Raw genomic sequence first — 57,671 nt, 5'->3', positions numbered from 1 at the left:
GGCAATCTCCATGCCCTGGCGTCTTTTAGCTACCAGTACTCCGGTAAGGCCATCATAGGCATCGACTTCCACCTCTACCCACCGACCATAATCGGTGCGCCCGATGCCGGCATCGATGACGCCGGACAAGACAAATTGACTCCCTGTTTTAAATGCCACGTCGCGCGCGGCATCCGTGCTTGAGAGTGAACCGGATTGTGCGTTTAGGGGCGGATATCCTGTTCCGAGAGAGACATTGCGCGGGAGAAACTCATCGCTTTCCCCTAGCCTCCGCAATAAGTCTTCGGGAAAGCCAGACCGAATGTTCGGGGTCAGAGCGACGGGGCGATAGTTGATTTTAAAGCTTGTGGCGGAAATCTTTCTTTTGAGGCGAGCCATTTCTCTTGTCGCGTCAGTGCGCCCATCGGCAGAGGCGCAAGCGCCAGGGGGTCTTGCCTGAGGCAGGCTTTCCTCAAGTTTGACTACTGGGGGAGGTGCTATGGGAGGAGGACTGACCATTGCCGGGAGCATCTCTTTGGCTTCAACGAGTTTCTTGGGGGCCGTGCCCAAAGAGGGGCGTTTTTTTGGTGAAACTTTCACGTCGCGTTTCAAGGGCGCTCGTTTCGGTGGCTGGATCTCTGCCCGTTTCAAGGGCCTTTGTTTTGCCTTTTGGTGTGCCAGGGCTTGTTCCTGCTGGAACTTGACGAGTGCGTCCTGGTATTCATTCTCACGTTTGTTCAGAAAAATCATTGATTTTTTGAGCTGACTCGCCATGGAGATCAACTCGGCTTCCTTTACGCCGAGCGCTTTCACTTTTTCAGCCTGCTCGGCTTCCCGGCTAGCGCTCTTTGCGGCAAGCTCGGTTTTTTTCTTTTCCAGATCGGCCTGGAGAGCGGTTAATGAGCCCCTCTCTTTATGAAGCTTGTAATATTGGTATCCCAGCGGGATTCCCAAAATGATTAGCGCCAATAGCGTTGGCAAAATAAAGCGTTTTGCAATTGCGGCAGCCGGTTTCAAATCGATCATGATCAGAATGTCTCTAAGTGAATTTCAAGGTGTGTTTGCACCAATGGTGCCGTCTTTGCTTTCTGCGACGAATGCTGAAGAAGTCGAGACAGGCAAGCTCAGTGACTCAGTACCGATGGAAAGGGTTGATTCCCTGTTTCAAGTTTTTCATGATCGTAAGAATACCGCGTTTCTGCATGACGAGGGCGGTTACAATGGCGTTTTTCCATTCCAGGAGGCCCTGTCATGACAGAACCCGTTCGCCTCGCAAAACGCCTTGCCGAATTAGTCCCCTGCTCTCGCCGGGAGGCCGAGCTTTATATCGTGGGCGGCTGGGTAATGGTGGATGGGCAAGTGGTGGAAGAACCCCAGTTCAAGGTGTCGCAGCAGAAGGTTGAGCTTCACCCCGACGCCAGTCTTGCACCGATTGAGCCGGTAACCATCTTGCTGCACTTGCCGCCCGGCCATGATGCAGGCATGGGTGACGGTTTCGTACAGTCTCTGCTTACCGCCGACTCTCGGGCGGCTGACGACCTCTCCGGCATCCCCATGCTCAAGCAACACTTTGCACAGCTGACCCCGACCACGCCGTTAGAGGCGAACGCCAGCGGCTTGCTGGTATTTACCCAGGACTGGCGAGTAGCGCGCAAGCTGCTCGACGATGCCGCCACCGTAGAGCAGGAGGTCATCGTTGAGGTTGCTGGCGAAATGGGGCCCGATGGGCTCAAGCGTCTCAATCACAAGCTCAGTATTAATGGCCGGTCGCTGCCCCCGGCCAAAGTCAGCTGGCAAAATGAAACCCGCCTGCGCTTCGCTCTCAAGGGTGCTCAACCCGGCCAGATTGCTCATATGTGCAACAGTGTTGGGCTAAAGGTGCTGACCATGAAGCGGATCAGGATCGGGCGGGTGTCGATGGCCAAATTGCCGCCTGGGCAATGGCGTTATTTGGCACCGCATGAGAGGTTTTAATGTGAACGTCGCGAAGCGACACTTCGTCCCTCAGATCAGAAACAAGTGCACTTCACGTTTGCTTCCTCTCCCGTTTGCGGGAGAGGATTGAGGTGAGGGCGTCCCTCGTGGGAGAGAGTTAGGAGAGAGGGGGCGCACATGGCGATGTCGTGATACGAGGTGGCGCGGGTGCCATGTGCGTGAGGTGCGGCAGAAGGTAAAATAATTCTAGAGGCTCTTACCAGCGGTGGCGTTTTCTGAGGCGTTCTCTTTCACCCATCATGTCTGCAATGCTGAGCAGCAACTCTGCGTAAGCCCTGTCATGAGTGGTTAAATGATCCATGTGCTGCATCGCTTCCGCGGTCAGCCTTCTGGCCTCCGTGGCGGCGGCATGGTCGCTGCCCTTCGCGCGAACGGCAGTATCGGCCAGGATGGTCACCAGTGTCGGCTGCACCTCAAGCAGGCCGCCCGAGACATAAATCAGTTCCAGCGTGTTGTCTGGAGTAAGGATGCGTACTTCGCCTTCTTTCAGCGGAGTCAGCATCGGCGCATGGCGCGGGTGTATGCCCACCTCGCCGAGCAGTGCGGGTGCAGCAATGCGCAGCGCCACGCCGGAGTAAATTTCGCTTTCCAGGCTGACGATGCTGACCTGCATGGTGGGAGCTACGATATGGGCGCTCATCGCCGGACTGGTTCTCCGGGTCTCAGGAAATGCTGCGGTGCTGGTATTGCATGGCGAAAATGATGATTTCCGCCACTTCCTCGTATTTGGTCAGGCGGTCGGTATTGATCGTGAGGTCGAAGGCGGTCGGCTCATTCAGCCGCTTTTTGAAAACATCCCAGACGAATTTGCTTCTGTTCTGGTTGACCAGTTCTACCAGCTTGCGCGCTTCTTCCTGCACAACAGATTTTTTTTTGGCGACCCGATCGGCGCAAGTTTCCGGCGAGGCGGTAAGGCGTACCCGGAACACGTTCTGCTGCGCCAGGATGAGATGGGCGCCGCGTCCTAAGATCACGCCGCCGTTGCCGGTGTAGAGGATGCCCAGCACCACCTTGACCAGGTGACGACGGTAGTTATCATCCATTACGTTTTCGCCGGACAGCATCGAGACGATCCAGCTGTCCCAGAAGCCGCGGGTTTTCTCATCGAACTGGGCCATCAGATGCGGGTCTGCGCCGGAACGTTCCACCACCGCGTCCAGCAATTCCTTGTCGTAGACCGGCACGGCCAGATGTTTGGCCAGATGCTGCGCAATCTCGCGACCGCCGCTGCCATAGTCACGTGAAAGTGTGACGACTGGCCGCTCCGCACCTTGTCCGCTGTGCATTTCAGCCGCATGCGCCTTGAGGATGGCTTCCACCAGCTTTGTTGCGTCCATGGTCATGGGGCAGGGACTCCTGAATTATCTGTTTGAAGCGTATAGAAAATGGCCTGAATTTACAAGGTTCAGGCATGTGGTATGGCCCGTTTCGGAAAATTCCGCCTAAATAAGAATTTCGGATGTTCATATCCCGAAATAGGTGGTATTGTTATTGTCAAATATAAGTATGTAAATATATTTTAATAATTAAATTGGCTGATACCATGTTGGACTCAAAATTTCTCTTGGGGGTTAATTAGATGAAAACAAAGCAAATGTTATTTTCCAGTATCCTGGCGGCGTGCGCGTTTCCGCAACTGGCTTTCGCTACCAACGGCATGAACATGGAAGGATACGGCGCCACAGCCTTGGGCATGGGCGGCGCTTCGATGGCCTACGACAATGGCACCGCGGCGATGATGAACAATCCGGCGACGCTGGCGATGATGGATGAGGGGAGCAACCTCGACCTGGCGCTCGGCTTTCTCGCCCCACAAGTGAAATCATCTGCAGGAGGCATGACATCGAGTTCCAGCGCTGATTTTTTCGGCGGCCCGGCAATCGGCTGGGTCCGGAAACAGAACGGGCTGCTGTTCGGTATCGGCATGTACGGTCAGGGCGGCATGGGCACCGAATATGGAAGCGACTCAATTTTCGCCAATCCTGGTGCTCAAGCAGTTTCACCGGGATTGATCAATCGCTCCGAAGTCAGCGTTGGCCGGGTGATATTTCCGGTCGCTTATAATGTCAGTCCGGATCTGAATATTGGCGGTTCCGTAGATTACGTATGGGCCGGCATGGATATGCAGATGGCCATCAACGGGGCTTCTTTTATGCAAATGGCAGGTGGTATTTCGCCGATGGCATCGGCTTCGGGCTCTATGGTCAGTGCATTTGGCTCGATGATGGGTGCCGGGGCTGGCCAGATCGGCGCAGTCAACTGGGGATATTTCGATTTCTCAAACAAGAATGATTTTACCGGGCAGGCGGTCGGCACCGGCTATGCCGGCAAAATAGGTTTCACCTACAAATTGGACAGCAAGACCACCATCGGCGCCACCTACCATTCCAAGACCCGCTTGAGCGATCTGGAAGCCAAGGACGCGACTGTTTCATTTAATGTAGACGTAAATAGTGGACCAACCAACCTGACTATCCCTGTCAGTGGAAAAATGACGATAAAAGACTTCCAGTGGCCGGAAACTTACGGCATTGGTATTGCCTACGAGGCGAGTGAGAAATGGATGCTGGCGGCCGATTACAAGCGTATCAACTGGGCTGCTGTCATGAAGGACTTCAAGATGGAGTTTACTCCGGCCGGCAATACCGGCATGGCCGCCGGATTTAATGGGCTGCCCATGAACGTGGTGTTCTATCAGGACTGGAAAGACCAGCATGTCCTGATGCTCGGCGCGGCATACCGCATGACCGACGCGCTGACACTTCGTGGCGGCCTCAACATGGCGAACAATACGGTGCCGGATACCTATCTGAATGCGTTGTTCCCCGCGATTATCAAGAATCACATCACTGCCGGCTTCGGCTATGCGATCAACCAGAAGTCGCATCTCGACCTGGCCTTCAGCTATGCCCCCAAGGTGACGGCGACTTCGGGCGTGACCGGTATTACCACCAGCCACGAGCAGTACAACGGGCAACTGGTCTACAGTTATCATTTCTAAACGCTGGGGCAGCAACAGATCCGCTGGCCGCCTCAATGTCGAATGTTTTTCTCCAGGAAGCGATCCCGAAGTCTGGCAAAGGTCTTCGGGGCGCTCTGGCTGAACGATTGGGGGTCACCCTTCAGGGTGTGGCTTCCCGGCAAATCAGCCCACTATCACCACATACCACAGCAACAAATTGACGATCAGGGGTAAGGTCGCCACCGCCTGCCAGAACCGTGCTGGTCGCAGACGGCTGAGCCAATTTGCTTAGCCGCGTTGAATGGAAAGCAGGCGGTCCCCGGCGGCTTTTAGCGATCCCAGAGATCGCGCGCAGGCTTTCTGAATTCCCTCTTGCGGATGCACCATCTTTTTTGGTGCGGCGCTCCATTTTGGTGCGTCTATCAGGGTGATGCACCCAAAAAAATTGAATATAAGTATGTCTATCAATTGGTTGTAATGATGGCACACGACTTGCTTTAGCTCCACCCATATTCGTTTATGGCCACTTTGCTGGAGCACACTATGTCCGATCGTTTCAATCTTCTCGATTTCTCCAAGGCGAACATTCGCACTCTGCACCTGACTTGGCTGGCATTCTTCGTCAGCTTCATGGTCTGGTTTGCGCATGCACCACTGATGCCTTTTATCCGCGATGCATTGCAGCTGACAGACCTTCAGACCAACATGCTGCTGATTCTCAACGTTGCCATGACCATTCCGGCCCGTATTTTGGTCGGGATGCTGGTCGATCGTTATGGTCCGCGCATCCTGTTTTCAGCCATCCTGATTTTGGGCGGCACCATCAGCATGGGATTCGCCCTGGCTGAGAGCTTTCAGCAACTGGCAATGATGCGTTTTTTATCGGGTTTTGTCGGTGCTGGTTTCGTCGTTGGCATCCGGATGATTTCGGAATGGTTTCCGGCACGTCAGACCGGCGTTGCTCAGGGTATTTATGGTGGCTGGGGAAACTTTGGCTCTGCCGGTGCAGCCGGGCTGCTTCCCACCGTTGCTGTTGCCGTGGGCGGTCCTGATGGCTGGCGTTATGCGGTTGCCCTCACCGGCCTGATCTCTATTGCCTACGGCATTTTGTTTTACTGGCGGGCACGCAACACCCCCAAAGGCTCGACTTATTTCAAGCCCAAGAAAACCGGTGCGCTGGAAGTTACCAGCGGTTTTGATCTGGTGCTGTACATGGTAATGAACATACCCATGTACCTGGCTCTGGGTGTGCTGACCTGGAAGCTTTCGCCCAGTGGAATGAAATTGTTGGGTGATGGTGCGGCATACGCCATTTATGCCGTTTTAGCGCTGACCTATCTGGTACAGATCTGGAAAATCTGGCACGTGAACGCTCATATCCTTAAAGAGAAGGTGCCGGAACTGCAACGCTATGCCTTCACTCAGGTTGCCATTCTGGATCTGGCTTATATGGTGACGTTCGGCACCGAACTGGCGGTGGTTTCCATGCTGGCACTGTTTTATGTGGATATGTTTGCCATGGACAAAGTCAGTGCGGGCCTTCTGGCCGGCTCTTATGCGATGATCAACCTGGTTGCCCGCCCTGCCGGCGGCATGCTGAGCGATAAATTCGGCCGCAAGGTCACGCTTATCATCGCTTTTATTGGCATCGCGTTGAGCTTCATGATGCTGAGCAATGTGAGCCAGGAATGGTCCCTGCCCATGGTCGTGATGGCCGCAACTTTTGGTGGCATATTCTCCAAGGCCGGATCGGGCGCCGTTTATGCCATGGTCCCCCTGATCCAGCGCCGGTTAACCGGCCAGATTGCAGGCATGACCGGCGCTTATGGAAATGTGGGAGGGGTATCCTTTCTTACTGTGCTGGCCCTGGTCTCCACGCAGACATTCTTTCTGGTGATAGGCACGACAGCCGCTGTTGTTCTGATCTTCATCGCATTCTTCCTACGGGAGCCCAAAGGGCACATGACCGAAGTGTTGCCTGATGGCACAGTACAACTGATCGAAGTAAACTGATAGCAATGCTAACAATAGTCAGCCCCGCTTTGGCGGGGTTCGCCTTGTGGTGAAAGGCAAAAAATGAGCAACACCCTGAGCATCAGTCTGGGTCAGCATTCGATTGCCGGCATCAAGCCACAGAACGAGGATTTTTTCGGTGCCTCGATTCCCTCTGACTCAACGCTGGAAAGCAAAGGCATTTGTGTGGCTATTGCTGACGGGGTCAGCGCCAGCGAAGGTGGGAAAGAGGCCAGCCAGATCGCGGTACGCCAGTTTCTGGACGACTACTTCAGCACGCCCGACTCATGGTCGACCAAACTTGCCGCAACCAAGATTCTGGGTGCGCTGAACCTGTGGCTCTACAACCAGGGGCAGAAGCTTTATGCCGGAAATTGTGGCTTGGCGACCACGTTCAGCGCCATCATCCTGAAGTCTCAGACGGCTCACCTGTTTCATGTCGGGGACAGCCGCATTTACCTATTGCGAGAAGGCCAGTTGGAGTGCCTGACGCGGGATCATCGCGTCCATTTTGGCGACAAGAGCGACTATCTGGCCCGGGCGATGGGCATAGATACGCGACTGGATATTGACTATTCCACCCGCGAGTTGCAGCCTGGAGACTGCTTTATTCTGACCACGGATGGCGTGCACGATGTCCTGCGTTCAGAAGAACTGGAACAACTGCTGAACGGTCTTTCCAGTGAGCCGCAGAAATGTGCCGAGACAGTGGTGGCGCGTGCACTCAGCCAGGGCAGCCAGGACAACATCACCTGCCAGGTGGTGCGAATTGAAACGCTGCCGCAAGCCGACAAAAGCGAATTCTTCGAGCACCTGAACAGCCTGCCTTTTCCTCCCGATCTCAAAGCCGGACAAATCCTGGATGGCTACCGTATCCTGCGCGAACTGAATGCCACCTCGCGCAGCCAGGTCTATCTGGCTGAAGACACGCAGGAGACGCCTGCGAAAAAAGTGGTCATCAAAACCCCATCGCAGAATTACAACGACGACCCGCTATATATCGAACAATTCCTGCTCGAGGAGTGGGTGGCGAAGCGGCTGGATTCTCCCCATCTGATCAAGGTCTGCGACCGCACCACACGCCCGCGCACTTTTCTTTACAGCGTGGTCGAGTACATCGAAGGCCAGACCCTGCGCCAGTGGATGCGGGACAACCCCAGCCCCAGCGTGGATCAAGTGCGCGCAACAGTGGATCAGATCGCGCGTGGCTTGCGCGCCATGCACCGGATGGAAATGATCCATCAGGATCTGAAGCCGGACAACATCCTGATCGATCGCAACAATACCCTGAAGATCATCGATTTCGGCTCTACCCGTATCGCCGGCCTGGCCGAAACCCATACCGTACTGGAGCACAAGCATATTGCCGGCACAGCAAGCTACTCAGCGCCGGAATACTTCAGGGGAGAACAAGGCACCAACCGTTCGGATATTTTTTCCATGGGCGTGATCGCCTATGAAATGTTCACCGGCAAGCTTCCCTACGGAGAAATCAGCCCCGAGCAGGCCGCACGGAAAAAGTTTGCTTATACGCCCGCACGAATAACCAACCCTGCGATTCCCGGCTGGGTGGACGCCGCGCTGGAAAAAGCGACGCAGCCCCACCCTAACAGACGTTATGAAGTTGAATCCGAATTCGTCGCGGACCTGACCTGCCCGAACCAGAGTCTTGTCAACGAAGGGCGCAGCCGACCTTTGCTGGAACGCAATCCGCTGGGTTTCTGGAAAGGGCTATCGCTGATCCAGCTGGCAGTCATCCTGATTCTGGGCTATTTGCTGCTGAATGGTACTGTCAGAACCTGAAGTTCCGAAACCATCATAAGCTTGCCGGCCAAGATGTGGCTTCCCCTTCATTGTGTGGAGATCAGATCGAAGTTGGCATGCATTTCCAGTTGGGGGGTTGAGTCCGCAACTGAAAGCAGATCTTCAACAAATAAATTAACCGGCTAGCCGGTCTTTACTCGACCAGGCAGGGTTGAATGATTGGTCAGGATTTTAATTAGAGCCAGCTTCCATTTATTATCGATCCATTCCCGGTATTTTACATAAAAGTTGGAGCCCACTTTTTCCAGCCTACCTTACGGCTATGCTAAAGTCTGGGCATTGCACTAGGATTCCTGAAGACATATGACATTCAGAGTCTCAATCACGAGCATCATATTGGCTAGCCTTCAGTGGCTGATGATCATGGCGGCAGCGCCTCCCGCGAATGCGGATGAAGTTCCTGAATATACATTTTCATCCAATATCGGTGTTGCGACAGATTACATCAGCCGAGGCTTGCGCCTGAACTGGAATCGGCCAGCACTTCAGGGTGGTGCTGAAGTGGTGCATCGTAGCGGTGGGTACATAGGTGCAAACTTCTCGCAGTTGACAGACCAGTACTATGCAAACGGCTCGGTTGAAGTCGATCTTTATGTCGGTCTACGCCAGCCTTTCGACGACATGCTTTCCTACGATGTTGGCTTGGGGGCCTATTTTTACCCTGGCGCCAATTACCGCGATGCCGTTCCAAAAGGCGCATACCCTGACAAACGGTATGACACCGTCGAGGCCATCTTCGGCATTTCCTACCGTTGGCTGAACCTCAAGTATTCACGCTGCTTGACCGATTACTATGGTTATGACGACCACACTGTCCCCTTGTCCATCTGGAACAGCGGCGTATCAGGCGGAGTGGAGCCCGGCAAGCGAACCAGGGGTTCCGGTTATTATGAAGCCAACGCCAGTTTTGACATTGGACATGAAGTCAGTGTCGGGCTGCATATCGGTCGTCAGGTGGTTACTCACAGTAGCAAGTTAAGTTATAGTGATTACAAAATCAGCGGTACGAAAACTTTGCCGCACGACTGGTCAGCAACCGTTGCCCTGTCTTCCACGAGCGGCGCGGAAATTTATAACGATTTTATTTCCGTCAACGGGAATGGTCAGACCCTGGATATTGGGGGCACGCACTGGGTGTTCTCCGTGAACAAGGCCTTCTAATAAAAAATGCCACTTCAAACTGCCCTCTCCCGCATACCTCAAATCAACCGGATCGTCTTTCTGATAGGTCTGGCCGGTATCGTGGCTGGAATCGTCGGAATAAATATTTCTCACGATCCATCCTGGATCAAGTTCTTCGACAACCTGCATTGGACAGTTGCGACCGCGTCGGCTGCGGTGCTCGCCTGGTTGGGCCGGAGGCAAATCAGTGGTCAAAAACGTTTTGGAGCAATCTGGTGGTTTGCTGCCGGATTTGCTGGCTACGCCCTTGGGCAACTTGTCTGGGATGCACAGGTGGCCCTGGCGTACAGCAAGTTTCCCTCGCCCTCTGACTTTTTTTACCTCTGGCTGGGGCCTTGCCTGACGATGGGGTTGATTCTGGAAATTCGCAACGGGGTGCGCAAGGCGAGCCAGGTGACGGTTCTGCTGGATGTGTTGTCACTGTCGGTTGCTTCGCTCACGCTGGTCCTGGTGCTGTATCTGCCCATGCGGGGTGATCTTGATCTGCTCTCAATGGCCGTGCTGGTGAGTTACCCCGTTAGCCTGCTTATTCCAACCTGCATCGGCCTGATCATGATCCCGGCCATGCGCTTGCGTTTCTCTTCAGGTTTTTTTCTTTTTCTGCCTGCTGTTGCAGTTACGGCATGGAGTTGGATGCACTGGAACTTGATGGCCCTGAATGGCCTTGCCATCGATGGGGCATGGTTTAACGTTTCCTTTTCAATCGCAATTCTCCTGGCTGGACTGGCGGTTTCAGTCTGGCAACTTGAACATTCCGACGCGCCAGAATGGGATCGGGCCTGCGAAGGATTTTTACGCATGCTCCCCATCATCACTATCATCCTGGCCAGCGGTGCCATGGTCGTGGCAGGTTCAAGGCCTGGCGATCCAGACCTTGTTGAATGGCTGACTTATGCCGGATCGGTGCTGGTCATCATGCTGGCCATCGTCAGGCAAAGCCGGCTACTGAAAGAACGTGACCAGCTGCTGGCCACGCAAACCGAGGCGCTCAGGGTGGGGAAGTTGCTTGAGTCTTTCATCGATACGGTGCCTATTCGCGTATTCTGGAAGGATCGCGATTTGAATTATCTGGGTTGTAATTCCCTGTTTGCCCATGATGCAGGCTATACGCGACCAAGTGAACTGATTGGCAAGAACGATTTCCAGATGGTGTGGAAAGATCAGGCCGAACTTTATCGTGCCGACGATTATCGCGTCATCAACTCAGGCAACCCCAAGATTAGTTACGACGAACCGCAAACCCTACCGGATGGGTGCAAAGTATGGGTACGCACCTCCAAGGTGCCTATGTGGAGTGAGGGTAACAATGAAGTAATCGGCGTGCTGGGTATCTACGAAGACATCACCGAACACAAGACAGCAGAAGAGGATCTGCGCGTCGCTGCGGCTACCTTCGAAACCCAGGAAGCCATCCTGATTACCGATTCTGACGCAAAAATTATGCGCGTCAATCCGGCTTTTCAGGAGATTACCGGCTACAGTAAAGAAGAAGTCATCGGGCAAAACCCGCGCATCCTGCAGTCCGGTCGCCACGATGCGGCTTTCTATCAGGCCATGTGGGCAGCATTACGCGATACCGGCAAGTGGTCTGGCGAGGTCTGGGACAAGCGCAAGAATGGCGAGATCTATCCCAAATCCATGACCATTACGGCGGTTTACGATGACAATCAGCAAGTCTCCAATTATGTGGCCGTGTTTACCGACATAAGTCAGCGCAAACAGTCGGAACAGGAAATTCATCAACTGGCCTTTTACGACCCTCTGACCCAACTGCCGAATCGTCGCTTGTTAATGGACCGTTTGCAGCAGGCGATGGCAGTCAGCGCACGTAGCGGCCGGCATGGTGCATTACTATTTCTGGATCTGGATCATTTCAAGATCATCAATGATACGCGGGGTCATGCCATGGGCGACCTGCTGTTGATCGAGGTGGCGCGCAGGTTACAGACCTGTGTGCGCGAAGGTGACAGTGTGGCCCGGCTGGGCGGCGATGAATTTGTGGTGGTCCTTGAAGAGCTGAGCAGCCGGCAGGACGAGGCGGCCACACTCACCGAACTGGTCGCAGAAAAGATTCGCAACAAGCTAAGTCAGCCTTATGCGCTGAAAGAGTACGAGTGCCACACCACACCGAGTATCGGCATCAGTCTGTTCCATGGCCATCTGGAGAGCGTGGACGATTTGCTCCAGCATGCTGACGTTGCCATGTATCAGGCCAAGGCGGCAGGGCGCAATGCCATCCGCTTTTTTGACCCGCAGATGCAAACAGCATTGGATATGCGTGCGGATCTGGAAGCGGATTTGCGTCATGCCCTCGAGAAGCGGCAATTTCGTCTGTACTATCAAATCCAGGTGGACCGCCTTCACCGTCCGCTGGGCGCGGAAGTGCTGTTGCGCTGGGCACATCCCGAACGTGGTCTGGTTTTCCCTGATCAATTCATTCCGCTGGCCGAAGAAACCGGACTGATCGTGCCGATCGGTTTGTGGGTGCTGGAAACCGCCTGCACGCAGCTCAAAGCATGGCAACGCGATGCGCTGACCCGCGACCTGACGGTGGCGGTGAACGTCAGCGCCAGGCAATTCCATCAGGCCAACTTCGTTGCCCAGGTGCAGCGCGTGCTGCTGGAAAGCGGAGCGCCGCCTGCGCAGCTCAAACTGGAACTGACCGAAAGTGTCGTGCTGGAGAACATCGAGGACACCATCGGCAAGATGCATGAAATAAAAAAACTGGGCGTGAGTTTCTCGATGGACGACTTCGGTACGGGCTATTCTTCGCTGTCCCAGCTGAAACGCCTGCCGCTGGACCAAATCAAGATCGACCGATCCTTCGTGCGCGACATCGCTTTTGACTCCAACGATGCGGCCATTGTGCACGCCACTATTGCAATGTCACAGGCTTTAGGGCTGAACGTCATTGCCGAAGGGGTGGAAACCGAAGCGCAACGCGAATTCCTTGATCATCATGGCTGCCATGCCTTTCAGGGATATTTGTTCAGCAAGCCAGTCCCGCTGGAGCTGTTTGAGGAGAAATTAAAAACTTCTTCTATGGGATAAAAACAATAAGCTTCCAATTACCTGTTTTTTTGGTAAATCAATTACCCGAACCTTAAACCTCCGCTATTGGTGCGATATAGCCACTGCTCCTTGTAAGGAACGTAGGCTGTCTGTTTTCACTGCCTAGCGGACGGACGAGCAGCAAGCTGTGAATGACCGCTGCGAGTCGGAATGGGACGATTCACTGGTTAAACTGAGTTTTTCAGGATCAATGTGCATCCGGCACCACGCCGACTTGCGGCATGTTGGCCAGACCTACTTCTTTTGCATGTTCGACAAATCCCTTGTTCCTCCAGAAGAACGCACCAGGCATGGTGGTCGGGATGACCAGCACGTAGAACAATGCCCGTCCCAGAATCCCGCTGGTCAGTGCAGTCAAGGTCAGCATCGCGAACGCCAGTCCACTGGCCTGCCCGATGAACCCCATGCCCAGCGCCAGCATCAGGCTGGTCGCCAGCAATCCGTTGCGCAGCCAGTAAGGGTAGCCGTAGGTGGTGGTTTGCTCGTAGAACGAGGCCATGCCTTCGTCGCCCTTGGCTTTGAGATCGCGGGCATGGACTATCAGGCCGATGCCTTCCAGAGCAAAGCCTGTGGCCGCCACGCTGGCCAGGACCACCCCCAGTTCGTTGGTCAGCGCACCCGTCAGCCACGCGGTCAACGCCAGCAACAGTGCGCCCAGACCCAGTGCCGTGGCCACGAAAGCGGCGCCGGTATGCCAGTGGTTCCAGAAGGGGCGGGCAGGGATCAGGTAGAGCTTGATCATGTAGTATCCGCCCAGGCCAGCACCCAGTATCCCCGCGCCAGCAGCCAGATTGCGCAGCGCCCCGGTCAGCGCGTCGCCGATCAATGAGGCGATCATGCCGCCAAAGAAGGTGAAGAAACCGTAGCCTGCCAGTCCGGCGAAGAACAGCGACACGCCGGCAATTTCACGGCTTACCGGGGAGTGCCGCAGGTTGTTGAAACCGCGGTAGAACCGCAGCGGTTTGCCCAGATGCATGTTGAGCTTGAACAGGCCGAAGCTCATCAGCGCCAGCATCAGGCCCAGCAAGGGCAGGTACGCGGCACTGCCGCCAAAGGCGGACAGTGGCGCATTTCCCAGCCAGCCTCCCAGGATCAGCAACAGAAATGCGCCCATCACGGTCTGTACGCTCAGGGTGAAGGCGATATGCGCGTTTTCGTGTGAACCGAGCAGTTTCTTCAGGTTCCAGTGCCGCTGGTAGCCATGCTTGGGGTCCAGTGTCGGGCGGAATGCGCCGCTGGTGTCGTCGCGGTGGTATTTCAGGGCAGTGCTGTCAACCCGCACCATGTCGCGCTGGGTGGTGCGTGTTTGCTGAAAACGGATGTTCGGATGGGTGATTTCGGGGCTGGGAAAACCGGGGATTTCCGTCTTGGCCTGGGCGCGCCCTTCCGGAATGTTTTCGATCACGCCGAAATCCAGTGCCTTGCCCAGACAGGCCGAAACGCAGGCGGGCTTCAAGCCGACCTCGAGCCGGTCCACGCACATGTTGCATTTGCTGACCTGACCCTTGACCGGGTCGAGCTGCGGCGCATTGTACGGGCACACCCAGGTGCAGTAGCCGCAGCCGAAGCAGATATCCGGGTCTTGCAGTACCGCGCCGTATTCTGCGAACTTGGTGTAGGCGCGGGTCGGGCAGCCTTTCAGGCAGACCGGGTCGTCGCAGTGGTTGCAGGCCATCGAAATGTTGAGGCGCTGGTAATTCGGGTAAGTGCCGCCTTCGACGAAGCCCACCGAGCGGAAGGCGATATGCGCCGGGTTGTCGTTCTTTTCGCTGCAGGCGGCTTCGCAGGCATGGCAGGCGATGCAGTTGTCGGCATTGAAATAGAAACCGTGCTGTTTGTAGCGGTTGGGATTGCTGCCGATTTCGCCATCGCCATTGATGTTCAGGCTTTTTCCGTACAGCGCGTCGCCTTGCTGCGCTTTATCGATGGACAGCCCATAGCGGTTAAGGGTCTGGGAATCTTTGTCGGCCAGCAGGGCGTAGTCGGGTTCGTTGTCGCGTACTTTAAACATGTGGATTCCTTTGCATCAGAACTTGCGCATTTCCATGCTCAATTTTGCCGCCGCCATCTGGTTGGCGATGCGTTCAATGCGCACGGCTGACTGTTTGTAGGCAGGCTGGCGCGAGTGCGGGTCGAGCAGGCCTAATGTCAGGCGGTTGGCGCAATCATGAAAATGAAAGGGCAGAAAAACCATATTCTTCGGTACGCGCTGGGTCGGCATCGCCATCACCACTGCATCCGAGCGGCGAGATACCAGCCGCACATATTCGCCCCGCTCTATGTTCAGTTCTGCCGCCAGGTCCGGGTTTATTTCGATGAACGGAATCGGGCTGTATTTGTTGTTGTTGCCAATTTTTCCGGTCTTGGTGCGGCCGTGCCAATGCTCGATCAAGCGCCCGGTGTTCAGCCAGATGGGAAATTTTTCATCCGGCACTTCGTTGTTGTCGATGAAAGGCAAGGGAATCAGTTTGGCCTTGCCATCGGCATAGCTGAAAGTGCCATCGACCGTATACAGGCGCTTGCCTCCCTTGGGCGGGGCCTCGCCATTCTTTACCTGCTCTTGTGTATATGGCCACTGGATGCCCCGTTGTTTTTCCAGCAACTCGTGGTTCATGCCGGAGATATCGGCCAGCCGGCCGACGGATAGTTTTCCCATCTCGAGGAAGATGTCGGCGGCCTTTTCCGGGAAATTGACCTTGCCGCTCTGATTAAAGCGCTCCGCCATCCGGTTGAAAATCCATAAATCAGGCTGGGCCTGGCCCGGAGGTGGGGTCACCGGCTTCACTACGCTGATCCGGCGCTCGGTGTTAGTCATTACGCCGTCTTTTTCTGCCCAGGTACCTGCGGGTAGATAAACGTGGGCGTACTGGGCGCTTTCGGTGTCGTGATAGCAGTCCTGCACCGCGCAGAACTCCAGGCTCTCCATCGCCTTGCGAACCCTTGCGCTGTTGGGCAGAGACGATAAGGGATTGGTCGCGATCAGCCACAGCCCTTTGATCTGCCCGCTTTCAATCGCGTGGTAAATGTCGGTTTGAAACATGCCGCGTTTTTTAGGGAAGAATTCCGGGTCGATGCCCCAGAAATCGGCAATTTCCGCGCGGTGATCGGGGTTTTCCAGCGCGCGGTAATTGGGCAGCCCGGAGCAGGAAGACCATTCGCGGGTGCCCATCGCGTTGCACTGTCCGGTAATGGAAAGGCTGGTGCCGCCCGGCTTGCCAATGTTGCCGGTGATGAGCGCTAGATTGTTGATGCCGACCACGCCGTCCGAGCCGTGGGTGGACTGGTTGATCCCCATCGTCCAGATCGCCATGGCTGCGCCGGCCTTGGCATAGAGACGGGCAACAACGCGGATGGTGTCTTCGTCGATGCCGCAGATTTTGGAGGCGGTCACCGGGTCATATTTGGCGACTTCGGCGCGCAGCATATCTATCCCATTGGTATTGGTCTCGATGTAGCTACTGTCTTCTAGCTTTTCGGCGAAGATGACATGCATCATGGCGTTCATCAGCACCACATCGGTGCCCGGTGTGATGGCGAGGTGGATGTGGGCGTTCTGCGCCAGCATGGTCACGCGCGGATCGACCACGATCAGCGGAAAGCCGCGTTTTTCCTGCGCTTCTTTCATGCGCCAGTAGATGATGGGGTGCTGCTCCGGCAGGTTGGAACCCCAGGCAAAAAGGCAGTCGGTATGCTCGAAATCCTCATAGCAGCCCGGCGGGCCGTCCGAACCGAAGGAGCGCTTGTAGCCCGATACCGCAGACGCCATGCACAGGGTGGTATTGCCATCGTAGTTGTTGGTGCCGATCAGGCCACGGGTGAGTTTGCCGAGTGTGTAAAACTCTTCGGTCAGCATCTGTCCGGTGGAGATGATGGCGACAGAATCACGCCCATATTTGGCCTGGATCCGCACGATTTCGTCATGCACCTTGTCCAGCGCGCTATCCCAGGTCGCGGGCTGCCAGTCCTGATGCCACTGCTCGCGCATCAGCGGTTCGGTGCCGCGCCCGGCTGAAGTAAACAGCTCGTGTTCGAAAATGCCCTTCAGACATAACTTGCCGCGATTGACGTCTGCATCCGCCACCCCGCGCGAGGTGACGGGCTTGCCTTCCGCGTTCAGTCCGACTTCAATCGAGCAACCGGTGGAACAGTAGCCGCAGGCGGCGTATTTCCATTCGACCACGCCCTTGTCGGCGATCTTGATCGGGTTTTTTTGTTTGCGTCCGAAGAGCATGATTATTCCTCAGTAATTCTAACGGCCGGAATCGGGCTCAAGGGAAAGGTAGATCAGGCCATCCCGCACTTCCACCGGGAAGCGTGCTGCGCACCCTTCATCCGGAGCCACGGCCAGCCCGGTATCGAGATGGATTTTCCAGTCGTGCAGCGGGCAGGCGACTTTCTTGCCATGCACGATACCCTGAGAAAGCGGCCCCCCTTTGTGCGGGCACTTGTCGCGCAGGGCGAAGATTTCGTCACCCTGGGTGCGGAAGACGGCGATATCGCCTTTCGGGGACTTCACCAGTCGCGCGCCTAGCAGCGGAATGTCTTCGATACGGCCGACTTCGACCCAGTTTTGCTGATTGTTGGTTGTTTGCATGTTGTTTGTCCTTATTTCAGATCAGCTCAGGATAGCCATAGGCTTGTATTCGTGGGCATCCACACCCTCGCCACGCGCTTTCCATGGATCGTCCTGTGAATATTTCTGCGATTCGTAAAAGCGCTCGGCATAGACCTTGCGCTGCTCGGCGTCATCCACCACGCGTTCCTTGACATAGGTCAGACCGCGTCGTTCCACCCAGGGCGCGGTGCGCTCCAGGTAATGCGCATCTTCGCGGTAAACCTGCATGAAGGCGGCGCAGTATTCCAGAACCTCTTCCTCGGTCTTTACATGGCACAGGAAGTCGGTGGCGCGCACCTTGATCCCGCCGTTGCCACCGATATGTAGTTCCCAGCCCGAATCCACCGCGACTACGCCAAAGTCCTTGATGGTGGCTTCGGCGCAGTTGCGCGGGCAGCCCGAGACGGCCAGCTTGAACTTGTGTGGTGTCCACGAACCCCAGGTGAGTTCTTCCAACTTGATCCCCATGGTGGTCGAATCCTGGGTACCGAAGCGGCACCACTGGCTGCCGACACAGGTTTTTACGGTACGCATGGCCTTGCCGTAAGCGTGCCCGGAGACAAATCCGGCTTCGGAAAGGTCTTTCCAGATGCCCGGCAGTTGTTCTTTCCTGATCCCCAGAAGATCGAGGCGCTGGCCGCCGGTAAACTTCACCGTGGGTACTTCCCAACGCTCGGCAATCTGAGCAATCGCCATCAGCTGTTTGGGCGAGGTGTCGCCACCGAAAATGCGCGGTATCACGGAGTAGGTGCCATCCTTCTGGATGTTGGCATGCACGCGCTCGTTGATGTAGCGCGACTGGTTGTCGTCCACGTATTCGGACGGCCACGCGCACAGCAGGTAGTAGTTCAACGCCGTGCGGCACTTGTTGCAGCCATCGGGGGTTTTCCATTCCATGAAATGCATCAGCGCGGGGATGCTCTTGATGCCTTGGCGGGTGATGGTTTCGCGCACCTCGTCATGGGAATGCTCGGTACAGCCGCACATCGGTTTTTTGGACGGTGCGGTGGAATAGTCGCCACCAACCGTCACTGCCAGCAGCGACTCCACCAGGCCGGTACATGACCCGCAGGAACTGGACGCCTTGGTATGGGCACGCACCTCATCCAGGGTAAAAAGCTTCTTGTCGCGGATGGCTTTGACGATATCGCCCTTGCAAACGCCATTGCAGCCGCAAATCTCGGCGCTGTCCGGCATGGCCGCGACGCGGGCATGAGGGTCGCCGTGGCCGGAATCGCCCAGGTTGTGCTGGCCGAACAGCAGGGAAGAGCGAATATCCGAAACATCGGTCCCCTCGCGCAGCAGGTCGAAATACCAGCTGCCCTCCGTGGTGTCGCCATACAGCACCGCGCCCACCACCTTGTTGTCCTTGAGCACGACTTTCTTGTAATTGCCGCCTGCCGGGTCGGAAAGCACGATGGCATCGGTGCCTTCAGCACCCATGTAATCTCCGGCGGAAAACAAGTCGATCCCGGTGACCTTGAGCTTGGTCGAGGTGAGCGAGCCGGTATAGCAGCCTATGCCATATTCAGCCAGATGATTGGCGGCTACTTTGGCCTGTTCGAACAGGGGTGCGACCAGCCCATAAGCCACGCCGCGGTGGCTGACGCACTCGCCGACGGCGTAGATGCGTGGGTCGAATGTTTGCAGGGTGTCGTTAACTACCACGCCGCGATTGCAGTAGAGACCGGCGCTTTCAGCCAGCTCCGTGTTGGGGCGTATGCCGACCGCCATCACCACCAGATCGGCGGGAATGCTATCGCCATCCTTGAAGCTCACTGCGCAGACGCGGCCGGATTCGCCCGGCACCAGCGCGCCGGTCTGTTTCTCCAGCAGGAATTTGAGGCCCTTGGCTTCCAGGCTTTGTTGCAGCAGGCGGGCCGCCGGTTCGTCGAGCTGACGATCCATCAGCCAGGGCGCGATATGCACGACGGTCACGTCCATGCCGCGCAACATCAGGCCGTTAGCGGCTTCCAGGCCGAGCAGTCCGCCGCCGATCACCACTGCATTGCGGTAGCGGCTGGACGCATCAAGCATAGCCTCAACGTCGCTGATATCACGGAAGGAAACGACGCCCGGCAGTTCTGCGCCAGGAATGGGCAGGATGAAGGGGTTGGAGCCGGTGGACAGCAGCAGGCGGTCATATTCCGCACTGGTGCCGTCTTCGGTAAAGACGATGCGATTTTTGCGATCGATCTTGGTGACTTTTTTGTTAATGTGCAGATGGATCTGATTCTGCTCGTACCAGTCCATCTCATTGATGATGATGTCCTGGACTGTCTGCTCGCCAGCCAGGACCGGGGACAACAGGATACGGTTGTAGTTGGGGTGAGGCTCGGCGCCGAATACGGTAATGTCGTATTTATCAGACGCGATTTTCAGCAGTTCCTCCAGCGTGCGCACCCCGGCCATGCCGTTACCCACGAGAACGAGTTTCTGTTTTTGCATTTATATAGCTCCTGGTTTCGCAGCCGCATCAATATGGGGCTCAGACACTGGCATGTTCAGCAACTATCGTGCCATTTACTCAACACTATGATTTATAAAGAGTTGTAGTTTTCCTGCGAGAATTGTCTGGAATTGTCCGCCCCAGATTGGAGCACGATGCACAAAATCAGGGCGAAGGTGGAATTTGCTCGAAATTACCCATACTGGAAGCTGGCTAAACCAACCTGCCGGAGCGGTTGTTGCGAGTCCGGTGTGATTGGTTTAGCGTAGCCAACATAACTATGTGGCAAGTTGATGCCCGGCAATTGCCGGTGATACAAATAAAAAAACATCAACGGTTCATTCGCTTGCCGAAAGAATTGGGAACCCTCAAATATTCAGGTTGCACTCATGGTTGCGCTTCATTTTTAAATCCAGTCAGTACAACTTAAGCAAGTTATGTGCATCTCATTTAGGCTGCCGGGCGCAGTTGTCGGCGATACAGGAAGTCCAGCACCGCACCGCGGTATTCGTGGTATTTCGGGTTGTTCGCCAGTGCCAGACGCTCGCGTGGGCGCGGCAAGCTGACCGTCAGGATCTCGCCGATGGTGGCGGCCGGGCCGTTGGTCATCATCACGATGCGGTCGGACAGCAGGACGGCTTCGTCCACGTCGTGGGTCACCATGATCACCGTGCTTTTGGTTTCCGCTGCAATCTTCATCAGTTCGTCCTGGAGATGGGCGCGGGTCAAGGCATCCAGCGCGCCGAACGGCTCGTCCATCAGCAGCACTTTGGGCTGCATGGACAGGGCGCGAGCGATGCCGACCCGCTGTTTCATGCCGCCGGAAATTTCATGTGGATACTTGTGCTCGGCATGGCTCAGCCCGACCAGCGCGAGCGCTGCCTGGGTGCGTTTTTTCATGGATGCGCTGCTTTCTGCCCGGGCAAAGACACGCTCGACCGCCAGATGAACGTTTTCGAAGCAGGTCAGCCATGGCAGCAGGGAATGATTCTGGAACACCACCCCGCGTTCCGGCCCAGGCCCGGCGATTTCCCGCCCGGCGCAGAGCATTGCGCCGTTGCTGGGAATGGTCAGCCCGGCAACCAGGTTGAGCAGGGTGGATTTCCCACAGCCCGAGTGGCCGATCAGGGAGACGAACTCCCCCTGCGCGATGTTGAGGTTGATGTCGCGCAATGCGACGAAGGGGCCTTTCTTGGTGTCGAAAGTCATTTGCACGTTTTCGATCTGAACATATTTTTCCATGATTAACTCCTGTGAGGTGTTAGGGGTGAGGTGTTAGGGGTGCGGCGAAAAACCGGTGCGGTGCGGGTTTTGAATTTCCGCCTCACCCCTCACGCTTCACCCCTCACCTCATTCGTAACTAAACCGTTTTGCCAGCAGTACCAGCATCTGCTCCAGCAGTAACCCGACGATACCGACCACGAAAATGGCGATGATGATGTGCTCGACGTTGAGGTTGTTCCATTCATCCCACACCCAGAAACCCAGGCCGACACCGCCGGTCAGCATCTCCGCAGCCACGATTACCAGCCAGGCCACTCCGATAGAGAGGCGGATGCCGGTCATCATGTAGGGCAGCACGGCGGGGAAGAGGATTTTGGTGAAAACCTTCCATTCCGACAGGTTGAGTACCTTTGCCACGTTCATGTAATCCTGCGGAATGCGGTTTACGCCGACTGCGGTGTTGATGATCATCGGCCAGATGGCGGAGATGAAAATCACCCAGATCGCTGCCGGATTGGCTGCCTTGAATACCAGCAGGCCAATCGGCAACCACGCCAGGGGGGAAACCGGGCGCAGCAGGCTGATGATCGGGGCGGTCATGGCGTTGAGAAACTTGAAGCGTCCGATCATGAAGCCGAGGGGAATGCCGATTGCTGCTGCCATGCCGAAGCCGATCCCCACCCGTTGCAGCGAGGCCAGGATATTCCAGCCGATGCCCTGATCATTGGGGCCCTTGTTGTAAAAAGGGTCGCTGAACAGCTGCTGTGCCGATGCCCAGGTCTTGAGCGGGCCGGGTAGTTGCGGGCTGGTCTGGGAAACCAGTGCCCAGATGCCGATGAAAATCGTCAGACCCAGCACCGGCGGAACCAGCCATTTAAAGAAATTTTTGGCTGCCAGGGAAAAACGTCGCCCAGTTGTGGGCACGGGTTCGCTCACATTGATAGATGGCGAAATCTTGAAGACTTTGGCTGTGGCGATGGTTCCATCGCCTGCCGTGATTTCCTTCAGGCTTTCTATGCCTGGATTCGCTGCATTCATTTTAAACTCCTGTTTGTGGGCTGCACCTCCGGGCTGGCGCAAGTGCCAGTCCGGAGACGGGCTCGTATTATGCCGAGCCGTAGGCAGCCTGTTTCATGGTAGAGGCCAGTACGCCATAAGCCTCGACCCATCCTTCCTTGACCTCGGGCGTAAAGCCTGCGCCTAGCCCTTGGCCCAAAGTCCAGATCAGGGCATTGCCCACGGTGTCGAAATGCTCTGCCTTGACGCCATATCCGACGTGACGACGCCCTGATTCTTTCACCATTCCGATGATGGATTCGAGTCGGTCCAGGCTGTTGACGACCATGTTGATCATGATCATGAGCTTGCGTCCTTGCTCGACCATATCCCCGTTGAACAGGTTGCGCAGGGAAGGGTCCAGTTCGAACAGGCGGTTATAAAAGAGTCCGGCTGCAGTATCCTGAATGGGTACTACCTGCTGCCAGCTACTGCGAACCAGTGCTATTTTTTCAGGTGTCATGATGTCCCTTTCAAATTGTTCAAGAGTTGATTACGCTTTAACTTTAAAGCTGGCGGCGTAGGCTTTGGGGTTCTTGCCATCCCATACACTGCCATCCATAAGCTTGCTGGTACGCATGACATCCTTCGGAATGGGCGTCTTGGTCTGGGTCGCAGCCTGTTTGTACAGTTCGATCTGGTTGACCTGCTTGGCCACTGCCAGGTAGTCCGGATCTTCCTTGAGCAGGCCCCAGCGCTTGTGCTGGGTGAGGAACCACATACCGTCTGACAGGTAGGGGAAGTTCACCGCACCGTCGTTGTAGAACTTCATGTAATTGGCATCCTGCCATTTCTTTCCGTTGCCGTTGTCGTACTGGCCCAGCATGCGATCCTCGATGGAGTCGAAATCGGTGTTGACGTAGGATTTCTCGGCAATAATCTTGGCCACTTGCGCCCGGTTCTTCATGTCGTCAATGTATTTGGATGCATCCAGCATTGCCATGATCATGGCTCGCGCAGTATTGGGGTATTTATGTACGAATTCAGCCGTGGTGCCGAGCACTTTTTCCGGATGGTCCTTCCAGATGTCCTGGCTGGTGACAGCCGTAAAGCCCACGTTGTCGCGAATGGCCCGTGCGTTCCAGGGTTCGCCGACGCAAAATCCATCCATATTGCCTACCCGCATGTTGGCGATCATTTGCGGTGGCGGCACGGTGATGTTCTTCACGTCGGCGAATGGATTGATGCCATGCGACGCCAGCCAGTAGTAAAGCCACATGGCGTGGGTGCCGGTGGGGAAGGTCTGGGCGAAAATATACTCGCGCGGCTCCTTCTTGATCAGCGCAGCCAGACTGGTGCCATCCACCGCACCTTTGGTCTTCAGCTGATTGGACAGGGAAATGGCCTGGCCATTGTTGTTGATGCTCATCAGTACCGACATGTCTTTTTTCGGCCCGCCTATGCCCAGCTGAACCCCGTAGATCAGGCCGTACAGCACATGGGAAGCATCCAGTTCGCCGTTCACCAGCTTGTCGCGCACGCCGGCCCAGGAGGCTTCCTTGCTGGGCACGATTTTTATGCCGTATTTCTTGTCGAAGCCCATCACCGAAGCGATCACCACCGAGGCGCAATCTGTCAGAGGAATAAAGCCGATCTTGACCTCGGCCTTTTCCGGTGCATCGGAACCTGCTGCCCAGGCACCGACACGTATTGCTGGATCGACCATGGACATCAATGCCCCGGCCCCCAGTAAAGTAGCGCCTTTTTTCATGAAATCTCTCCGGCTGTTTTTGGAATCTGTAGTCATGGTTTTCTCCTGGATAAAAAAACAAAACAAAAAAGGCGTCGCATCCGCGAAAGGAATTACTCCCGCGAATGGACGCCTTTGTCCTTATGAGCCAACCGTCGTTGGTCGGCTCAGATTCTATTCACTTGCTGTGGCCCGTCGTTGGACCGTTGATTTACCTAAAGCAATACACGTGCCAGAATTATTTAACCCAACAATTCCGTGATCTCGACCAACTGCCGCGCCACGTCCGCCAAGCGAGAGCCCTTGTCCATGGCCGCTTTGCGCAAAGCCTGATAGGCCTCTTCTTCGGACCAGCCGCGCTGCTTCATCAAAATTCCCTTGGCGCGCTCCACATCCTTGCGCTCCGAAAGCTGGCCTTCCGCTTTTGCCAGATCCGCCCGCATTGCCTGAAATTCATTGAAGCGTGCAATCGCCACGTCCATGATGGGACGCAAACGCTCGCTTTTCAGGCCATTTACAACATAAGCACTGACGCCGGCACGAATGGCAGCGTGGATCTTGTCGCTATCATCATCGTGGGTAAACATCACGATCGGGCGCGGTTGATCACGCCTGATAACGCATAAATTCTCCAGCGTGTCCCGGTCTGGGGACTCCGTATCCAGAATAATCAGATCCGGTTTTAATTCAGCCACCAGGCCAGGCAGATCGGCACTGGAGGAGACGTGAGCCACAATCTTGCAGCCTGCATCCTGCAAGGCGTGCTTAAGAAGCGCCGCGCGCTCGAAGGTTTCGTCTACCAGCAAGACACGAAGAGGGAATTCAGAGGGTTTGACGGGGGGGTTCATAACTTGCCGATAACGCAATTCTCATACCATGGCAGGCAACTGGTTGATCCTGAATAGAATCAGTGAAAATAGACGGTGTGACCAAAAGACAGGGCTATATGGGCGCACCAAAAACGGGCGAGATATACACCTGATGCGCCAAACGTGAGCCGACTTTAATCTCTTTGGGTTTAATTCCCCGCCCACTTGAGGCGAAGGCTGGCGAAAGCCAGCAGCTTGAAGAGTGTAGTTAATACCCCGTGGCTTGCCGCGGGGTGCTTTATTCCTGAATGAGTGCTTTAGCTCATTGCAGTTAGTCGCCCCGGCCGATTGGTCATGCAACAGCTTCGACAGAATCAACTATTCTGGTTACTACAAAGGCAACGCGAAAGCGCAACTCTGTTCCGCCAGACTCCGTTATCACGACAGAACCTTTTCCCCCTACGACGAGCAGCTGCAGTGCGACGTGCCGCCCAGGTCAAAGAACTTCTCCTCTTTCTTCTTGTAATATAGCGCCGCCACCGTCTCCGACTGCTCGCCGTACGGATCATCCAGAACGTCGTGCAACCTCTGCACAAGACTGTAATCCCCGGCGTCTGTGGCGCTTCGATACGCCTCAACCATCATCCACTCCCTCGGAATGTACTTAGGGTTAACCCTCTTCATTGCCGCTGACACTCCAGCCGGATCGCGCCCCTCTTGTTCCAGCGCCGCGTGCCACTTCTGCAGCCACACCGCCCAGCGCGCCTCCATCGCGACGCTGTCCTGAGCATATCCCCCGCGTGTCTCGTAGAAGCCAGGGCGCAGTGCCGCCACGTGCCTGGGCAGGTTCGAGAGCTCCCGCCAGAAGATCGTATAGTCCACCGGCGTTTCCGCCATGAGCGCGTGAAGCGCCGCGAAAAGTTCCATGCGAAACTCGGCAAGGCCCATCTTTTCCGCCCACATGCGATTCATCTCACGGTTCATGATCTCCGGCTGGGCCTCCAAAATCTTCCCCAGCTCCTGAATCGCGTCCTGCCCCAGCAGCGGTACCAGGGCCGTGCAGAACATCTTGAAATTCGTCACAGCGGCTATCGGCTGGTTCATAAAGGAAAAGTGCTCTCCGCCGCCGATCCACATCTGAAACATCGGGTTATATGCCTCGATGAAGCCGAAAGGCCCGTAGTCCAGCGTCCGCCCCCCTAGTGAGCAGTTGTCGCTGTTGAAGTTTCCCTGGCAATACCCCACCCGAATCCAGTGGGCGGCCAACCGGGACAGGCGCGCGCCGAACTCCCGCGCGACGGCTAAGACTTTGTCGGTAAGCGTTGCCTCGGGGTGGCACAGCTGAGTTGCGATGTCAGGGTACTCTCGTGCTAGCGTATGCAGGAAGATCGCCTCGAGCTCCGCGAGGGCACGCGGGTGCTCGTTTTTCCTCGCCCGCCGCCCGAACAGTTCGAGCTGCCCGACGCGGAGGAAGGAGGGGGCGGCGCGCGTCGTGATGGCGGCTGGCTCGTCCACCATGCGGTCCGGCTCTTCGGTTTTGGCACCCGGGGAGTACCAGGGGCGCGAGATGGTTTCGCTGCGGGAGACAAAGAGGCAGAGTGCCCGAGAGGTAGGCACCCCCAGCGCTGCCATCGCTTCCGACGCAAGGAACTCACGGATACTGGACCGAAGCACCGCACGGCCGTCGCCACCGCGGCAATAAGGGGTCGTGCCGCCGCCCTTGAGCTGGAACTCCCAGCGATGACCGTTAGAGAGAAGCACCTCAAGCACGGAAATGGCGCGCCCGTCCCCGTAACCGTTGCCGTTTTTGAAGGGGCAGTTATGGTACATTTCTTGCCCGTAGATGCTAAGGGCGTAGCCGCTCGCCCAGCCGCTGGCTTGAACGTGGGGGGACTCGACATCGGCGTTTGCGGCCCCCACGGCAACCGTCGGATTGCCAGTGAAGAAATGCATGAAGGAACCCGAACTGGCGGCGCTTTCAGACAAGTTCAGCTCACGGAAAAAACTTCGGCTGTGGATGACGTAGCGGGGATTCGGCAGAGGCGTCGGGAGAACCTCAACGTAGTGGCCGGACTTGACTTGGCGGAGCGTCTTGTTGGGGGCGTGGCGGGCCTGCTCGGGATCGGCGGTGAGGCATCGAAGTAGCGAGTAGTCTGTGCACTGGAGAAAGGCGGTAAAGGAGAGTGGTGCGGGAGAATTCATTTTCTTAAGGTCACAAAATATCAAAAAGCAAAGCGATCACACAGCATCACTTACGGCTGGGCATTTCAACCACATGAGGCCAAGTATGGGGTGGCTTGTACATAGCTGTCAAAAGTGACATGTAAGTGAAAAGCGTGCGTCCAGGGGGAGGTGCTTGCACGAATAAATCAGCTAAATTTTTCAAAAATTTATTAATGCGGCAGGAATATTTTTTGCGATTAGCTATATTATTTCTTCTCACTCTTTCCAGGCATCATAATCAATGATCAAAAGACTAAGACCTCCCGAGCTTAAAGTCCATCTCGAAAATAGCTCGGTTCAGCCTTTATTACTGGATGTACGGGAAGTTTGGGAATTTGAACGTTGCAGCATCGCGGGATCGCGGCTCATCCCGATGGGGCAAATACCCCAGCAGATAGAGGTGTTGAACCCAGAGCAGGAAATCATCGTGATTTGTCACCACGGCGTGCGAAGTATGCATGTGGCTGCTTTTCTGGAGCGGGCTGGCTTCGCACAAGTCGTCAATCTGGACGGTGGCATTGATGCCTGGGCGAGGGAAATAGATCTGACAATGGCACTTTACTAGGCCGACCCAATAGTCGTTTGCCATATAGGGGTTCCCGCTTGCAATCCCAATACGGTTTCTTGTCCATTTTCACGCGAATCTTTGCGATCATTATTTGTTTGCGGTTGGAGTGGGATGGCGGCAATTCGGCCTGAGCCGTCGGTCACGCCCTCCCAAATTCAATTGACTATGGACGACCGCTTTGCGGCAGGCTGTTAGCAAGACGCTATTGCGGCTTCGTGCCATGAGGGGCCATTGACGAGGCGGAAATTCTCAACCGATGAACGTTTGCTCCTGCCAGAAGCCGCCATTCAGCGGCAGACAGGCACCGACATAGTCGGCCAAAGCAGTCAATGCGTTGAACACAAAGGCACCCCCGCATTCGGCAAGAGACGGCTGGCCAGTGGAGCCAGCCTTACTTTACGGTTTGCGGGCTTTAAATGTTGCCCCAACCGTGGCGGATGACGTCTTGTATCCGGTGAACTCCACCAACTGAACGTCCTCGAATCCCGCTTCATGTAGCAAGATTTTGATTTCCTCCGCCCCCATGGTACCGGACACGCAATCAGCCCAGGAATTTCCGCTACAGCAGGCCGACGTCGCACCATGTTCCCGGAGCATGTCTGCGAACTGAAAACGGCCGTTGCCGCGCAGAACCCGAAAAACCTCGGCAAAGACCTTGGGCTTGTCCAAGGCCAGATTGATCGCACCGTTAGAGATTATGACATCGGCGACTGCGTCAGGAAGACCAAGATGGATCATGTCCGCTTCACGAAATTCAACCTGGGATAGGCCCGACGCACTGGCATTGTTCTGTGCTTTTTCCACCATTGCCGGTGTGGCATCAAAGCCATAAACTTTGCCCTTTGATCCAACCAGAAGCGCCGCCACACAGGCATCTGCCCCCGCGCCACAGCCTAGATCAACCACGGTTTCACCAGGATGGATGGGGCCAAGAGAGAAAGGATTTCCTACAGCGGCTGCCGATTCCCAGACGACATCGGGCAGCCGGGCAAGCCACTCTTCCATATAGCCGAGCTGCCTGGCATTTTCCTTGCCCTTGTTCCAGCCAAAGTCCTTGTCCGGACGCCGTGCGAGTTCTGTGTAGAGTGAGCGGATCTGGTCTAGCGGGTCTTGGCTACCGCATTGTGAGTGGTCGTTGCTCATGGCATTCCGAAAGTCGAGCTGGTTGGTGATATCAGGATTTGAGAATGAATACCGCGCCGTAATGGTAGGGCTGAAGGTCCACGACCGCTTCCAGCACGAACCCTGCCGGTTCCACGACGGCTTGAACCGCTTCGGGTGACATGCGCATATCGGTGCGGGGTCCCCGCGGCTGTCCGAGTACAGTGGTTTCTTCCCGTGGCAGCGGATACCAGTTCACGATGGCAAAACGCCCGCCAGGTTTCAGGATCGCGGCTACTTCACGCGCAAGTCCTAGCGGGTCTGGCACGCCGTGAAAGGTGTTAGCGATCAGCACGTAATCCACTTTTTCTTCGATGAGTTGGCTGAGTTCACAAGCGTCCCCGGCAATCCATATGCAGTTATTCGCACCCTGACATGCGGCTTTCGCCTGCTCCAACATGCCTAGATCGAGATCGAACCCGATGACATGTCCCGCGCCCACCTGTCGAGCAATCGCGGTCGTGAAATAGCCGTCACCGCAACACAAATCGACCACTTCCATCCCGGCCTGGATACCAAGCGCACTGATAGTGGCATCCGGGTTTGACCATAGCGTCTGCCACCAGTCCGGATCGGGCATTGAGGTTGCGGGAAAAAGTTTTTCTTGCTGTTCCATGGGTGGTCCTTTCAATTCCAGGGGCTATTTCTTATCTTGCGAAGGTAGCGGACGCGTTTCCAGCCATTCCTTGAGGTCATGGAGAATGCGTAACAGTTCAGGATCATTCAGGCAGTAATAGATGAATGTTCCGCGACGCTCGGCCCTCACGAACCCGCCTTCACGCAAAACGCGGAGATGAAATGAGACATTGGTCTGGGGCAAACCAATGGCGTTGATGATGTCCGTCACCGGACGGCACTCCAACCCCAGTTGCATCAGGATTTGTAGTCGATTCGACTCTCCGAGCACTTTTAGTGCTTGGAACAGAGGGGAAGTTGCGGGATTGCTTCGCATATCTCTATTTATGAACCAGCGTACATATACGCTATCGTTCATATAATGCGCGCTTTGGGGTAGCGCGTCAATTTTTCTTGGCGCTCAAATCGGGTGTTCCAGAATTTTTGTTTTAATAACTGTCTGCTTCGACCGAATGTCGGACATATAAAGCGGTCAGCCTGACAGTTCGTTCCGGGTAGGAAGTGACGGTTGGCGAACGTCTGCTTCAGAGCATGATAATTTTTCTAATGCACCACAAACTGAACAGCCCGACAGTGGACATTGGCGAATTCACACAATCGACCCTAATCCGTCTGATGACAAATGGAAGGCGATTGGCCGCTAACCGCGATTTAGTAGACGCTGGTGGAAACTGATCATCCGGCAGGAAGTCGGCCTAAGCGGCCCGTGAGAGAAGATCGAAATTTGGCTTTGGTGAATGACCGGTATTAAGTGATGGGGCTAGTTTTAGCATCTAGCACTAATGTCCGCTCTTAAGAGCCAATATCGTTCAGTTTGGATATTTATGGAAAAAATTCAGGGGAAGCTAATTATTAGTGTTGGCTTTCAGAAAAGCTGACTGGTTGCCCCAGACTCCATGCGGTCACTCAACGTTTGCTGCCTTACCGTCCGTGTGCAGCAAAAGCAGGCTTCCCGTTCGCAGCGGCTTGCGTTGGTCATTTGCATCATTCAAAAACCGCAGGCAATGTGAGTTGGAACTGTGTTCTCTGGTTGGCGGACGTGACTGTGATTGAGCCGCCATGCGCCTCAACGATGGATTTGACGATGGCAAGGCCCAACCCAGCGCCATCTCCCTTGCGTTGACGCGATGGATCAACACGGTAAAAGCGATCGAACAATCTAGGAAGGTGCGCTGCCGGGATTTCCATGCCTGGATTTTCAATAGAAACGTTGGCCTTATCCCCATGCCTGGCTAGGGATACTTGCACGGTGTGCCCTTGTGAGGTGTGTCGGATGGCGTTCGATATCAAGTTGCTGAGCGCGCGCCGCAACATCAGTCGGTCGCCGTGGACGGTGACAGACCCCGTCCGACTCAGCGTAACGGCACGTTCTTCTGCCCAAGCCTCGAAGTAATCAAACAAATCCTGAGTTTCATTAGCCAGATTGACTTTTTCCAGGCCCGGTTTGAGTAAGCCGTTGTCGGTCTGGGCAAGGAAGAGCATGTCGCCAACCATCTGGGCCATGCGTTCATATTCCTCCAGACTGGAGTAAAGGACTTCTTTGTACTCATCGTTATTGCGTGCGCTGGAAAGCGCCACTTGGGTCTGGGTCATAAGGTTGGAAATGGGCGTGCGCAGTTCGTGCGCGATGTCGGAAGAAAACTCGGAGAGCCGCCGGAAGGAATCGTCCAGGCGAGCCAGCATGGCATTAAAGGCGATCACTAGAGGTCTGAGTTCCGTAGGCAAGTCTGTAGCCGGCAGGCGCTCTGCCAAGTGTTCGGCGGAAATGCTTGCCACCATGTCGGTGACCTGACGCAAAGGTGAGAGCCCCCATCGAGTGGCGATCCAGCCCAAACTGGCGGTGGCCAAGGCAGACAAAAAGATAGCAAGGGCCAGCACTGACTGGAACTTGTTCATGAACAGCTCATGATGCTGGATATCCAGTGCCACGGCCACGGCGTATGACTTGCCACTGCCTGCGGTAATCGACACGGCTATACCTCGGTAGCTTAACCCGGCCTGTTTCCATTGCAGCAAGGTGCCATACTTCCACCCCGCTGACTGGGTTTGGCAGTTTTGCAGCAGCGTACGAGGGAAATCAGCGCCAGGTGTAGCGAACCAGACATCGCCCGTCGCATCCGCTACCGCCACTGCAAGGCCATGATGTCCGACCAGAGCGTCATCCAGTTGTTTGGTCAGAAGATCCGACTGTTTCTGACTATAGGCGTGTTCGAATAAATTCTGGATGAGTTCAATTTTGCCATTGAGTTCGCGCCGATCCTCTTCCCTAAAATGGGTCTCAACTGCTTGCGTCAGAAAATAGCCCGCCACCAGCAAGACCAAGCAAGCAGACGCTGCGAAAAGCAAGCTGATCCGAGCGGTCAGGGACAAGTTTTTCATGGCGCCGTGCCTTCCTGTGGAGGCTCCAGCACGTAGCCCATCCCCCGCACGGTGTGGATGAGCTTGAATTCAAAATCCTCGTCGACCTTGACCCGCAGGCGGCGCACAGCCACATCGATGACGTTGGTATCGGAGTCGAAATTCATGTCCCAGACCTGTGAGGCGATCAGACTGCGGGGCAGCACCTCACCCTTTCGGCGCATGAACAGTTCCAGCAGGGCGAATTCCTTGGCTGTAAGCTCGATCTTGCGACCCGCCCGCCAGGCGCGTCTCCGAAGCAGGTCCAGCTCCAGATCGGCAACCTGGAGAACGGCGGATTCCAGACTGGCATGGCCCCGGCGTACCAGGGTTCGTACCCGGGCCAGCAATTCGGCAAAAGCAAAAGGTTTCACCAGATAATCGTCGGCACCCAGTTCAAGCCCTTTGACCCGATCTTCTATCTGGTCACGCGCAGTCAGAAACAGGACCGGCATATCGATTCCGGCCCGGCGCACACCTTCGAGCACCTGCCAGCCATTGATGCCGGGCAGCATCACGTCCAGGATCATCAGGTCGTATTGCCCCGCTTTGGCGAGTTCCAGCCCGTCCCAGCCATCACGGGCCAGATCGGTGACAAAGCCGGCCTCGGTGAGCCCCTGTTTCAGGTAATCGCCCGTCTTGGGCTCGTCTTCAACGATCAGGATTTTCATGGGGGAAATACCAGGCTAGGTGGAAGCATCCTGCCACAGCTCGCGCCTTATGGAATAGCGCATTACAGGTTTGTAATTCACTTGTCAGGTTCATGTTGGACGCGTACTTGCAAGATGCAATCAATAGCATTGTGATCAGGGAGTGAGTATGGATCGAATCATTGAACAAGGAGAACAAATGAGAATCGCAAGCGTAGCACCGATAGGCCTGCTGGCGGTAGGTATCGCCCACGGCGACGAAAAAATCGCGGCCAAACCACATGAAGCGCAATCGTCTCCTGAATCCAATTCGGGCGCGACAGGCTCGATCAATCTACCGACCGGAGCCCAGCGTTATTTTAGATTGAAGGGCCGTACCGTATGAAACATCATTCCTCTCTTTCACTCGCCGTACCGAATTTGCCGCGCCGAAAATTCGTTCAGGGACTCGCGGCAGGCAGCGTTATGCTCGGCCTGATGTCGGTTGTCAAACCAGTCTGGGCAAGCATCGCAGACCCAGTCTCAAGCCGCGTCCCGGTGCTCACCGGAACCGAGTTTGATCTTGTTATCAGCGAGTCCCCGGTTAATTTCACTGGAAATCCGCGCATGGCCACCACTGTCAACGGCTCGATCCCGGCACCCACGTTGCGCTGGCGGGAAGGCGAAACAGTGACGATCCGTGTGACCAATAAACTGCGCGAAACCACTTCCCTCCACTGGCACGGCATCATTCTACCGTACCAAATGGATGGTGTGCCGGGCATCAGCTACAAGGGAATCGCCCCAGGGGAAACCTTCACCTACCGCTTCAAGGTGGTGCAAAGCGGCACCTATTGGTACCACTCCCATAGCGGTTTTCAGGAACAGACCGGCATGTATGGAGCCATCGTCGTTGAACCGGCGGGAGGCGAGAAAATCCGTGCCGATCGCGACTATGTGGTGCAACTGTCCGATTGGACCGACGAAGACCCGATGCGGATTTTTGCCAAGCTCAAGATGCAGAGCGACTACTATAATTTCAACCAGCCTACCGTCTCGGATTTCTTTCGCGATGCCTCGCGCAGCGGGTTCAAGACTGCGTTCGAAAAACGCAAGATGTGGAACGAGATGCGCATGAGCCCCGCCGATCTGGCGGATATTTCTGGTTACACCTACACCTTCCTCATGAACGGCAGCACCCCGGACGGCAACTGGACAGGGTTGTTCCAGCGTGGCGAGCGCGTGCGTTTGCGTTTTATAAGCAGCGGCACCCAGAGCTTCTTCGATGTGCGTATCCCGGGCCTGAAAATGAAAGTGGTTCAGGTTGACGGCCAGGATATCGACCCTGTAACGGTGGACGAATTCCGTTGCGGCCCAGGGGAAACCTATGACGTGATCGTCGAGCCCAATGACGACGCCTACACGATTTTTGCCCAGTCCATGGATCGCACCGGTTTTGCCAGAGGGACGCTCGCTGTGCGCGAAGGGCTTACCGCGACCGTGCCCGAACTAGACAAAGCCGAATGGCTAACCATGACGGACATGATGGGCGCCATGGGTGGCATGAACCACGGCGGCATGGCCATGGACCACAGTCGGCACGTCATGCCGGGGATGGCGATGTCAGGTGGGTTGGCCATACCAAGTAGCCAGGTGCGCCACGCGAAAACTGAATATGGTCCCAGCACCGACATGCGGGTCGACATGGCGCGCACCAATCTGGATGACCCCGGCATCGGACTGCGTGACAATGGGCGCCGAGTATTGACACTGGCCGATCTTCACACGATTGACGGCCCGCTCGACATGCGCGGCCCCGAGCGCGAGATCGAGCTGCATCTGACCGGCAACATGGAGCGCTACACCTGGTCGCTAGACGGCCTCGAGTTCGGAAAATCCACTCCCGTGCATTTCCGGCACGGCGAGCGGCTAAGAGTCATCTTGCACAACGACACCATGATGACCCACCCCATGCACCTGCACGGCATGTGGAGCGAGCTGGAAAGCCCGGAAGGCCACTTTCAGGCGCGGCGTCACACGATTCCCGTGCAGCCCGCGCAACGCATCAGTTTCCTCGTTACTGCCGACGCGCCGGGACGCTGGGCTTGGCACTGCCACCTGCTCTATCACATGGACGCCGGCATGTTCCGCGAAGTGGTGGTGGCTTGAGCAATGCAGATCAAAGAGAGGAAAAAGATGATGAATACGCGTATGAAATTGCTGGCTGTAGTGCTTGCCGCCCTGAGCGTATCGCCGGCGTGGGCGCAAACGGATGCTACGGCCATGCCCATGACGACGGATGATGCGATGCCCGCAATGGACCATAGCGGCATGGATCACAGCACGATGCCGGACATGCCTGCCGTACAGCCGGAGATGAAGCACGACATGTCAGATTCCATGGGAGGCATGCTGGGCATGGATCATGGCAACGCCTCGGCCCCGCAACAGTCTATGGATGGCATGAGCCAAGGCGGCAACACCATGGATCAGGGCAAGATGAACATGCAGGGCGGCTCCGCTCCTGCGGATGCGCGTGATCCACATGCCTATTCGGGTGGCTATACTCTCGAATCCGGGCCCTATTCACGTCCAGGGCCACGAGAACTACGCCTGGGAGATGAACACAACTTTGGCTCGTTGCTCGTCGATCGGCTGGAGCGAGGCTATACACGCGACAGCAACGACACCGCTTACGATATGCAAGCCTGGTTCGGCCGGGATTACGACCGGCTGGTCTTCAAGGCTGAGGGCGATATTGCCAAGGGTAAATTGCAGGAGGCCCGGACCGAACTGCTCTGGGGGCATGCCATTGCAACCTTCTGGGATACGCAAGCAGGCATGCGTTACGACAGCGGCGTAGGGCCTGATCGTGGGTGGCTGGCTTTCGGTGTCCAGGGCCTCGCTCCTTACTGGTTCGGAGTCGATGCGGCCGCCTACGTTGGGAATAACGGAAGAACCGCGCTGCGCCTGGGTACTGAGTATGAGCTGCTGCTTACGCAAAAACTCGTTTTGCAGCCACGTGTCGAGGTCAACTGGTATGGCAAGAGCGACGCAGTACGGGGTGTCGGCGCCGGACTGTCGGAAGCGCAAGCGGGATTGCGCCTGAGGTATGAATTCACACGTCAGTTCGCGCCTTATATCGGCGTCGAACGGACGGGCAAATTTGGCCAGACGGCCAATCTTGCCCGGGCGGAAGGAGAATCGACCGGTGTGACGCGCTGGGTCGCCGGCGTGCGTTTCTGGTTCTGATTTTCTACCTTGGAGGACATTTCTGATGAACCGTTTTTTGATGGGAATGCTGACCGCTCTGGGAGTCGGTCTGGCGGCTGGTGCGGTAGCCGTTTATTTCGGTGTGCTTGATATTGCGGCAGACACACCGCACAGCCCGCTTGTCTATAGTTTGATCGAGACGGCGCGTGAACAAGCCATCGATCGCCAAACTCGTGATCTAACAGCGCCCGCCAATTTGTCTGACACAGATCGGGCGCGCCGCGGGGCGGGGAATTACGCTGCCATGTGCGTAGGTTGCCATCTCGCACCCGGAAAGGCAGATTCGGAAATCCGAATGGGTTTGTACCCGACCCCGCCCGACTTGTCTCGATCCACCAAAGCGGCAGCAAGTACGGCCGCACGCAAATTCTGGGTTATCAAGCATGGCATCAAGGCCAGCGGCATGCCGGCTTGGTCCAAAGGCGGAATGGAGGATGAGGTTATTTGGGATCTGGTGGCCTTTCTGCAAGACCTGCCATCACTTTCAGAAAGTCAGTATGTTGCCCTGGTTGAGGCCAGCGACGGCCACTCGCATGGCGGACTTGACGTAGAAGCAGACATGCATGGCAGGAGTGACAACTCCGTTCCGCAGGCACTAACAGCGGGTGGCCATGAACACGCTGACGGTCATGTGCATTGAGTTGCTCCCGATGAACGGCGGTATGGAATACCGAACCCATAAAACAGCCTAAATGACGGGATTGTCATCTTCCTGTCAGCTTGTCGTGGGGGACCGCGGGCCATACTGAAATCATCTTGAAACAAGGAGCCGCGTGTGAAAGTTACCATCCTTAGTGCCTTATTCATTGGCTTGGCCACCTCTTCTGTGTGGGCTGCAACCGATGCCACAGTCGTTGATGTCTACAAAAGCCCGACTTGCGGTTGTTGCGAGAAATGGATCGACCACCTCAAAGCCAATGGCTTTACGGTCAGAAGCCATAACACCAACAACGTGGTGGAATACAAATCCCGTCTAGGCGTACCCCCAGGTTACGGCTCTTGCCATACCGCTGAAGTTGGTGGGTACCTGGTCGAAGGCCATGTACCAGCCAAAGAAATCAAGCGTCTACTTAAAGAACATCCCCGTGCTCGCGGTCTGGCCGTGCCGGGCATGCCGATGGACTCGCCCGGCATGGAAATGGGGGGACACAAAGGTGCTTATGAGGTTTTTCTCGTGAACCGCGATGGGTCCACCCGGACTTATGCCAAATATTGAATTGAATTTTGCGTAAAACTAAGGAGATTTTCATGAACGTCAAGATTGTTGCGACCAAGAGTTGCAGTCACTGTTCTGGCTTACAGCACGAGCTCAAGGATATAGGCATCCCGTTCGAGGTGTTGTTTGTCGAGGAGCACCCGGATGTGGTCGTGGCCCACAGCATTAGGCATTCCCCAAACCTCATCGTAAATGATGAAGTCGTTTTCCGGGGGCACCCCACATCCATTGAGTTGCGGCAATTTTTCAGCAAGGGATGATCTGACGGTCACAAAAAATAGGTGGGCGATGCTGCATGAATAAGGTTCGACATCCAGGAGTACAACTGAGATGCCATGCGCACGCGCACGCTTGATCGTTCTGGCTGCAACTTGTGCAGTGTTCGTCAGTCTTTCATCTGCCGCGGACGATCTTGGCCACGGTGAAGCGGTCTATAACGGAATCTGCCTCGCCTGCCATGGTGGCGATGGTGCCGGAAGCTTACCTGGCGTCCCGGATCTGACTGAAGTGGCAGCGCCACTGTCGCAGGATGATGCTGTATTACTCAAGCGCATGGTGGAAGGTTTCAAGTCGCCGGGTTCGCCGATGGAAATGCCGCCTCGCGGCGGGAATCCGGCATTGACTGATGCAGACCTGAAGGCAGCATTGAAGTACATGCGCAAGACATTTCAACAAGCCAAGTAAGAAGGAGAAAAATCAAATGCGCCGTCTTAATCAGTGGATCCTGGGAATTGTCTGTCTAGGGAGTGGAACATTCGTATTTGCCTCACCGACAGCATTCATCCCTCTAGGATCGGGCAATGAAGTAATCGCCGTCGATGTGGCAAGCGACAAGATTATCCGGCGTTATCCTGGTGTGGAGAATCCTCACGGATTAGTAGCGACGCCAGATGGTGAATATCTGGTGGCCGGGAGCCTGAAGGAAACTCCCGTTCCTGCCGGCGCACCAGCGGATACACCAAACAGCAAACTGTATGTAATCCACCCCGAGCACGGCCATGTCATGGCAGAGATTCCGGTATCCGGGTGGACTCACCACGAGGCAATTACACCTGACGGCAAATTTGTCATTTCCACACATCCGACGCGTGGCGGAATCAGCATTGTCGACCTGATAAACAATAAAGTGTTCAAGACAATTAAAACCGGACCCGTCCCAAATTACACGCTGGTAACGAAAAACGGAAAGCGCGCCTACGTTAGCAACAGCGGCAACGGGACCATCAGCGAGATCGATCTTGCCAAGTGGGAAGTGATTCGCTCATTGGAAGCCGGGCCGTCGCCGGAACATCTAGTTTTTTCTCCTGACGAAAAAACACTATACGTGGCCAATGATCGTGCCGGTACCGTCTCCGTGGTTTCGCTGCAAAGCGGCAAGGTGGAACGCAGCTACAAAATCGGAAAGCGCTTGCACGGCCTGGATATCGGCGATGACGGAAAAACTTTGTTTGTCAGCAGCCGCGCGGATGACAAGCTGGTTGCACTGGATACCGTTACCGGCGAACAGCGTGTTCTCACCCTTTCCCCTGAGCCTTACCACCTCGACAAAATCCCTGGAACCGGAAAAGTGTATGTCTCCAGCAGCAAGGCCCCAAAGATCTGGGTGGTGGACCAGAAGACATTTACCGTTACCGACACGATCCAGTTGCCGGGGGGCGAAGGACACCAGATTGCGGTAATCAAGTGACGTACAGGTGTCAAAGATTAGGCGCGGTTTTTTTTGATGGCGCACAGTAAATTTCAGTCGTTTTTTTAACAGTAAGAATAAAGGAGTTCCAAATGAACAAATCCATGAAAACCTTATTTTCATCTTCCCTCATTGCCGTTGCATTGGGAGGAACAGTAGCGCCTGCTTCGGCAGATGAGGCTACGATGCCTAATCAACAAATGATGATGCAAGGCCAGGCACAGGGAAGCGGTGCGCCTGCCACAATGCCGGGCAATGGACCTAGTGGAAATATGGGCAAAAACGGTGGTTGTCCCATGGGAATGATGGGCGGGGGAATGGGGCCAGGCATGATGAGCGGCGGCATGGGACAGGGTTATGGCATGGGTCCTGGCATGATGGGTGGTATGGGTGGCCCTGGCAATGGAATGATGATGGGATCGGGAATGATGGGCGGTGGCATGGGACAGGGCTATGGCATGGAGCATGGTGGATGGGCAGGCAGGATGGGGCCGATGGCGATGCTTGACTTGAGCGATGCGCAGACCGCCCAACTGGAGAAGATTCAAACCGAGTTGAGGAAGACGCAGCGCGCGCTCATGCGCCAGATGTGGGACGAGCAGGAAAAAATGAGTGATTTGTTTGACGTGGAGAAACGCGACCCGGTGGCGATCGGCAAGGCATTCAGCAAACTTGCTGACCTGCAACGGCATGCAATGGAGGCGCGCATCGATGCGGAGAACAAGGCGGCCACCGTGTTGACCAAAGAGCAGAAAGCCAAAATGCGCCGTGGCTTTGGCAGCGGCATGATGGGTTACTGAGCCTATTGCACGGGAACAATCATGCCTGGGCTGGCCGCATTTGAAGGTGGCCAATTCCGAGGCTAACAGAACGGAGCACAGGAGAACACGATGATGGGCAATTATTATGGCATGACTGGAGGCTTCGGATTTGGCGGGATATTCATGATCCTGTGGTGGGTGCTCATCATCGTCGGCATTGTTGCGCTGGTGAAATGGATGGTCTCTTCCTCCAGAGCAGGCAGTCGGAGTGTCGGCGACAGCAAGGCGCTGGGTATTCTCAAGGAACGCTACGCGCGGGGAGAGATCGACGAACAGGAGTTTCAGAAGAGAAAGCTGGATTTGACACAGTAGCAGGCTGCCCGCCAGCGTGTCTGGTGAGGCTATGGATGGGAGTGCAATGACATGACTGACAAGAAGCAAACCAGTGGGGCATTCGATGTAAGCCGGAAAATTCCTCTGGCACCTGTCGCCGCGGAGCGAGTGCAGGAAGCAGTGCGTCAACTTCGTGCCATCGAGCCCGTCATCGATGCGCAGGTGGATCAGCGTGGTCAGCTCCATATCTCGTACGATGCATCCTGCATCGGTGTTGACGATATCGAGGCGCTCCTCGATAAGTCTGGCATCGCCCGTGCAGAAGGCTTCTGGTGGAAGCTTAAATTAGGGTGGTATCGCTTCGTGGATGAAAACACCAAATCCAATGCGCATTCGGGAGGTGGCGCGTGCTGCAACCACCCCCCTTCGGAATATAGTGGCAGCAGTGATGCGGGAAAAATTCGCTCGGGGCGCGCTCATGACTGAATTAAACGCCTCTCACCCATGCACCTGCCGAAGCTGCGATATGGATGTTGCCGCGGGTTTGCGTCGGCAAGATAAAGACGGCACGTTGTGCGAGAACTGCGTCCTCGACACGGCTCGTCATGCCCCGGCATGGGCAGCTAACGAAATGCCTTACGTGTCATTGGCTGAAGCGCTGGCGGCTGCGCTGGATGCGCGCGAACACGAGACCGGCCTGCATTCGAAACGGGTTGCCTGCCATACCATGGTGCTGGCCAAACGCTTTAGCGATGATGCAATAACGTTGCGCCAGGTTTACTGGGGTGCGCTTCTGCATGATATCGGCAAGATCGGCACCCCGGATGCCATCCTGCTCAAGCAAGGTCCACTGACGCCAGAGGAATGGAAGATCATGCAGCAGCATCCTGAAATTGGCCGGCAAATACTCGCAGGTGTACCCCATCTTGCTCAGGCGGCGGAGATCGTTCTTTGCCATGAAGAGCGGTTCGACGGGTCAGGTTACCCACAGGGGCTCGCAGGGGAGGCCATTCCGCTGTGGGCCAGGCTGTTTGCGGTCATTGACACGCTGGATGCGATGACATCCGATCGCTTTTATCGCAAGGGGCAGTCCTTCGATAACGCCAAGGCAGAAATTCGGCGCATGTCCGGCACCCAGTTCGATCCTGTTGCTGTAGCAGCATTTCTGACGGAAGAGCCAACGCTGCGCAAGATGGTGGCGCTCAAATGCGCCGACGTACCGCCACAGGCAGAAATGTTGCCTTCAGAGAAATCACTGCCGATTTCTTTACAAAGATAAAGGATAACCCCATGGCTTCCGATCCGGCTTGCAGCATAAGTGGTACCTGTACAAGTACCTATACCTGCCCCATGCATCCCGAAGTGCGACAGCAGGAGCCGGGCGTCTGTCCCAAATGCGGCATGACCCTGGAGCCGATGGGCATGCCCGCACCCGCGACGAAAACCGAATACACATGCCCCATGCACCCGGAAGTGGTGCAGGATCATCCCGGCAACTGTCCCAAGTGCGGCATGAACCTGGAGCCACGTACCATAGCGGCGGAAGAGGACGATACCGAACTGCGTGACATGACTCGCCGCTTCTGGTTCAGCACTGTCCTGGCCATTCCGATACTGTTCAGCGCCATGGGCGCGGAGTTCTGGCCTGATCTCTTTGCGCAGGTCATCCATCCTCACACCCGTCAGTGGCTGGAACTGTTGCTGGCCACGCCAGTAGTGCTGTGGGGCGGCTGGCCTTTCTTTGTGCGCGGGTGGCAGTCACTGGTGACACGCAATCTCAACATGTTCACCCTCATCGGTCTTGGCGTAGCGGTGGCCTGGGGCTACAGCATGGTTGCCGCGCTGGTGCCGGGCCTATTTCCGCGCTCGGTATTCAATGACATGGGCGTGGTGCCGGTCTACTTCGAGGCCGCCGCAGTGATCACCGCCCTGGTGCTGCTGGGGCAGGTGCTGGAGCTGCGCGCCCGAAGTCAGACCAATGCCGCCATCAAATTGCTCCTGGGATTGGCGCCCAAAACGGCGCGCATCGTGCGTGACGATGGCCGCGAAGAAGACATCCCGCTGGAGCAGGTCCAGCCTGGCGACCGCTTGCGCATCCGCCCCGGCGAAAAGATCCCGGTAGACGGCTCAGTGGTCGATGGCATGAGTCATGTGGATGAATCCATGGTCACCGGTGAACCGGTTCCGGTGGAGAAACGTACCGGAACCAAGGTTATCGGCGCCACGGTAAACGGCACCGGCAGTCTGTTGATGACAGCAGAAAAAGTCGGCAGTGAAACCCTGCTGGCGCAGATTGTGCACATGGTGGCGGAGGCGCAGCGTTCCCGCGCGCCGATCCAGAAGCTGGCGGACGTAGTTTCTGGGTATTTCGTTCCTGTAGTGATTATCGCTGCTGTGATTACGTTCGTCGTGTGGGGTGTGTGGGGGCCGGAACCGCGTTTGGCTCATGCAATGATCAATGCTGTCGCGGTGCTGATCATCGCCTGTCCCTGTGCCTTGGGACTCGCCACGCCGGTCTCCATTATGGTAGGCACGGGGCGCGGCGCCATGATGGGTGTGCTGTTCAAGAACGCCGAGGCGCTTGAGGTGATGCGCAAGGTAGACACCCTGGTGGTGGATAAGACCGGCACTCTCACCGAAGGTCATCCAGAGCTGGTGAGCGTCACCCCGGCGGCAGGTTTCGATGAAACTGAAATTGTGCGCCTGGCCGCCAGTATCGAGCGCGCCAGCGAGCATCCATTGGCCGCCGCTATCGTGCGCGGTGCGGAAAAACGTGCGGTCGAACTGGTGCAGGCAGAGGATTTTCAATCGGTCACCGGCAAGGGGGTAACCGGCGTGGTTGAGGGACGCAAGATTGCCCTGGGCAATATCAAATTGTTGCAGGATCTCGGCATCGACGCGGACAATCTGCCGGCGCAAGCCGACGCCCTGCGCGCCGAGGGGCAGACGGTCATGTTCCTAGGTGTTGATGGACGCATCGCCGGTCTCATCGGTGTGGCCGACCCGATCAAATCAACTACAGCGGAAGCAATCCGATTGCTGCACGAAGAAGGCATACAGATTGTCATGCTCACCGGCGACAACCGCAAGACGGCCGAGGCGGTCGCGGCGAAATTGAATATTGATCAGATCCATGCCGAAGTACTGCCGGATCAGAAAGCGGCGGTAGTGAAACAACTCCAGGCCGAAGGTCGTATCGTCGCCATGGCAGGCGATGGCATCAACGATGCCCCAGCTCTGGCCCAAGCCCAGGTTGGCATCGCCATGGGCACTGGCACCGATGTAGCCATGGAAAGCGCCGGAGTGACGCTAGTCAAGGGCGACCTGCGCGGCATCGTGCGCGCCAGAAAACTTTCGCATGCCACCATGAGCAACATCCGCCAGAATCTGTTCTTCGCTTTCATCTACAACGCGTTGGGTGTGCCGGTGGCCGCCGGCGTGTTGTATCCCTTCTTCGGCCTGTTACTCTCGCCCATGATCGCCGCGGCGGCCATGAGCTTTAGCTCGGTGTCGGTGATTACTAATGCTTTGCGGTTACGGCGCATCAGCCTATGAGTGACTTGAGTAAACTTGTTTTTCGCTGCACTCATAGCGTAAAGATATCCTAAAGCAGACGCCGACAGTAGCGAAGCCATACCGCAGAATCAGATTCCGTTCAATCAACAAGGAGTCTGAAATGGAAATCGCTCAATCCCTCGAACCCTGGAATAAAGGCAAACTGATCGGGCAGAAGCCACCACTGAAGCTGAAAGACATCTGGGCCATTCGTATCCATCTGCAACTCGGCAAACGTGTCCGAGACCTGGCCATGTTTAACCTAGCCATCGACAGCAAGCTGCGAGGTTGTGATCTGGTCAACCTACGGGTCCGGGACGTTGCTCACGGCAACCAGATGTTGACGCGGGCGATGGTAATTCAACGAAAAACACAGAAGCCAGTTCAGTTTGAGCTGATGGAAGAAACCAGAAACACGGTCGCCGCATGGATTACTAAGGCCAATCTGAAGTCGGAACAATACTTGTTCCCAAGTCGACTGCAAAACTCACCGCATGTTTCAACCCGGCAATACGCCTGGATCGTGCATCGATGGGTCGCTGCTATTGGCCTTGATTCCACCGCCTATGGCACACATACGATGCGCCGAACCAAGGCTACTCTGAATTTACCGGCGAACCAAAAATTTGCGGGCAGTGCAACTGTTGCTTGGACACTCAAAGTTGGAAAGCACCGTGCGGTACTTGGGTATTGAAGTTGACGATGCACTGGAGATATCCGAACAAACCGAGATATAACCAAAGGAATTTCGGCTGGCCTTGCGGTCAGTCGCTCCATCTCGCGCTATAAGTCAGTCTTCTATACCCTGATTTCCCAAAAAAATCGTGCCTGACCGGTGTTGGAAGTGGAGCGGTCATTGGTTTTTAATTCCAAGACTTGTTAAAGCGGACATTCACCTATACAACTTATAGAACCTCACTGACCGGCCGCTTAGGCCGAGTAAGAGACATCAATGCGGATCAGTAAGTGCCTTGGCATGATAGGCTAAATGTTCGCCAATGAATGTGGCAATAAAATAGTAGCTGTGATCATAGCCTTCTTGCATGCGCAGCGTGAGGGTCGCGCCGTGTTCTGCATAGGCCGCTTGCAGATCCTGTGGAAACAGTTGTTCGGCCAGGAACTCATCATTGGTGCCCTGATCGATTAATATCGGTATGGCAGTGTGTCCGGCCTTGATCAGTTCGGTTGCATCGTAGGCTTTCCACTGTTCTTTATCATCCCCCAGATAAGCACCGAAATACCCCTCGCCCCATGGAGATTTCACGGGGTGACAAATGGGTGAAAAGGCGGAAACGGAACGGTAGGCGCCTTTTTCCTTCAATGCACAGATCAGTGCGCCGTGACCACCCATGGAATGGCCGCTAATGGATTTGATGCCGGGCAGTACCGGCAAATTGGCCTCGACCAGTGCCGGCAGCTCTGCAGTAACGTAGTCATACATCTGGAAGTGTGCTGACCAGGGTGGCTGGGTGGCATTGACATAAAAGCCGGCACCCTTGCCCAGATCGTAGCGATCCGGCGCATCGGCCACGGCAACGCCGCGGGGGCTGGTGTCCGGCATGATCAACGCCAGCCCAAGTTCGGCGGCATAACGTAGCGCGCCGGCCTTGGTGCGGAAATTATCATCGGTGCAGGTAAGGCCCGACAGCCAATAGACTGCGGGGATTTTTCCCGTTGCTGCCTGAGGCGGCAGATAAACGGAAAAAGTCATGGTGCAATGACAGCTGCTGGACTGATGCTCGTAGCGGTTCAACCATCCGCCGAACGCTTTGATGCTTTCGATTTGCTTCATGATTCAAACATCCTAGAAAATGATCACGGAGCGTATGCTTTCACCGCTGTGCATCAAATCAAATGCGCGGTTGATATCCTCGAGCGGCATGGTGTGGGTGACCATTTTGTCCAGCTCGATTTCGCCGCTCATGTAACGGTCCACGTAGCCGGGCAGCTCCGTCCGTCCCTTGACGCCGCCGAACGCGCTGCCCTTCCAGGTACGGCCTGTGACCAGTTGGAACGGGCGGGTGCAGATTTCCTGACCGGCACCGGCGACCCCGATGATAGTGGAGACACCCCAGCCCATGTGTGTGCACTCCAGTGCTTCACGCATCACGTGCACATTGCCGATACACTCGAAGGAATAGTCGACGCCGCCCTTGGTCATTTCAACAATGGCTTCGGTAACACTGCCGCTCAATTCCTTGGGGTTGACGAAATCCGTCGCGCCCAGTGCCTTGGCCATAGTCCATTTACCCGGGTTGATGTCCACAGCAATGATGCGTTTCGCCTTGGCCATCACGGCGCCCTGAATACAGGACAAACCTATACCGCCCAGACCGAAGACCGCTACTGTTGAACCGGGTTCGACCTTGGCCGTGTTGATGACCGCGCCGATACCGGTGGTGACGCCGCAGCCCAGCAGGCAGACCTTATCCAGCGGGGCCGCTTTATTGATTTTTGCCAAGGCAATTTCAGGCACCACGGTATATTCTGAAAACGTGGAGCAGCCCATATAGTGGTAAATGGGCTTGCCGTTCATGGAAAAGCGTCGCGTGCCGTCGGGCATGAAACCGGTCCACACGGTGGATGCAATGGATTGGCACAGGTTGGTCTTGGTGGAATGGCAATATTCACATTCGCCGCATTCGGGAATGTACAGGGGGATCACATGATCACCCGGTTTCAGATCCTTGACGCCGGGGCCGCACTCCACCACTTCGCAGCCGCCCTCGTGGCCCAGCACCACAGGAAAAACGCCTTCGGGGTCATCGCCGGACAGGGTAAACGCATCCGTATGACAGACTCCCGATGCGATGACTTTGAGTAACACCTCGCCTTCCTTCGGGCCTTCCACGTCTATCATCTCGATAGACAGGGGTTTTTTCACTTCCCATGCAACAGCGGCTTTTGATTTCATCAGGAACGTCCTTAATAATTAAAAGTTATGCTTATCCTGCTATTTGTTTATTGAGACCTTTTGCGCTGCCGTCAAGATTAGTAAATAGCCTGATTAATACTAGCAGGTATCGGTTTCTAGTATGAAAGCTAACTGGTTGATAGATTGTTTAGACGCCTAATACAGATCGCTAGTCTTTGCGTGCCAAGGGCTATTAATCATTGGTAGGGTGCTTGTTCGACATGGCGATAAGGTTGATTACTTAATCGTCAACTTGCGAAAAGAGCTGAGCCCCTGCTCCCTTTCGTGATTTTCAGAGCTTTATTCTAACGAAACATTTTTCTACTGCTTGTGGTTTTTGGCCAGGAAGCGATCCAGTTGGCTGGCAAAGGCTTTGCGGTCGCTCTGGCTGAGCGATGCCGGGCCGCCAGTTTCCACGCCGCTACTGCGCAGGATGTCCATGAAGTCGCGCATGTTGAGGCGTTCGCGTATCGTGTCCGGAGTGTAAAATTCACCCCTGGGGTTGAGTGCGTGGCCGCCTTTGGCGATGACTTCGGCGGCCAGGGGGATGTCGGCGGTGATCACCAGGTCGCCTGGTTCCAGATGCTGGACGATCTTGCCGTCCGCGACATCGAAGCCGGCAGGGACCTGTATAGCCTTGATATAACGCGATGGCGGGGTGCGCAGAAACTGGTTAGCGACCAGCGTCATTGAGATTTGAGCCCGCTCGGCGGCGCGAAACAGGATTTCCTTGATGACGCCGGGGCAGGCATCGGCATCGACCCAGATTTGCATGGATGATTCTTTCGATGAAACGCCGGATTGATGGACGGCGGAGCGGGTTTTCTTATGGGGCGCGATGCAGATTACTTGCGGTTGGCGGCCTCGTTGCGCGCACGCTGGGCGTCGGCATTGCGCTTGATCCGGCGCCGGTCCAACCACCAGGCCATTACCGGCAGCAAGAACAGCCCGCCGGGCGCTACGAACAGGATGATGTAGGGGCTTATCCTCGCCAGATTGCGCAAGTGCTTCCGGATATGCTGCCGATCATCCTTGGTCCAGTGATAACCGTTGCGCTGCTTCATGAGCAGCGGCATCAGATCACGCATCTGGGTCATTTCTTCCAATAGCTGTGTCCGTTCCCGATTCTGGAGCGCGAAGAATCCCTTGCCCAAGCGTAATGCAGGGGCAAAAAGTACGGTAGACACGGCTCCGAATTGGCGGAGCAATTTTGTGATTGGCTTGGGCACGGGAGTAAAGTTCGGAGTATGTTGCGAGAATACCGCCTGATGGGGTTTCCGCGCAAGCGGGCGCGCGGGGCGGGGCATTGCGCGCAACGGAATACTCAACGATAGGGATTATTTCATTTTGGAGGGGAGTTTGATCCTCTTGCCGGCGACCATGAACGCGCCTGTGCCGAGATGGTGAATCGTTCGCGGATGTTTTATCGAGGAGTCTGCCCACGCCTGGAGCACTTCGAGGATAAAGAAGTTGTATCTGGTTACCATCTTCCCGTTGACGACCTTGCATTCAAGGCTGGCATAGCATTCGTCGATGAGGGGCGCCCGGACGCACGAGGCGGCTACTGGCGTGAGTCCAAAGTGCTTGAACTTGTCGATATTGCGCCCGGTAGTGTTGCCGCAGCCCACCACTTTTTCCGCCAGTTCCACCGTCGGGATGTTGATCACGCATTCTTTGGTGGCCTTCAGGGTGTCGAACGAGTGGTTCCGGTTGCTGATCACGCACCCCACCAGCGGTGGCTCGAATTCGATCATGGTGTGCCACGATTGGGTCATGATATTCATCCGCTCCTTGCCGGCGGTCGTAATCAGCACGACCGGCCCCGGTTCGAGCAGGCTATAGACCTTGGGCAAGGGAAAGGAATTCTTTGCCATCTCGGCACCCCGTTTCGACACTCCGCATAGTTATTGGCGTTTTGAGAGAATTCGAATTACACCCCGTTCTTCTTCAGCCATGCCTGCATGCGCTTCCATCCATCTTCGGCGGCACCCTTGCGGTAGCTGGGCCGGTAATCGGCGTTAAAGGCATGGGGCGCGTCGGGATAGACATGAAGCTCGGACTTGCCGCCGGCCTTCTTGATGGCCGCACGCATGGCCTCCACATCGTCCAGCGGGATGCCCTGGTCCTGGCCGCCATAAAGCCCCAGTACCGGTGCTTTCAGTTGCGCCGCCAAGTCGAGCGGTTGTCTCGGCGTCAGTTCGCTGTCCACCCCGTCGATCCGGCCGTACCAGGCTACGGCAGCCTTGAGACGAGGGTTGTGAGCAGCGTACAGCCAGGTGATGCGCCCGCCCCAGCAGAAGCCGGTGATCGCCATGCGCGACGTGTCGCCGCCATGCGCTTTGGCCCAAGCCTCGCAGGCATCAATATCGCTCATGACCTGGGCGTCCGGTACTTTGGCGACGATGTTGTCGAGGATATCCTGGATGCTGCTGATTTTGCGTGGATCGCCGTGGCGCGCAAATAGTTCCGGGGCGATGGCCAGGTAGCCGAGTTTAGCCAGCCGCCGGCAGATATCGGCGATATGCTCGTGGACACCGAAAATCTCGGAAATCACCAGGATGACAGGAAAATTGGCCCCTTTGTCGGGTTGCGCACGATAGGCGACCATGTCGCCATCGCTGACGGGTACCTTGATTTCTCCCGCAATGAGGCCTTCGGTGCTGGTTTTGATCACGGTGTCGGCCATGACCGGCTGAGTGGCGAGTGCGAAACCCACGCCCAGCATGCTAATGACGAAAGCACGGCGGGTGAAGGGGGTGTTGGGTACCAGACTATCGAATTCGGGGTTGCTGGATCGGGGTGTCATCTTGCTCATTTCGTTGACTCCAATGTAGAAGAGAATTGGGAAGTAGGTGTCAGATGCTGCTTACGCTAAAGTGCCAGGAGCAATGGGTTATTTCTCCAGATATTGCAGCTTGTCCTCAACCCCCTTCCATTTTTCCGCCTCGGGAAGAGGATCCTGCTTCAAGGTGATGACGGGCCAGGTTTTTGCCAGTTCTGCATTGATTTCGAGAAACTTCTCCTGTCCCGGCGGCAGGTCCGCCTCAGCAAAAATCGCTTCAGCCGGGCATTCCGTCACGCATACGTCGCAATCGATGCATTCATCCGGATCGATCACCAGAAAGTTAGGTCCCTCGTGAAAGCATTCCACCGGACAAACAACCGCACAGTCGGTGTACTTGCAGAGGATGCAGTTTTCAGTCACTACATAAGTCATTTTTCGTACCTCAAGTCGTAACCATTTAAAAATAGCAGATTGAAATATTTTGGTGTGATCCTGAAATAGGAATGTCCAAACTTGCTGTTTCAGGGCTTGGCGAGCAGGTTCAGAGTAATGTGAACATATCGTAATAAACCTTACTATTTGTACGGTATACACTTCATGACATATATCAATAAAAAGGGGTTGCCATGAACGCTCGTACTGTACCATTCCCATTCCCATTCTCATTTCTGCTGTTCCTGGCCGCATTGTTTACTGCTGTCACGGCAATTGCCGATGAGAGTAGGCTACAGGTTAGCCCGTCATCGGTCCTGATGAATGTGGGCGCCACGGCCACGCTTACTGTGACGAGCGCATCCGGTACGGTTTCAGTTGAATCCCACGAAACATCCGTGGTTAGCGCTTCCTATGCCAATGGGAAAGTTACGCTGAAAGGGCTCAAGGCGGGCTCGACCACCGTTACAGTAAAAGACCGCAACAGCAGTAGAGATGCCAGCATTCAAGTGCTGGCCACAAGCACTGGCGGCGGTGGCACCACAACGGGTGGTACCACCACGACCAGCACTTATACGCTTTTGGCGTGGAACGATCTGGGCATGCACTGCATGGATGGTCTGGATTTTTCGGTTTTCGCCATCTTGCCCCCATATAATTCCCTGCATGCTCAACTCAAGGACAAGTCGGGCAAACTGATTGCCAGCAACGTCAGGATTACTTACGAAGCTGTGGCGGACAGTACCGGATCCATCAATACTTCCAGTGCGAATAAAACCAATTTCTGGTCATGGGTCAATGGTCTGGTTGGCCTCAACCCGGCACCTAATGTCGGCCTCAATCTGGACGGACTGGCCACGGGTACCCCCGCCCCTGGTAACAAGGCGCCTTCACTTGTTCCGGCACCGATGAGCTACAACACCCAGTACGCCTGGTTTGAAGCTGAGGGTATCCCGGTTACGCCATTTGATGACACCTTCAAGAAGAATTTTTACCCCACGGTTAAAGTTGTCGCCAAGGATCTGAGCGGCAAGGTGCTGGCTACAACCACGACCGTGCTGCCCGTGAGCGATGAGATGACCTGCAAGGGATGCCACTCTTCAATTACTACGGGCAATGCTGCGGCGATGGCGGCCAAGCCGACGACAGGCTGGGTTTTCGATGCCAATGCCGACAGGGACTGGAAGAAAAATATTCTGAAACTGCATGATCAGAATAAGCTATCCAATACGTTGTACAAGACGGGCCTTAGCCAAAATGGTTACAACACAAGTGGCTTATTGGCTACTGCGAATGGCGGGAAACCGGTTCTATGCGCTGCCTGCCATGCCAGTAACGCTTACTTTGACAAGCTGAACAAAACAACGGTGATGAAAGGTGTAGCGGGTACCACGCCGTTTACACAGGCGCTGCACACCAAGCATTCCACGGTAAAAGATCCAGCAACCCTGTTACCGCTGGATAATATTAATGACCGTACTTCGTGCTATTTGTGCCATCCAGGCTCGGCTACTCAGTGTCTGCGTGGTGCCATGGGCAAAGCGGTAGATGCCAATGGCAAATTGCTGATGAGTTGCCAAAGCTGTCACGGCAATAATGCGCAGGTTGGCAATAAAGCTCGTCAAGGGTGGTACAACGAGCCGACTTGCGAGGCGTGCCACAATAAAGCAGCACCTGGCCAGCGTGCCACTTCCGGCGTGAACGCCAACGGTGTTGCCATTGTGCCGACGGATCATACCTTTGCAACCAACGCCAACACCCCTGTTACGGGATTGAATTTGTACCGCTTCAGCAAAGGGCACGGCGGATTACAGTGCGAGGCATGTCACGGCGCGACTCACGCGATTTATCCTTCCAGTCACGCTGATGACAATACGCAGAGCATCGCTGTCCAGGGCCATGCGGGAACTGTCTCTGAATGCAGCGCCTGTCATACGACGGCGCTACCGGTCACTGCCAATGGTGGGCCACATGGTTTGCACACTTTCGGCCAAGGCTGGGTTAAGGGGCATGAGAGCGCAGCAAAGGCAAGCACCTCGTCTTGTACCTACTGCCACGGCGCCGATTATCGCGGCACCGCGTTGAGCCAGGTCAAGATGGCCAAGACCTTTACGGTGGAAAATGGCACGAAGAGTTTCGCCGCAGGGCAGAAAGTGGGCTGCTATGACTGCCATAATGGACCGAATCCATAACGATAGAATCTAAAGCCCCTAAGAAAAAACCGCCCCATCCGGGGCGGTTTTTTTTGGTGCGCCCTGCCGGGCGCACTGGCATGAGGGGTTTTACGCCTTCACCCCTTCCCATGCTTTTTGCAGCCTTTTGACTGATACCGGATAAGGCGTCTTCAGTTCCTGCGCAAACATCGACACCCGCAACTCTTCCATCATCCAGCGAAACTTGTGTAGTTCCGGGTCGCTAATCCCTTCCTTGCGGTGCTTTTCCAGCCGCTTCTGATGATCCTGCCATAGCGCCCGGATGGCAACAGTGTATTTGGCGTCGCGCTCAACCGCACCGGAGAGTTTTTCCAGTCGGCGCACGGTGGCCTTGAGGTAGCGTGGCAGGTGCTGCAACTGTTCCCACGGGGTGGCGTTGAGAAAGCCCTTGTAGACCAGGTTGACGAGTTGCTCGCGGATGTCGGCGGCGATATTGCCGGGCGGTTTGGCAGCGAGCCTGGCCTGTATCGCCTGGTAGTCGGTGGCGATGGTGGCGAGGATACGGCATGCTCCGTCCGAGACGGCAGCGAGGCGGGTGCGGGCGCGGTCCTTTTGTGTGGCGAAGTCCTTGGTGGTGCGGGGCAGTTCGTCGTCGCCGAGGAAGGCGCGGTCGGTGATGGCGGTGAGCAGGTCTTCTTTCAGGTCGTCGGGGTTGGCGACGGAACGCAGCAGGATAGCGGTCTGGGTGAAACCGGGCAGGCTCTTTTCCAGTTGCTTCATCTGCGGGTTAAGGGCGAGCCGCAGCAATCGGCGCACACCGGCACGCATGGCGGATTCCGCCGCTTCGGGGGTGTCGAACAAGCGGATCGAGACCGAGTCGCCGTCGTCCTCCAGCGCCGGGTAGCCGGTGAGAGATTGTCCATGGCGGGTGAAGGCGATCTTTTCCGGCAGGTCGCCGAAATCCCAGTTGGTTAGTCCTTCCTTTTCGATGTCGAGTTCCGGCGCGCTGGCGAAGGTGAGGCGTGCGGCCTGGCCGAGATTTTCCTTGAGCGCGGCGAGGTCGCGGCCGGAGGCCATCTCGGCGCCGGACTCGTCAACTACCTTGAAGTTCATGCGCAGGTACAGCGGCAGGTCGGCTTCCTTCCAGGTGTCGGGCGGGATTTCCTGGCCGGTTTTTTTGCGCAGGAAGACGGCGAGGGCTTCGGAGAGGACACGGCTTTCCCCCTCTCCCCAGCCCTCCCCCGCGAGGGGGGAGGGAGTAATGGCCCTCTCTCCCTTGATGGGAGAGGGTTGGGGAGAGGGTAATATTTCCATCAATGCAGCGGTGACAAAATCCGGCACCGGCACGCAGGCGCTACGCAACCGCTTGGGCAATCCTTTGACCAGCACGGTGAGCTTCTCGCGGATCATGCCCGGCACCAGCCAGTCGAAGCGCTTGGCGTCCATCTGGTTCAAAAGGTGCAGCGGCACGGAGAGGGTGACGCCGTCGAGCGGGTGGCCGGGTTCGAAACGGTAGGCGAGGCGGCAGGCTGTTTCGCCGATCATCAGGGTTTCAGGGAACAGCTCGACGGTGACGGCATCGGCGCCGTGGCGCATCAGGTCGTCCTTGTTCATGAACAGCAGGCGCTTATCCTGGGCTTCAGCACCGCGCCGCCATTTGTCGAAATCCGCGCCGTTGTGGATGCCCTCCGGGATGCGGGCATCGTAGAAGGCGTAAATGCGCTCCTCGTCCACCAGCACGTCCTGGCGGCGCGACTTGTGCTCCAGTTCTTCGACTTCGGCGACAAGCTTGCGGTTGTGTTCGAAGAACGGGGCACGGGTATTAAATTCACCCGCTACCAGCGCGCCCTTGATAAAGATGTCGCGCGACTCGATCGGGTTGATCGTGCCGTAGTGGACGCGGCGACGCGGCACCAGCGTCAGACCGTACAGGCTGACGCGTTCGTAGGCGGCGACCTGGGCGGTGGTCTTTTCCCAGTGGGGATCGAAATAGTGGCGGCGCAGCAGATCGACGGCGACCTTTTCCACCCATTCCGGTTCGATTTTGGCGGCGCAGCGGGCGTAGAGCTTGGTGGTTTCGGTCAGCTCCGCCGCCATCACCCATTTCGGCGCTTTCTTGAAAATCACCGAACCGGGAAAGAGGTGGAACTTGATTTCCCGCGCCCCGGCATATTCCTGGCTTTCGGTCTTGACGCCGAGGTTGCCGAGCAGGCCGGCCAATAATGCGCGATGAATTTCCTCATAACTGGCCGGGGTCTGGTTCGGGCGCAGGCCGATCTCCACCACTTGGGCGTGGAGCTGGCCGTGGATCTCGCGCCACTCGCGCAAACGCGTGGCGGAGAGGAAATGCTCGCGGCACAGGTCGAGCAGCTTGCGGTTGGATTTCTTGTGCTTCAGCGCCTCGTCGTAGAACGCCCACAGCTTGATGTAGGCAACGAAGTCGGAGTTGTCGTCCTGGAACTGGCGGTGCTTGTCGTCCGCTGCCTGCTGGCGGTCCATCGGTCGGTCGCGCGGGTCCTGCACGGAAAGCGCGGAGGCGATGATCAGCACTTCGGTCAGACAGTTTTCCGCCTTGGCTGCGAGGATCATGCGGGCGATGCGCGGGTCGATCGGGAATTTGGCGAGCTGGCGGCCGGTTTCGGTCAGCGCGCGCTGCGCGTCCACCGCGCCAAGTTCTTCCAGCAGCTTGAAGCCGTCGACGATGGCGCGCGAGTCGGGCGGTTCGAGGAACGGGAAATCCTCGATGTCGGCCAGGCCCAATGCCTTCATCCGCAGGATCACGGCGGCGAGGTTGCTGCGGCGGATTTCCGGGTCGGTGAAGGCGGGGCGGGTGTTGAAATCCTCCTCCGCGTACAGTCGCACGCACACCCCGCTCATCACCCGGCCGCAACGACCGGCGCGCTGGTTGGCCGAGGCCTGGGAGATTTTTTCGACCTGCAATCGCTCCACCTTGGAACGGTAGCTGTAACGTAGCAGGCGGGCGTAACCGGGGTCGATGACGTAGCGAATGCCGGGCACGGTGAGCGAGGTCTCCGCCACGTTGGTGGCGAGCACGATGCGGCGTGCTCCGCCGGGCTTGAACACGCGTTCCTGCTCGGCGGCAGAAAGGCGGGCGAACAGCGGCAGGATTTCGCTGCCTGCCGGATGGTGCTTGCGTAAGGCTTCAGCAGTGTCGCGGATTTCGCGTTCGCCGGGGAGGAAGATCAGGATATCGCCGGAACCGGTGCGTGAAACTTCATCCACTGCATCGAGGATGGCTTCCTCGATATTCGCTTCGCTAATATCGTCTTCAATTTTCCCGGCCTCGTTCTTGCGCTGGTGCAGCGGTCGGTAGCGCATTTCAACCGGATACAGCCGACCGGAAACTTCAATCACCGGGGCGCCGTCGAAGTGATTTGAAAACCGCTCCGCGTCGATGGTGGCCGAGGTGACGATGACTTTCAGGTCGGGACGCTTGGGCAGAATCTGCTTCAGGTAACCGAGGAGGAAGTCGATGTTGAGGCTGCGCTCGTGCGCCTCGTCGATGATGATGGTGTCGTAGGCGGAAAGGAAACGGTCGTTCTGTGTTTCCGCAAGCAGGATGCCGTCGGTCATCAGCTTGACGTAGCTGTCTGCGCTGGTATGGTCGGAAAAGCGTACTTTGTAGCCGACGATCTGGCCGAGCGGGCTTTTCAGTTCCTGCGAGATGCGCGAAGCCACGGTGCGGGCGGCGATGCGTCGCGGCTGGGTGTGGCCGATCAGGCCGGCTGCTCCGCGTTGGAGTTCCAGGCAGATTTTCGGCAGCTGGGTGGTCTTGCCCGAGCCGGTTTCGCCGCAAACGATGACCACCTGGTTGGCGGCGATGGCGGCGGCGATGTCCGCCCGTTTGCCCGAGACCGGCAGCTCTTCAGGATAGGTGGGGACGGGTAGCCGCTCCAGCCTTTGTTTCAGCCTCCCGGCAGAGCGCTCCACTGCGCCTTGCAGTTGCTGTAGCGGGGCGTCCATGGGCTTGTTGGCGGTGGCCAGTGCGCGCAGCTTGTCCAGTTGCCGCCGGAAAGCGTGGCGGTCTGAGATCATGCAGGAGGAAATAGCGGCGGCGAGGGTTCGGAGTGTCTGTTGCACGGCGGTTTGCAGGTAAGCAGGTGTGGCCGGAATTATACACCCGGGGCAAGTGGAAATTACTTGACTAAATTACTTGGTATTTGTATATTGAAATCGAACCAAGAACATACCTCCCCTGTTCCGCCTTGTCGATTCGTCGGCGGGCGGTTTTTTTTGTCGTTTTTTCGGCTAATTCAAACTTGTATAAGATATCTTAGATAGATTATATGATGATGGTTGCCTGGCTTCTCGAGTCATGGTAATTTGAACATATCATCGACAGTTTTGTCTTAAATGGTTGTACATGTCGTCATAAAAGGGGTGTTTCGATGTCTCAAGCACGTATGGTTACTCTCGACGGCAATGAAGCCGCTGCCTATATCGCCCATCTGACCAACGAGGTGATCGCGATTTATCCGATTACCCCTTCCTCGCCGATGGGGGAATACGCCGATGCCTGGTCGGCGGAGGGTGTCAAAAACCTGTGGGGTACTGTTCCGGAAGTGATCGAGATGCAGAGCGAGGGAGGCGCTGCTGGCGCTATTCACGGCGCATTGCAGACGGGTTCCCTGGCGACCACCTTTACCTCCTCGCAGGGTCTGCTGCTGATGATCCCCAACATGTACAAGATCGCCGGTGAGCTGACGCCTTTCGTGATGCACGTGGCAGCGCGCTCGCTGGCGGCGCAGGGCCTGTCTATTTTTGGCGACCACAGTGACGTGATGTCTGTTCGGGCCACCGGATTCGCTTTCCTTGCCTCCAATTCGGTGCAGGAAGCGATGGACATGGCGCTGATTGCCCAGGCTGCTACACTTGAATCGCGCGTGCCTATCCTGCATTTCTTCGACGGTTTCCGCACCTCGCACGAGGTGGCCAAGGTCGAGCAGGTGCCGGTCGAGGTAGTGCGCGCGATGATCGACGACAAGCTGGTATTCGCTCACCGCGCCCGCGCGCTGTCGCCAGACCATCCTGCGATTCGCGGCACGGCGCAGAACCCGGACGTGTACTTCCAGGCGCGCGAGACGGTCAATCTGTTCTATGACCGCATGCCGGAAATTGTGCAGAGAACCATGGACAAGTTCGCTGGATTGACCGGCCGCCAGTACCATCTGTATGAATACGTCGGTGCGCCAGATGCCGAGCGCGTGATGCTGTTGATGGGTTCCGGTGCAGAGGCGGCCGAGGAAACCGTAGACCACCTCAACGTTCACGGCGAGAAAGTGGGCATGGTGAAGGTGCGCTTGTATCGGCCATTTGCGGCGGATGAACTGCTCAAAGTCATTCCGGTCACGGCCAAGCACATTGCCGTGCTCGACCGTACCAAGGAGCCGGGTGCAGACGGCGAACCGCTTTATAAGGATGTAGTGACGGCAATTGCCGAATCCTGCGGGCACAGCGTTTGCCATTTTCCCGCCATGCCGCGTGTGGTCGGCGGGCGCTACGGCCTGTCTTCCAAGGAATTCACGCCGGGCATGATCAAGGGCGTATTCGACGAACTGAAAAAAGATCAGCCGAAAAACCATTTCACCATCGGCATCATCGACGATGTCACCCACACCAGCCTGGACTGGGACGCGGATTTCCGTACCGATGCCGGCCACGGCGTGAATCGCTGCGTGTTCTACGGTCTGGGAGCGGACGGCACGGTGGGCGCCAACAAGAACACCATCAAGATCCTGGGCGAGGAAACCGATCTCTATGGCCAGGGCTATTTTGTTTACGACTCGAAAAAGGCCGGTGCGGCGACCATTTCCCACTTGCGCTTCTCGCCCAAGGTTATCCATTCCCCCTACCTGATCGGTAACAACGAGGCCAACTTCGTCGGCTGTCACCAGCCGGTTTTCCTCGAACGCTACGACATGCTGAGTTCGGCTGCGGAAGGGGCGGTTTTCCTGCTCAATTCGCCGGAGCCGGCAGACAAGGTGTGGAACACCCTGACGCATACGATGCAGCAGCAGATCATCGACAAGAAGCTGGAGTTCTACGTCATCGATGCCT

At 56.2% G+C, this 57,671-nt stretch carries 50 protein-coding genes (2 of these 50 only partly in view); 24 read left to right on the top strand and 26 right to left on the bottom strand.

Annotated features, from left to right (window positions below; all coding sequences use genetic code 11):
* A protein-coding gene (locus SCD_RS11270; protein ID WP_009205281.1) for a hypothetical protein crosses the window boundary here: on the bottom strand, nt 1-1,005 show its 5' portion. It extends 429 nt beyond the left edge of the window; the window shows 1,005 of its 1,434 coding nt (coding positions 1-1,005); it begins with the start codon at nt 1,003-1,005; its stop codon lies beyond the left edge, outside the window.
* On the opposite strand from SCD_RS11270, the gene SCD_RS11265 reads away from it, so the two are divergent.
* A complete protein-coding gene (locus tag SCD_RS11265; RefSeq protein ID WP_148290776.1) occupies nt 1,004-1,234 on the top strand; it encodes a hypothetical protein in 231 nt (76 codons plus the stop codon). The two genes, SCD_RS11270 and SCD_RS11265, sit on opposite strands and share 2 nt — an antisense overlap.
* Nucleotides 1,231-1,953 carry an rRNA pseudouridine synthase gene (locus SCD_RS11260; protein ID WP_009205279.1) on the top strand — a complete coding sequence of 241 codons (723 nt, stop codon included), beginning with the start codon at nt 1,231-1,233 and terminating at the stop codon, nt 1,951-1,953. Before SCD_RS11265 ends, SCD_RS11260 begins: the two co-directional genes overlap by 4 nt.
* Nucleotides 1,954-2,170: 217 nt before the next feature.
* Here SCD_RS11260 and SCD_RS11255 read toward each other — a convergent pair whose 3' ends face one another.
* Together SCD_RS11255 and SCD_RS11250 are read right to left on the bottom strand one after the other, a co-directional pair.
* Nucleotides 2,171-2,614 (bottom strand): F0F1 ATP synthase subunit epsilon, encoded by a 444-nt coding sequence (locus SCD_RS11255; protein WP_009205278.1) that lies wholly within the window; start codon nt 2,612-2,614, stop codon nt 2,171-2,173.
* Nucleotides 2,615-2,636: 22 nt separating this feature from the next.
* Nucleotides 2,637-3,317, bottom strand: a complete 681-nt coding sequence (locus tag SCD_RS11250) for a cytidylate kinase-like family protein (RefSeq protein ID WP_009205277.1) — start codon at nt 3,315-3,317, stop codon at nt 2,637-2,639.
* A gap of 236 nt (nt 3,318-3,553) precedes the next feature.
* On the opposite strand from SCD_RS11250, the gene SCD_RS11245 reads away from it, so the two are divergent.
* From SCD_RS11245 to SCD_RS15805, 5 genes are all read left to right on the top strand, one after another.
* Nucleotides 3,554-4,975, top strand: coding sequence for an OmpP1/FadL family transporter (locus SCD_RS11245; protein ID WP_009205276.1), 1,422 nt, complete (start codon nt 3,554-3,556; stop codon nt 4,973-4,975).
* Nucleotides 4,976-5,479: 504 nt separating this feature from the next.
* On the top strand, nt 5,480-6,949 hold the full coding sequence (locus tag SCD_RS11235; protein ID WP_009205275.1) for an MFS transporter: 1,470 nt from the start codon (nt 5,480-5,482) through the stop codon (nt 6,947-6,949).
* A 63-nt stretch (nt 6,950-7,012) separates the two neighbouring features.
* Nucleotides 7,013-8,752, top strand: coding sequence for a bifunctional protein-serine/threonine kinase/phosphatase (locus SCD_RS11230; RefSeq protein ID WP_009205274.1), 1,740 nt, complete (start codon nt 7,013-7,015; stop codon nt 8,750-8,752).
* Nucleotides 8,753-9,109: 357 nt separating this feature from the next.
* Entirely contained in the window at nt 9,110-9,934 is an 825-nt protein-coding gene (locus tag SCD_RS15810; RefSeq protein ID WP_161626936.1) for a TorF family putative porin, read from the top strand.
* A gap of 6 nt (nt 9,935-9,940) precedes the next feature.
* On the top strand, nt 9,941-13,006 hold the full coding sequence (locus SCD_RS15805) for a bifunctional diguanylate cyclase/phosphodiesterase (protein WP_009205272.1): 3,066 nt from the start codon (nt 9,941-9,943) through the stop codon (nt 13,004-13,006).
* Nucleotides 13,007-13,214: 208 nt separating this feature from the next.
* On the opposite strand, the gene SCD_RS11215 is transcribed toward SCD_RS15805, so the two are convergent.
* The 10 genes from SCD_RS11215 to SCD_RS11170 form a co-directional block, all read right to left on the bottom strand.
* On the bottom strand, nt 13,215-15,038 hold the full coding sequence (locus SCD_RS11215; RefSeq protein ID WP_009205271.1) for a DmsC/YnfH family molybdoenzyme membrane anchor subunit: 1,824 nt from the start codon (nt 15,036-15,038) through the stop codon (nt 13,215-13,217).
* A gap of 15 nt (nt 15,039-15,053) precedes the next feature.
* Entirely contained in the window at nt 15,054-17,258 is a 2,205-nt protein-coding gene (locus SCD_RS11210) for a molybdopterin oxidoreductase family protein (protein ID WP_009205270.1), read from the bottom strand.
* A gap of 18 nt (nt 17,259-17,276) precedes the next feature.
* Entirely contained in the window at nt 17,277-17,621 is a 345-nt protein-coding gene (nirD, locus tag SCD_RS11205; RefSeq protein ID WP_009205269.1) for a nitrite reductase small subunit NirD, read from the bottom strand.
* 21 nt (nt 17,622-17,642) lie between these two features.
* Nucleotides 17,643-20,090 carry a nitrite reductase large subunit NirB gene (gene nirB, locus SCD_RS11200; protein WP_009205268.1) on the bottom strand — a complete coding sequence of 816 codons (2,448 nt, stop codon included), beginning with the start codon at nt 20,088-20,090 and terminating at the stop codon, nt 17,643-17,645.
* Between the two features lie 451 nt (nt 20,091-20,541).
* Complete coding sequence (locus tag SCD_RS11195; protein WP_009205267.1) at nt 20,542-21,333, bottom strand: ABC transporter ATP-binding protein; 792 nt, start codon at nt 21,331-21,333, stop codon at nt 20,542-20,544.
* Between the two features lie 108 nt (nt 21,334-21,441).
* A complete protein-coding gene (gene ntrB / locus SCD_RS11190) occupies nt 21,442-22,353 on the bottom strand; it encodes a nitrate ABC transporter permease (RefSeq protein ID WP_009205266.1) in 912 nt (303 codons plus the stop codon).
* A gap of 67 nt (nt 22,354-22,420) precedes the next feature.
* Nucleotides 22,421-22,834 (bottom strand): globin family protein, encoded by a 414-nt coding sequence (locus SCD_RS11185; protein ID WP_009205265.1) that lies wholly within the window; start codon nt 22,832-22,834, stop codon nt 22,421-22,423.
* Between the two features lie 30 nt (nt 22,835-22,864).
* Nucleotides 22,865-24,118: a CmpA/NrtA family ABC transporter substrate-binding protein gene (locus SCD_RS11180; RefSeq protein WP_009205264.1), complete on the bottom strand. Its 1,254-nt coding sequence runs from the start codon at nt 24,116-24,118 to the stop codon at nt 22,865-22,867.
* A 185-nt stretch (nt 24,119-24,303) separates the two neighbouring features.
* On the bottom strand, nt 24,304-24,909 hold the full coding sequence (locus tag SCD_RS11175) for an ANTAR domain-containing response regulator (RefSeq protein ID WP_009205263.1): 606 nt from the start codon (nt 24,907-24,909) through the stop codon (nt 24,304-24,306).
* A 420-nt stretch (nt 24,910-25,329) separates the two neighbouring features.
* On the bottom strand, nt 25,330-27,072 hold the full coding sequence (locus SCD_RS11170; RefSeq protein ID WP_009205262.1) for a protein adenylyltransferase SelO: 1,743 nt from the start codon (nt 27,070-27,072) through the stop codon (nt 25,330-25,332).
* A 262-nt stretch (nt 27,073-27,334) separates the two neighbouring features.
* Here SCD_RS11170 and SCD_RS11165 point away from each other — a divergent pair, with 262 nt between their 5' ends.
* Nucleotides 27,335-27,658: a rhodanese-like domain-containing protein gene (locus tag SCD_RS11165; protein ID WP_009205261.1), complete on the top strand. Its 324-nt coding sequence runs from the start codon at nt 27,335-27,337 to the stop codon at nt 27,656-27,658.
* Nucleotides 27,659-28,057: 399 nt separating this feature from the next.
* Here the strand turns inward: SCD_RS11165 and SCD_RS11160 are convergent, their stop codons facing one another.
* The 5 genes from SCD_RS11160 to SCD_RS11140 form a co-directional block, all read right to left on the bottom strand.
* Nucleotides 28,058-28,804 carry a methyltransferase domain-containing protein gene (locus tag SCD_RS11160; RefSeq protein ID WP_009205260.1) on the bottom strand — a complete coding sequence of 249 codons (747 nt, stop codon included), beginning with the start codon at nt 28,802-28,804 and terminating at the stop codon, nt 28,058-28,060.
* A 31-nt stretch (nt 28,805-28,835) separates the two neighbouring features.
* Entirely contained in the window at nt 28,836-29,453 is a 618-nt protein-coding gene (locus SCD_RS11155; RefSeq protein WP_198408601.1) for a class I SAM-dependent methyltransferase, read from the bottom strand.
* A gap of 9 nt (nt 29,454-29,462) precedes the next feature.
* The gene (locus SCD_RS11150; RefSeq protein WP_009205258.1) at nt 29,463-29,774 is read right to left on the bottom strand and encodes an ArsR/SmtB family transcription factor; all 312 of its coding nucleotides are present in this window, start codon (nt 29,772-29,774) and stop codon (nt 29,463-29,465) included.
* A gap of 668 nt (nt 29,775-30,442) precedes the next feature.
* The gene (locus tag SCD_RS11145) at nt 30,443-31,837 is read right to left on the bottom strand and encodes a heavy metal sensor histidine kinase (RefSeq protein ID WP_023506968.1); all 1,395 of its coding nucleotides are present in this window, start codon (nt 31,835-31,837) and stop codon (nt 30,443-30,445) included.
* Nucleotides 31,834-32,526, bottom strand: a complete 693-nt coding sequence (locus SCD_RS11140; RefSeq protein ID WP_009205256.1) for a heavy metal response regulator transcription factor — start codon at nt 32,524-32,526, stop codon at nt 31,834-31,836. The genes SCD_RS11145 and SCD_RS11140 overlap by 4 nt, the downstream gene beginning before the upstream one ends.
* A gap of 178 nt (nt 32,527-32,704) precedes the next feature.
* Here SCD_RS11140 and SCD_RS11135 point away from each other — a divergent pair, with 178 nt between their 5' ends.
* The 14 genes from SCD_RS11135 (at nt 32,705) to SCD_RS11070 (ending at nt 44,003) form a co-directional block, all read left to right on the top strand.
* On the top strand, nt 32,705-32,890 hold the full coding sequence (locus tag SCD_RS11135) for a hypothetical protein (RefSeq protein ID WP_009205255.1): 186 nt from the start codon (nt 32,705-32,707) through the stop codon (nt 32,888-32,890).
* The gene (locus SCD_RS11130; RefSeq protein WP_041673473.1) at nt 32,887-34,653 is read left to right on the top strand and encodes a copper resistance system multicopper oxidase; all 1,767 of its coding nucleotides are present in this window, start codon (nt 32,887-32,889) and stop codon (nt 34,651-34,653) included. The genes SCD_RS11135 and SCD_RS11130 overlap by 4 nt, the downstream gene beginning before the upstream one ends.
* A gap of 27 nt (nt 34,654-34,680) precedes the next feature.
* Nucleotides 34,681-35,736, top strand: coding sequence for a copper resistance protein B (locus SCD_RS11125; protein WP_232504402.1), 1,056 nt, complete (start codon nt 34,681-34,683; stop codon nt 35,734-35,736).
* A gap of 25 nt (nt 35,737-35,761) precedes the next feature.
* Nucleotides 35,762-36,397 carry a c-type cytochrome gene (locus tag SCD_RS11120; RefSeq protein ID WP_009205252.1) on the top strand — a complete coding sequence of 212 codons (636 nt, stop codon included), beginning with the start codon at nt 35,762-35,764 and terminating at the stop codon, nt 36,395-36,397.
* 135 nt (nt 36,398-36,532) lie between these two features.
* Entirely contained in the window at nt 36,533-36,973 is a 441-nt protein-coding gene (locus tag SCD_RS11115; RefSeq protein WP_009205251.1) for a DUF411 domain-containing protein, read from the top strand.
* Nucleotides 36,974-37,005: 32 nt separating this feature from the next.
* Nucleotides 37,006-37,233, top strand: a complete 228-nt coding sequence (locus SCD_RS11110; protein WP_009205250.1) for a glutaredoxin family protein — start codon at nt 37,006-37,008, stop codon at nt 37,231-37,233.
* A gap of 70 nt (nt 37,234-37,303) precedes the next feature.
* Nucleotides 37,304-37,657 (top strand): c-type cytochrome, encoded by a 354-nt coding sequence (locus tag SCD_RS11105; protein ID WP_009205249.1) that lies wholly within the window; start codon nt 37,304-37,306, stop codon nt 37,655-37,657.
* Between the two features lie 16 nt (nt 37,658-37,673).
* A complete protein-coding gene (locus tag SCD_RS11100; protein WP_009205248.1) occupies nt 37,674-38,660 on the top strand; it encodes a YncE family protein in 987 nt (328 codons plus the stop codon).
* A 185-nt stretch (nt 38,661-38,845) separates the two neighbouring features.
* Nucleotides 38,846-39,460, top strand: coding sequence for a Spy/CpxP family protein refolding chaperone (locus SCD_RS11095; RefSeq protein ID WP_161626935.1), 615 nt, complete (start codon nt 38,846-38,848; stop codon nt 39,458-39,460).
* Nucleotides 39,461-39,550: 90 nt separating this feature from the next.
* Nucleotides 39,551-39,793, top strand: a complete 243-nt coding sequence (locus SCD_RS11090; protein ID WP_009205246.1) for an SHOCT domain-containing protein — start codon at nt 39,551-39,553, stop codon at nt 39,791-39,793.
* 51 nt (nt 39,794-39,844) lie between these two features.
* On the top strand, nt 39,845-40,240 hold the full coding sequence (locus SCD_RS15800) for a hypothetical protein (protein WP_009205245.1): 396 nt from the start codon (nt 39,845-39,847) through the stop codon (nt 40,238-40,240).
* Entirely contained in the window at nt 40,233-41,033 is an 801-nt protein-coding gene (locus SCD_RS11080; protein ID WP_198408600.1) for an HD-GYP domain-containing protein, read from the top strand. Before SCD_RS15800 ends, SCD_RS11080 begins: the two co-directional genes overlap by 8 nt.
* Nucleotides 41,034-41,044: 11 nt before the next feature.
* Nucleotides 41,045-43,309 (top strand): copper-transporting P-type ATPase, encoded by a 2,265-nt coding sequence (locus SCD_RS11075; RefSeq protein ID WP_009205243.1) that lies wholly within the window; start codon nt 41,045-41,047, stop codon nt 43,307-43,309.
* 121 nt (nt 43,310-43,430) lie between these two features.
* Nucleotides 43,431-44,003, top strand: a complete 573-nt coding sequence (locus SCD_RS11070) for a tyrosine-type recombinase/integrase (RefSeq protein ID WP_009205242.1) — start codon at nt 43,431-43,433, stop codon at nt 44,001-44,003.
* 255 nt (nt 44,004-44,258) lie between these two features.
* Here SCD_RS11070 and fghA read toward each other — a convergent pair whose 3' ends face one another.
* The 7 genes from fghA to fdxA all read right to left on the bottom strand — a co-directional run bounded on the left by fghA (nt 44,259) and on the right by fdxA (nt 49,440).
* Complete coding sequence (gene fghA, locus SCD_RS11065) at nt 44,259-45,101, bottom strand: S-formylglutathione hydrolase (protein ID WP_009205241.1); 843 nt, start codon at nt 45,099-45,101, stop codon at nt 44,259-44,261.
* Nucleotides 45,102-45,113: 12 nt separating this feature from the next.
* Nucleotides 45,114-46,223 carry an S-(hydroxymethyl)glutathione dehydrogenase/class III alcohol dehydrogenase gene (locus SCD_RS11060; protein WP_009205240.1) on the bottom strand — a complete coding sequence of 370 codons (1,110 nt, stop codon included), beginning with the start codon at nt 46,221-46,223 and terminating at the stop codon, nt 45,114-45,116.
* Nucleotides 46,224-46,544: 321 nt separating this feature from the next.
* Nucleotides 46,545-46,997: a YaiI/YqxD family protein gene (locus tag SCD_RS11055; protein WP_009205239.1), complete on the bottom strand. Its 453-nt coding sequence runs from the start codon at nt 46,995-46,997 to the stop codon at nt 46,545-46,547.
* Between the two features lie 71 nt (nt 46,998-47,068).
* The gene (locus SCD_RS15795; RefSeq protein ID WP_009205238.1) at nt 47,069-47,410 is read right to left on the bottom strand and encodes a hypothetical protein; all 342 of its coding nucleotides are present in this window, start codon (nt 47,408-47,410) and stop codon (nt 47,069-47,071) included.
* A 150-nt stretch (nt 47,411-47,560) separates the two neighbouring features.
* Nucleotides 47,561-48,097: a flavin reductase family protein gene (locus SCD_RS11045; RefSeq protein ID WP_009205237.1), complete on the bottom strand. Its 537-nt coding sequence runs from the start codon at nt 48,095-48,097 to the stop codon at nt 47,561-47,563.
* Between the two features lie 56 nt (nt 48,098-48,153).
* The gene (locus SCD_RS11040) at nt 48,154-49,038 is read right to left on the bottom strand and encodes a dienelactone hydrolase family protein (protein ID WP_009205236.1); all 885 of its coding nucleotides are present in this window, start codon (nt 49,036-49,038) and stop codon (nt 48,154-48,156) included.
* Nucleotides 49,039-49,116: 78 nt separating this feature from the next.
* Complete coding sequence (fdxA, locus tag SCD_RS11035; RefSeq protein WP_009205235.1) at nt 49,117-49,440, bottom strand: ferredoxin FdxA; 324 nt, start codon at nt 49,438-49,440, stop codon at nt 49,117-49,119.
* 194 nt (nt 49,441-49,634) lie between these two features.
* Between fdxA and SCD_RS11030 the strand changes: the two genes are divergently transcribed.
* A complete protein-coding gene (locus tag SCD_RS11030; RefSeq protein WP_009205234.1) occupies nt 49,635-51,632 on the top strand; it encodes an Ig-like domain-containing protein in 1,998 nt (665 codons plus the stop codon).
* Nucleotides 51,633-51,722: 90 nt separating this feature from the next.
* Here SCD_RS11030 and hrpA read toward each other — a convergent pair whose 3' ends face one another.
* Complete coding sequence (gene hrpA, locus SCD_RS11025) at nt 51,723-55,649, bottom strand: ATP-dependent RNA helicase HrpA (protein WP_009205233.1); 3,927 nt, start codon at nt 55,647-55,649, stop codon at nt 51,723-51,725.
* 353 nt (nt 55,650-56,002) lie between these two features.
* Between hrpA and nifJ the strand changes: the two genes are divergently transcribed.
* Nucleotides 56,003-57,671: the beginning of a pyruvate:ferredoxin (flavodoxin) oxidoreductase gene (nifJ, locus tag SCD_RS11020; protein WP_009205232.1), read on the top strand. Its footprint extends 1,937 nt past the window's final position; only the first 1,669 of its 3,606 coding nucleotides appear in the window; its start codon is at nt 56,003-56,005; its stop codon lies beyond the right edge, outside the window.

The sequence above is a fragment of the Sulfuricella denitrificans skB26 genome (genome assembly GCF_000297055.2).
Taxonomy (GTDB): Bacteria; Pseudomonadota; Gammaproteobacteria; order Burkholderiales; family Sulfuricellaceae; genus Sulfuricella; species Sulfuricella denitrificans.
This window is presented reverse-complemented; position numbering and strand designations above follow the sequence as displayed.

Bases quoted from the DNA above. Each gene is read 5' to 3' on its own strand.
- SCD_RS11265 (WP_148290776.1), top strand. From the start codon at position 1,004: ATGATCAGAATGTCTCTAAGTGAATTTCAAGGTGTGTTTGCACCAATG.
- SCD_RS11260 (WP_009205279.1), top strand. From the start codon at position 1,231: ATGACAGAACCCGTTCGCCTCGCAAAACGCCTTGCCGAATTAGTCCCC.
- SCD_RS11255 (WP_009205278.1), bottom strand. From the start codon at position 2,614: ATGAGCGCCCATATCGTAGCTCCCACCATGCAGGTCAGCATCGTCAGC.
- SCD_RS11250 (WP_009205277.1), bottom strand. From the start codon at position 3,317: ATGACCATGGACGCAACAAAGCTGGTGGAAGCCATCCTCAAGGCGCAT.
- SCD_RS11245 (WP_009205276.1), top strand. From the start codon at position 3,554: ATGAAAACAAAGCAAATGTTATTTTCCAGTATCCTGGCGGCGTGCGCG.
- SCD_RS11235 (WP_009205275.1), top strand. From the start codon at position 5,480: ATGTCCGATCGTTTCAATCTTCTCGATTTCTCCAAGGCGAACATTCGC.
- SCD_RS11230 (WP_009205274.1), top strand. From the start codon at position 7,013: ATGAGCAACACCCTGAGCATCAGTCTGGGTCAGCATTCGATTGCCGGC.
- SCD_RS15805 (WP_009205272.1), top strand. From the start codon at position 9,941: ATGCCACTTCAAACTGCCCTCTCCCGCATACCTCAAATCAACCGGATC.
- SCD_RS11215 (WP_009205271.1), bottom strand. From the start codon at position 15,038: ATGTTTAAAGTACGCGACAACGAACCCGACTACGCCCTGCTGGCCGAC.
- SCD_RS11210 (WP_009205270.1), bottom strand. From the start codon at position 17,258: ATGCTCTTCGGACGCAAACAAAAAAACCCGATCAAGATCGCCGACAAG.
- nirD (WP_009205269.1), bottom strand. From the start codon at position 17,621: ATGCAAACAACCAACAATCAGCAAAACTGGGTCGAAGTCGGCCGTATC.
- nirB (WP_009205268.1), bottom strand. From the start codon at position 20,090: ATGCAAAAACAGAAACTCGTTCTCGTGGGTAACGGCATGGCCGGGGTG.
- SCD_RS11195 (WP_009205267.1), bottom strand. From the start codon at position 21,333: ATGGAAAAATATGTTCAGATCGAAAACGTGCAAATGACTTTCGACACC.
- ntrB (WP_009205266.1), bottom strand. From the start codon at position 22,353: ATGAATGCAGCGAATCCAGGCATAGAAAGCCTGAAGGAAATCACGGCA.
- SCD_RS11185 (WP_009205265.1), bottom strand. From the start codon at position 22,834: ATGACACCTGAAAAAATAGCACTGGTTCGCAGTAGCTGGCAGCAGGTA.
- SCD_RS11180 (WP_009205264.1), bottom strand. From the start codon at position 24,118: ATGACTACAGATTCCAAAAACAGCCGGAGAGATTTCATGAAAAAAGGC.
- SCD_RS11175 (WP_009205263.1), bottom strand. From the start codon at position 24,909: ATGAACCCCCCCGTCAAACCCTCTGAATTCCCTCTTCGTGTCTTGCTG.
- SCD_RS11170 (WP_009205262.1), bottom strand. From the start codon at position 27,072: ATGAATTCTCCCGCACCACTCTCCTTTACCGCCTTTCTCCAGTGCACA.
- SCD_RS11165 (WP_009205261.1), top strand. From the start codon at position 27,335: ATGATCAAAAGACTAAGACCTCCCGAGCTTAAAGTCCATCTCGAAAAT.
- SCD_RS11160 (WP_009205260.1), bottom strand. From the start codon at position 28,804: ATGAGCAACGACCACTCACAATGCGGTAGCCAAGACCCGCTAGACCAG.
- SCD_RS11150 (WP_009205258.1), bottom strand. From the start codon at position 29,774: ATGCGAAGCAATCCCGCAACTTCCCCTCTGTTCCAAGCACTAAAAGTG.
- SCD_RS11145 (WP_023506968.1), bottom strand. From the start codon at position 31,837: ATGAAAAACTTGTCCCTGACCGCTCGGATCAGCTTGCTTTTCGCAGCG.
- SCD_RS11140 (WP_009205256.1), bottom strand. From the start codon at position 32,526: ATGAAAATCCTGATCGTTGAAGACGAGCCCAAGACGGGCGATTACCTG.
- SCD_RS11135 (WP_009205255.1), top strand. From the start codon at position 32,705: ATGAGAATCGCAAGCGTAGCACCGATAGGCCTGCTGGCGGTAGGTATC.
- SCD_RS11130 (WP_041673473.1), top strand. From the start codon at position 32,887: ATGAAACATCATTCCTCTCTTTCACTCGCCGTACCGAATTTGCCGCGC.
- SCD_RS11125 (WP_232504402.1), top strand. From the start codon at position 34,681: ATGATGAATACGCGTATGAAATTGCTGGCTGTAGTGCTTGCCGCCCTG.
- SCD_RS11120 (WP_009205252.1), top strand. From the start codon at position 35,762: ATGAACCGTTTTTTGATGGGAATGCTGACCGCTCTGGGAGTCGGTCTG.
- SCD_RS11110 (WP_009205250.1), top strand. From the start codon at position 37,006: ATGAACGTCAAGATTGTTGCGACCAAGAGTTGCAGTCACTGTTCTGGC.
- SCD_RS11105 (WP_009205249.1), top strand. From the start codon at position 37,304: ATGCCATGCGCACGCGCACGCTTGATCGTTCTGGCTGCAACTTGTGCA.
- SCD_RS11100 (WP_009205248.1), top strand. From the start codon at position 37,674: ATGCGCCGTCTTAATCAGTGGATCCTGGGAATTGTCTGTCTAGGGAGT.
- SCD_RS11095 (WP_161626935.1), top strand. From the start codon at position 38,846: ATGCCTAATCAACAAATGATGATGCAAGGCCAGGCACAGGGAAGCGGT.
- SCD_RS11090 (WP_009205246.1), top strand. From the start codon at position 39,551: ATGATGGGCAATTATTATGGCATGACTGGAGGCTTCGGATTTGGCGGG.
- SCD_RS15800 (WP_009205245.1), top strand. From the start codon at position 39,845: ATGACTGACAAGAAGCAAACCAGTGGGGCATTCGATGTAAGCCGGAAA.
- SCD_RS11080 (WP_198408600.1), top strand. From the start codon at position 40,233: ATGACTGAATTAAACGCCTCTCACCCATGCACCTGCCGAAGCTGCGAT.
- SCD_RS11075 (WP_009205243.1), top strand. From the start codon at position 41,045: ATGGCTTCCGATCCGGCTTGCAGCATAAGTGGTACCTGTACAAGTACC.
- SCD_RS11070 (WP_009205242.1), top strand. From the start codon at position 43,431: ATGGAAATCGCTCAATCCCTCGAACCCTGGAATAAAGGCAAACTGATC.
- fghA (WP_009205241.1), bottom strand. From the start codon at position 45,101: ATGAAGCAAATCGAAAGCATCAAAGCGTTCGGCGGATGGTTGAACCGC.
- SCD_RS11060 (WP_009205240.1), bottom strand. From the start codon at position 46,223: ATGAAATCAAAAGCCGCTGTTGCATGGGAAGTGAAAAAACCCCTGTCT.
- SCD_RS11055 (WP_009205239.1), bottom strand. From the start codon at position 46,997: ATGCAAATCTGGGTCGATGCCGATGCCTGCCCCGGCGTCATCAAGGAA.
- SCD_RS11045 (WP_009205237.1), bottom strand. From the start codon at position 48,097: ATGGCAAAGAATTCCTTTCCCTTGCCCAAGGTCTATAGCCTGCTCGAA.
- SCD_RS11040 (WP_009205236.1), bottom strand. From the start codon at position 49,038: ATGAGCAAGATGACACCCCGATCCAGCAACCCCGAATTCGATAGTCTG.
- fdxA (WP_009205235.1), bottom strand. From the start codon at position 49,440: ATGACTTATGTAGTGACTGAAAACTGCATCCTCTGCAAGTACACCGAC.
- SCD_RS11030 (WP_009205234.1), top strand. From the start codon at position 49,635: ATGAACGCTCGTACTGTACCATTCCCATTCCCATTCTCATTTCTGCTG.
- hrpA (WP_009205233.1), bottom strand. From the start codon at position 55,649: ATGATCTCAGACCGCCACGCTTTCCGGCGGCAACTGGACAAGCTGCGC.